General features: G+C 52.7%; 39 protein-coding genes. 21 read left to right on the top strand and 18 right to left on the bottom strand.

Translation table 11 applies throughout. The annotated features are described in order from the left end of the window. The 6 genes from HQL65_10095 to HQL65_10070 form a co-directional block, all read left to right on the top strand. A partial coding sequence (locus HQL65_10095; protein MBF0136580.1) for a hypothetical protein occupies positions 1-455 on the top strand: 455 nt, incomplete at its 5' end. Positions 456-662: 207 nt separating this feature from the next. Beyond that, the gene (locus HQL65_10090; protein ID MBF0136579.1) at positions 663-2,144 is read left to right on the top strand and encodes a hypothetical protein; all 1,482 of its coding nucleotides are present in this window, start codon (positions 663-665) and stop codon (positions 2,142-2,144) included. 250 nt (positions 2,145-2,394) lie between these two features. Further along, entirely contained in the window at positions 2,395-3,186 is a 792-nt protein-coding gene (locus HQL65_10085; protein MBF0136578.1) for a hypothetical protein, read from the top strand. 568 nt (positions 3,187-3,754) lie between these two features. After that, positions 3,755-4,669: a polyphosphate kinase 2 gene (gene ppk2 / locus HQL65_10080; protein ID MBF0136577.1), complete on the top strand. Its 915-nt coding sequence runs from the start codon at positions 3,755-3,757 to the stop codon at positions 4,667-4,669. 198 nt (positions 4,670-4,867) lie between these two features. Next, positions 4,868-6,505: an alpha-D-glucose phosphate-specific phosphoglucomutase gene (locus tag HQL65_10075; protein ID MBF0136576.1), complete on the top strand. Its 1,638-nt coding sequence runs from the start codon at positions 4,868-4,870 to the stop codon at positions 6,503-6,505. A gap of 172 nt (positions 6,506-6,677) precedes the next feature. Next, a complete protein-coding gene (locus HQL65_10070) occupies positions 6,678-7,451 on the top strand; it encodes a hypothetical protein (protein MBF0136575.1) in 774 nt (257 codons plus the stop codon). Between the two features lie 5 nt (positions 7,452-7,456). Here the strand turns inward: HQL65_10070 and HQL65_10065 are convergent, their stop codons facing one another. From HQL65_10065 to HQL65_10055, 3 genes are all read right to left on the bottom strand, one after another. Next, on the bottom strand, positions 7,457-8,344 hold the full coding sequence (locus tag HQL65_10065) for an MBL fold metallo-hydrolase (protein MBF0136574.1): 888 nt from the start codon (positions 8,342-8,344) through the stop codon (positions 7,457-7,459). An 18-nt stretch (positions 8,345-8,362) separates the two neighbouring features. Beyond that, positions 8,363-9,214 (bottom strand): HDOD domain-containing protein, encoded by an 852-nt coding sequence (locus HQL65_10060; GenBank protein MBF0136573.1) that lies wholly within the window; start codon positions 9,212-9,214, stop codon positions 8,363-8,365. 154 nt (positions 9,215-9,368) lie between these two features. Then, complete coding sequence (locus tag HQL65_10055) at positions 9,369-12,731, bottom strand: cyclic nucleotide-binding domain-containing protein (GenBank protein ID MBF0136572.1); 3,363 nt, start codon at positions 12,729-12,731, stop codon at positions 9,369-9,371. A gap of 170 nt (positions 12,732-12,901) precedes the next feature. Here HQL65_10055 and HQL65_10050 point away from each other — a divergent pair, with 170 nt between their 5' ends. Beyond that, entirely contained in the window at positions 12,902-13,336 is a 435-nt protein-coding gene (locus tag HQL65_10050) for a hypothetical protein (protein ID MBF0136571.1), read from the top strand. Between the two features lie 159 nt (positions 13,337-13,495). Here HQL65_10050 and HQL65_10045 read toward each other — a convergent pair whose 3' ends face one another. Further along, positions 13,496-16,039: a DNA internalization-related competence protein ComEC/Rec2 gene (locus HQL65_10045; GenBank protein MBF0136570.1), complete on the bottom strand. Its 2,544-nt coding sequence runs from the start codon at positions 16,037-16,039 to the stop codon at positions 13,496-13,498. Positions 16,040-16,627: 588 nt separating this feature from the next. Between HQL65_10045 and HQL65_10040 the strand changes: the two genes are divergently transcribed. The 6 genes from HQL65_10040 (at position 16,628) to HQL65_10015 (ending at position 22,034) form a co-directional block, all read left to right on the top strand. Next, positions 16,628-16,894, top strand: coding sequence for a hypothetical protein (locus tag HQL65_10040; GenBank protein MBF0136569.1), 267 nt, complete (start codon positions 16,628-16,630; stop codon positions 16,892-16,894). Positions 16,895-17,219: 325 nt separating this feature from the next. Then, positions 17,220-18,071 (top strand): polyphosphate kinase 2, encoded by an 852-nt coding sequence (gene ppk2 / locus HQL65_10035; protein MBF0136568.1) that lies wholly within the window; start codon positions 17,220-17,222, stop codon positions 18,069-18,071. 3 nt (positions 18,072-18,074) lie between these two features. Further along, positions 18,075-19,292 carry an AAA family ATPase gene (locus HQL65_10030; protein ID MBF0136567.1) on the top strand — a complete coding sequence of 406 codons (1,218 nt, stop codon included), beginning with the start codon at positions 18,075-18,077 and terminating at the stop codon, positions 19,290-19,292. Continuing rightward, positions 19,282-19,800: a hypothetical protein gene (locus tag HQL65_10025; protein MBF0136566.1), complete on the top strand. Its 519-nt coding sequence runs from the start codon at positions 19,282-19,284 to the stop codon at positions 19,798-19,800. Before HQL65_10030 ends, HQL65_10025 begins: the two co-directional genes overlap by 11 nt. A 27-nt stretch (positions 19,801-19,827) precedes the next feature. Further along, positions 19,828-20,520: a cytidylate kinase-like family protein gene (locus tag HQL65_10020; GenBank protein MBF0136565.1), complete on the top strand. Its 693-nt coding sequence runs from the start codon at positions 19,828-19,830 to the stop codon at positions 20,518-20,520. A 359-nt stretch (positions 20,521-20,879) separates the two neighbouring features. Then, positions 20,880-22,034, top strand: a complete 1,155-nt coding sequence (locus HQL65_10015) for a glycosyltransferase (protein ID MBF0136564.1) — start codon at positions 20,880-20,882, stop codon at positions 22,032-22,034. Between the two features lie 6 nt (positions 22,035-22,040). Here the strand turns inward: HQL65_10015 and HQL65_10010 are convergent, their stop codons facing one another. The 6 genes from HQL65_10010 to HQL65_09985 form a co-directional block, all read right to left on the bottom strand. Further along, positions 22,041-22,670 (bottom strand): hypothetical protein, encoded by a 630-nt coding sequence (locus tag HQL65_10010; GenBank protein MBF0136563.1) that lies wholly within the window; start codon positions 22,668-22,670, stop codon positions 22,041-22,043. A gap of 28 nt (positions 22,671-22,698) precedes the next feature. Beyond that, positions 22,699-23,349, bottom strand: coding sequence for a protein-L-isoaspartate O-methyltransferase (locus tag HQL65_10005; GenBank protein ID MBF0136562.1), 651 nt, complete (start codon positions 23,347-23,349; stop codon positions 22,699-22,701). A gap of 118 nt (positions 23,350-23,467) precedes the next feature. Further along, on the bottom strand, positions 23,468-25,507 hold the full coding sequence (locus tag HQL65_10000) for a hypothetical protein (protein ID MBF0136561.1): 2,040 nt from the start codon (positions 25,505-25,507) through the stop codon (positions 23,468-23,470). 75 nt (positions 25,508-25,582) lie between these two features. Then, a complete protein-coding gene (locus HQL65_09995; protein MBF0136560.1) occupies positions 25,583-27,151 on the bottom strand; it encodes a class I SAM-dependent methyltransferase in 1,569 nt (522 codons plus the stop codon). After that, positions 27,148-28,914 (bottom strand): sulfotransferase, encoded by a 1,767-nt coding sequence (locus HQL65_09990; GenBank protein MBF0136559.1) that lies wholly within the window; start codon positions 28,912-28,914, stop codon positions 27,148-27,150. Before HQL65_09990 ends, HQL65_09995 begins: the two co-directional genes overlap by 4 nt. 70 nt (positions 28,915-28,984) lie before the next feature. Continuing rightward, positions 28,985-29,335 carry a PilZ domain-containing protein gene (locus tag HQL65_09985; protein MBF0136558.1) on the bottom strand — a complete coding sequence of 117 codons (351 nt, stop codon included), beginning with the start codon at positions 29,333-29,335 and terminating at the stop codon, positions 28,985-28,987. 178 nt (positions 29,336-29,513) lie between these two features. On the opposite strand from HQL65_09985, the gene HQL65_09980 reads away from it, so the two are divergent. Continuing rightward, a complete protein-coding gene (locus HQL65_09980; protein MBF0136557.1) occupies positions 29,514-29,885 on the top strand; it encodes a hypothetical protein in 372 nt (123 codons plus the stop codon). A gap of 49 nt (positions 29,886-29,934) precedes the next feature. Here HQL65_09980 and HQL65_09975 read toward each other — a convergent pair whose 3' ends face one another. The 4 genes from HQL65_09975 to pgeF all read right to left on the bottom strand — a co-directional run bounded on the left by HQL65_09975 (position 29,935) and on the right by pgeF (position 32,577). After that, positions 29,935-30,222, bottom strand: a complete 288-nt coding sequence (locus tag HQL65_09975) for a hypothetical protein (GenBank protein ID MBF0136556.1) — start codon at positions 30,220-30,222, stop codon at positions 29,935-29,937. An 8-nt stretch (positions 30,223-30,230) separates the two neighbouring features. Then, positions 30,231-30,875 (bottom strand): CoA pyrophosphatase, encoded by a 645-nt coding sequence (locus tag HQL65_09970; protein MBF0136555.1) that lies wholly within the window; start codon positions 30,873-30,875, stop codon positions 30,231-30,233. 108 nt (positions 30,876-30,983) lie between these two features. Next, a complete protein-coding gene (locus HQL65_09965) occupies positions 30,984-31,748 on the bottom strand; it encodes a lytic transglycosylase domain-containing protein (protein ID MBF0136554.1) in 765 nt (254 codons plus the stop codon). A 16-nt stretch (positions 31,749-31,764) separates the two neighbouring features. Further along, positions 31,765-32,577, bottom strand: coding sequence for a peptidoglycan editing factor PgeF (gene pgeF / locus HQL65_09960; GenBank protein ID MBF0136553.1), 813 nt, complete (start codon positions 32,575-32,577; stop codon positions 31,765-31,767). Positions 32,578-32,648: 71 nt separating this feature from the next. Here pgeF and rpsF point away from each other — a divergent pair, with 71 nt between their 5' ends. From rpsF to HQL65_09925, 7 genes are all read left to right on the top strand, one after another. Then, positions 32,649-33,116: a 30S ribosomal protein S6 gene (gene rpsF / locus HQL65_09955; GenBank protein ID MBF0136552.1), complete on the top strand. Its 468-nt coding sequence runs from the start codon at positions 32,649-32,651 to the stop codon at positions 33,114-33,116. Positions 33,117-33,124: 8 nt separating this feature from the next. Beyond that, the gene (locus HQL65_09950) at positions 33,125-33,532 is read left to right on the top strand and encodes a single-stranded DNA-binding protein (protein ID MBF0136551.1); all 408 of its coding nucleotides are present in this window, start codon (positions 33,125-33,127) and stop codon (positions 33,530-33,532) included. Beyond that, complete coding sequence (locus tag HQL65_09945; GenBank protein MBF0136550.1) at positions 33,519-33,911, top strand: 30S ribosomal protein S18; 393 nt, start codon at positions 33,519-33,521, stop codon at positions 33,909-33,911. Before HQL65_09950 ends, HQL65_09945 begins: the two co-directional genes overlap by 14 nt. Before the next feature lie 19 nt (positions 33,912-33,930). After that, positions 33,931-34,902 carry a DUF2232 domain-containing protein gene (locus HQL65_09940; protein ID MBF0136549.1) on the top strand — a complete coding sequence of 324 codons (972 nt, stop codon included), beginning with the start codon at positions 33,931-33,933 and terminating at the stop codon, positions 34,900-34,902. Between the two features lie 6 nt (positions 34,903-34,908). Further along, positions 34,909-35,361, top strand: a complete 453-nt coding sequence (locus HQL65_09935; protein MBF0136548.1) for a 50S ribosomal protein L9 — start codon at positions 34,909-34,911, stop codon at positions 35,359-35,361. 397 nt (positions 35,362-35,758) lie between these two features. Further along, entirely contained in the window at positions 35,759-35,986 is a 228-nt protein-coding gene (locus HQL65_09930; GenBank protein ID MBF0136547.1) for a zinc ribbon domain-containing protein, read from the top strand. A gap of 161 nt (positions 35,987-36,147) precedes the next feature. Continuing rightward, positions 36,148-37,170: a radical SAM protein gene (locus HQL65_09925; GenBank protein MBF0136546.1), complete on the top strand. Its 1,023-nt coding sequence runs from the start codon at positions 36,148-36,150 to the stop codon at positions 37,168-37,170. 240 nt (positions 37,171-37,410) lie between these two features. On the opposite strand, the gene HQL65_09920 is transcribed toward HQL65_09925, so the two are convergent. The 4 genes from HQL65_09920 to HQL65_09905 all read right to left on the bottom strand — a co-directional run bounded on the left by HQL65_09920 (position 37,411) and on the right by HQL65_09905 (position 42,074). Beyond that, positions 37,411-39,123, bottom strand: a complete 1,713-nt coding sequence (locus tag HQL65_09920; protein ID MBF0136545.1) for a hypothetical protein — start codon at positions 39,121-39,123, stop codon at positions 37,411-37,413. A gap of 71 nt (positions 39,124-39,194) precedes the next feature. After that, complete coding sequence (locus HQL65_09915; protein MBF0136544.1) at positions 39,195-39,629, bottom strand: hypothetical protein; 435 nt, start codon at positions 39,627-39,629, stop codon at positions 39,195-39,197. A 2-nt stretch (positions 39,630-39,631) separates the two neighbouring features. After that, the gene (locus HQL65_09910; protein MBF0136543.1) at positions 39,632-40,189 is read right to left on the bottom strand and encodes a SocA family protein; all 558 of its coding nucleotides are present in this window, start codon (positions 40,187-40,189) and stop codon (positions 39,632-39,634) included. A 190-nt stretch (positions 40,190-40,379) separates the two neighbouring features. Then, on the bottom strand, positions 40,380-42,074 hold the full coding sequence (locus HQL65_09905; GenBank protein MBF0136542.1) for a glycosyltransferase: 1,695 nt from the start codon (positions 42,072-42,074) through the stop codon (positions 40,380-40,382). Between the last annotated feature and the right edge of the window lie 145 nt (positions 42,075-42,219).

The raw sequence follows: 42,219 nt of genomic DNA, 5'->3' as shown, positions 1-42,219 counted from the left end.
TGAAAAGTAGCTTATCCGCGATGGTCGTTTGTCGGATTCACGCTGAACCAGTACATGAGCATAATGCCAGTCAGAATAATTTTCATGGCAAGAAAAATAATCAATCGGGTGATTCATCACTGAACCGGCCTGTTCTGTTGGAAAAAGCAAAAGAGTTTTGTGACAAGTATCTGTCCAACGAAAACTATAAACTGCCCAGAATGCCCTGGATTCCAGGAGATCAGGATGGATTATGCGATGCAGGTGTCACACAAATCTCAACAGGAAATTCGAATGATGTGTCGGGTCATCGCCAGGCATGGATTGATACATTCAACCGAATCATCGAGCCTTTCATTGATGTTGATACAAAAAAATGGAGGGAGGATATCTCTTTTCGCTTTATATCTCCAGACGAGGAGGTAAAAAAAGATCTGGAAAGTTTTGAGGACAAGGCAGTAAAGAGTCAAGCATAAGCATGTCTGTTCGTGTTTCTTTCAGGTTGGGCACTATTTTAAGTATATAACTGTAATTATGTAAGAATAAATTACTATAAAAGTGACTTGCGTTTGGGCTAACGGTCGATTAGATTATTGTAGGAATGGCGGTGCTGAAATAACTTGGCAAAGCCAATAACCGAAAAGGGCGAATCTCCGTTAACAACCAGAGCGGAACGGAAAATAATGAACTCACGCCTTTCAGAGATGCCTCACCGCCATGATGGTCTGGCGTGCGCAGTCGATACGCTTGGATCAATCGATTCTGAAGGGTTTTTTAATATCCCGGTCATGACCTGGCAAAGGGTTTGCTCGGGTCTGGTGCCGAACGACATGAATGTCATGCTCTCTTTTACGGAGGAGTTGCTGAGCATTCGCAGCCGTTTTTTTTGCCGGGCAGTCGGTACTCCCCTGGATCGGGCCTTGACGAAGCGGGTCAATTTCCCGCCGTGTAACAACGATGCTTCTCCGGCCAGTGAAGGGGTCGTCAACACAGCGGCACTCCAGGAGTGGCAGTTGGTAAATGGGAGTAAACTGGACTATTTTTCTGGTTACGAAACAGACAGACAAAAGCAGATCCCGAAAGATTATTCCCAACAAGGTGTCGTCAGATCTGATCAATATGTTTTGGAACTGCGCCACATCGCGACACAAAAAAAATTTACGGTCTCGGTTTGGGGCAGTATTGAAGTTTGCAAACGCAGCAGCAGTTCATTATTGCGAGTGTCCATTGCCGTGTTGCAGGTCGAAGGAAGGCCGTGTGTCGGTCTCAATCAACAACAGGTGCGTGCCGTCAAAGCACTTTTTAAAAATTATCTGACAGAAATGTCAGAGATCGTCTTTACTGATTATCAGTATTGCCTGGGGGAAAAAAAACGTGTGAATATTGGACGCATGTGTATCGCCAAGATCAGCCAAATGGTATTGGCTGTTGGCCATTCACACCCCGAGCGCACTTCCTTGTTTCAGGGAGCTGGACGGGAACCAGAGAGAGTGCCGACGCTGGCTTTCATCAAGGAAGGAGAGTCGGGAACAGTTTCTCGCAACGACTTGGCGCTACTCTTCTCGGTTCTGATTGATGGCCATGGCGCAGCAGGTTTGACAAGCGAAACGCAGGAACAATTGTCAGCAGCTTTGGGTACATCCATGTCCATGCCATCTCCGGAAACGCAAAAAATGATCCATGAAGCGATCATACAATCGACCCGGAACTGGCAAAAATTTTGTCCCGCATGGATTTATAGTCTGTTGCACTCTGCCAAAGACGAAACTGCCGATGAAAGTACCCGTCTTTCTTCAGAATCTGTTCTGTCCACAGCCGTGGATTATCTGCAACGAAATCGGCAGCTTCGGCAACGAGGCATGGAGTGGTCGGAAAATCGACAATTGGGACAGGAGTCGTTCAAGAGTGTCGGGTTCAGCCAGTTGTGTTTGACTGGAATCCATAATTCTTTGTTGAAACAAGAGTATGGACATATGGTCCTTGATCAGGTGGCCATCAGTGAGGATTCAGTCAATTCTGAAAATTATACACAACGCCTTGATCTACTAAAGGATTCCCCACCCTGGAACCAGGAAAGCGAAATGATCTCCTGGGGGCGTTTTGTGTCACCGTCCCGTGCTGATGCAGCCCAGCGATATCATTCTTTAAGGTATCTTCGCCAATAAAATCAATGAATATGAATGGATTGTCTAATGGATTTCCCGTTCGCATAATCCATCTGTTTGGTTTTTTACCAAAAATTTTTAATTTTATTAAAGCATGGCCGCTTTGAGATGTTTTGTAGGCAAGAATTGTCGATTATGATTAATTTTTATGGTGTTTGCATATTTTTAACAAATTAACCCCCATCTGTCTGGATTAGAATGCTCTGGAATGGCATTTATTGTGTCTGTTTAACAATTGGAAGATACCGCCATGTGTCGTGTTCAAGACTCTCCGTCTAAAATTACTAAACCATTCAGGCTATATCCTGCCAAACCCGGAGAGGGGCGTCTCATAGAAAATAGAAATCAAATGAGATGTTGTTATCGTTACCTTACTTCTGGTACAAATGGCGTACACGAAGGTGACGAAGGGTGGGTTTATATTGCGGGAACAAAAATATTGCCAAAATTAACCATTGATCATCCAAAAAATTTGTTCGACCGCAATAAAAATTATTGCCCTGACATTAAAAATGAAAAAAACGAGGAAAAACAGAAATATTATTGTCTTGATCAGGATTTTTTGCTTAGCCGCGCTTTTAAATTCCATGCTGATTCAGGACAGGATGTGTTTCCTGAAGATTTAATACATCCAAGTTTTTACAAAACCTTTACCGAGTTTGGTTATATAGCAGACAGCAAATCCATCAGGTTCCAATTGGTCGGACAACTACCGTCCGGGAACCTGACTGGTGGTAAACTGGTTCCCGTGACCCATTGTTGCCGTAATCATTTATTTGCTGATGGTGATTGTCTGGAACGTCCCTGTCTTACCAACAGCACATGGAAAAGTGCCTGGAAATTTGATTCAGTTAAAGTCAACACAAGTCCGGATTGGCTGCCAATAGTAGTCCAATTATCAATAGAAATTGAAGAAGTGGTGCAAGTCGCACAAAAATTCGTGGAACAATGCAAGAAACGAGACAATACAATATCGGAAAACCTTCATGCATTTGTTGAAGAAGCAATCAACCCTATTATTCCTGCCGCTGAAAAAAACTAACGATCCATTTGTTCAAGCCATTCAAGGCGCCCTTCGTGAAGCCGAAACTGAGAAACATTCACGAAATCCAGACAACACCCCCGCCGAGAACACGATCGAAGATTGCCACATTTCTGGCTCACAAAACAAAGAATCCGAGTTGCCAACTAATTCTGGTTAAATTCGGCCCGCAGTTTGTTCGCACATCGGCCCAAACACAAACACACGACCGGAGCGAATGAAAAGCAAAAGCTTTTCTCCCGCCGGAACGTCGGTCCCCTTTCCCCCCGGCGATCCCGTTCACAGCATCTCGCCCAGAACCAACTGCAACCATCGACAGAAACTGCCCATAATGGTAATGGTTTGTTGAGTGGAACCATGAAAATGGGTACTCAGGTCAAGGTAGGCAGCCGTTTCTGCCAGAAAAAATTGACTGTTGCCTGCCTTCGGGACGCTTGACGAGACAAAAAAGGAACATCTTATGACACATATTTCAGTTGATATGGTTGACGATGAAGAAGACACCGAGAAACATCAAGAAAATAGTGATCGCAACAAGAAGAAAAAGAAAAACAAAAACAAGGAAAACATGAAGAAAAAGGAAAAGAAAATAAACGTAGAAAAAAAAGAGGATGACAAAAGCAACGTGACGCCACATCAAAAACCGGAGGGGAAACATCAAAAAGATGTTTCCAACAAGGTTTTTGAAAAGCAGATGGCCATTTTCCAGGTGGAGCTGGTCAAACTCCAGGAGTGGATCCGGCAGAAACAGCTCAAGGTTGTCGTCATCTTCGAGGGACGCGATGCCGCCGGCAAGGGTGGGGTCATCAAACGCATCATGGAGCGGCTCAATCCACGTATCGTCAAGGTGGTCGCCCTGGGTACGCCTTCCACCCGGGAAAAAAATCAGTGGTATTTTCAGAGGTATGTCCCGCATCTACCCACAAAAGGCGAAATGGTCATGTTCGACCGGAGCTGGTACAACCGCGCCGGTGTGGAACGGGTCATGGGATTTTGTACGGAAGATGAATACCGGGAATTTCTCCGTTCCTGCCCTGAATTCGAACGCATGCTGGTCAGATCGGGCATCATCCTGATCAAATACTGGTTTTCAGTCAGTGATGATGTGCAGGAGAAACGCTTTCAGGAACGGGTCCGGGACCCGCGCAAACGGTGGAAGCTCAGCGAAATGGACGTGGAATCCCGCAACCGTTGGGTGGAGTATTCCCGGGCCAAGGATGAAATGTTCGCCCACACCGACATCAAACAAGCCCCCTGGTATGTGGTGGATGCCGATCACAAAAAACGGTCGCGCCTCAACTGCATCAGCCATCTGTTGCGCATGATTCCCTACGAAGATCTGACCCCCAAGCCCATCAAACTTCCGCCGCGCAAGACCAATGAAGGGTACGTCCGCCCCCCCATCACAGACCAGACTTTCGTTTGGGATTATGATGCCTCGGAAGAGGAAATCAACCAGAACATGCTTCGTAACCGATCTTGATGCCAATGGTGTCCAATCAGGAAGCGCACCTGCCGAGACAAGGGGGGTGCGCGTTCCGTTTTGGACAAAAGATGTGTGCCGACATGGCCCACCAGGGGTTGGGAAACGGACCACATCTGAATTATACTGAGAGACATTCAGGACACAGAAACATGCGGTCCGCCCTGTTCCCTACCCTGCTGCGAGAGGAAGTTTGTCATGGCCGTCAAATCCGTTGCCACCACCCCCTTCACCGATCAAAAACCCGGCACGTCGGGTCTGCGCAAAAAGGTCACCGTGTTTCAAGGGACCCATTATTTGGAAAATTTTGTCCAGTCCATTTTTGATTCACTGGAAGGATTTCAGGGCCAGACCCTGGTCGTCGGCGGCGATGGTCGTTATCACAATCGCCACGCCATCGCCACCATCCTGCGCATGGCGGCGGCCAATGGTTTTGGACGGGTTCTGGTGGGACAGGGAGGGGTTCTGTCCACACCCGCAGCGTCCTGTGTCATCCGCAAGCGCAAGGCGTTTGGCGGCATCATCCTTTCGGCCAGCCACAATCCAGGTGGCCCGGATGGCGACTTTGGCATCAAGTACAATACCGGCAATGGCGGACCTGCCCCGGAAAAAGTCACCGACGCCATCTACGAACACAGCAAACGCATCTCTTCCTACAAAATTCTGGATGAAGCAGGAACCATCGACCTGGACACCCTGGGTGACCGGAAACTGGGCAACATGACCATCACGGTCATCGATTCCGTTGCCGACTATGCGGAATTGATGGAATCCCTGTTCGATTTCAAAGCCATCGCCGACCTGTTCCGCAGCGGCGGTTTTGGCATGCGCTTCGATGCCATGCATGCCGTGACCGGCCCTTATGCCAAAAAAATTCTGGAAGAGCGTCTGGGTGCCCCGGCAGGCACGGTCATGAATGGCGTGGTCAAGGAGGATTTTGGCGGCGGTCATCCCGATCCCAATCTGACCTATGCCGAAGAACTCGTTGAAATCATGATGGGATCTCATGCCCTTGAGTTCGGTGCCGCTTCCGATGGCGATGGTGACCGCAACATGATTCTGGGCAAACGCTTTTTCGTCACCCCCAGCGACAGTCTGGCGGTGCTGGCCGACAATGCCCATCTGGTTCCGGGCTATCAAAAGGGGCTGGCAGGCGTGGCACGCTCCATGCCAACGAGCGGTGCCGTGGATCGCGTGGCCAAAGTCAAGGGATTTGGCTGCTACGAAACCCCCACCGGCTGGAAATTTTTCGGCAACCTCCTGGATGCCGGACGGGCCACCCTGTGTGGCGAAGAGAGTTTCGGTACCGGCTCGGACCATGTGCGGGAAAAAGATGGTCTGTGGGCCGTTCTCTTCTGGCTCAATGTGCTGGCCAAACGCCGCGAATCGGTCGAAGCCATTCTGCGTTCCCATTGGCAACAGTATGGCCGCACCTTCTATTCGCGCCATGACTACGAAGAGGTCGATTCTGCCGCTGCCAAAGGGTTGATGGACGATCTGATCAAGCGCTTCGCCACCCTCCCCGGACAAAGTTTCGAGGGACGCAAGATTGTCCTGGCCGATGATTTCGGCTACACCGATCCCGTGGATGGCAGTGTCTCCACCAGACAGGGAATTCGCATCGGCTTCGAAGATGGTTCCCGTATCGTGTTCCGGCTCTCCGGAACCGGCACCAAAGGAGCCACCTTGCGCATCTATCTGGAGCGGTATGAACCCGATGCGGCACGACATGGCCTGGATGCCCAGGAAGCCCTGGCCGATCTGATTCGCATTGCCGACAAGTTGGCAGGGATCAAACAACGCACCGGCAGGGAACGCCCGACAGTGATCACCTGATCAAATGGAATGAAAAACGTATCTATTCAGCCCCCCATTGAAAATGTTTGAAAAACTGGGATGGGGGTCCAGGGGGGAGCGGCTCTGCCCTTCCCCCTGGCGGGGTTTGGGGCAAAGCCCCAACAAAGCCTTTCATATCAAGTCTTTTTTTTGCAAGGGTTCTGAATAGATCATGAAACTTGATCTGAATTTGTTTACAAATTTTTGCAGCAATCATATCGATGATACACCATTTTTCAATACGATTGAATCGTTGCATGAACAGGTTGGACTCGATATTTTCAATTCAATAAAAGTCTTTTGTCATCACGGCCCGTTCATTCACAATCGAATGCAATTTTATCAAAAAGTTGCTGCCTCTCTTGTCAGTTACCCATTCACATTTTATTATACCAGGGGACTGGCGGACGGCTATCTGAAAAGTATCCAGCTCAGTGATGCAGACTGCCTGTTGCAATTTGAACACGATTGGGTATTCATCCAGGGCAGGTTGCGTCATGACTTGTTGACCATATGTCAGTCGATGCAAAACAATTCCATTCCCTATGTGAGATTCAATCGATTTCCAAACCAGTCTACCACCGTGGAAACCTTGTCTGCCGTGCCGGACTGTGTTGGAGACGTGCCGTTTTGCAAAACGACGCAGTTTTCAAACAATCCCCATTTGCTTGACAGGGAACACGCCCGATTGACATACATGCCGTTGATCAATATCAAGAAAGCCCGCTCTTCCGGTATAGAAGAAAACATTACGAGACAATACAGGGAAGGATGGATCTATGGAGACCTGCTTCAGGAACCCGTCATTCTGCATACGGATGGGAAGAAATATATGAAAAACCTGGGCAAGGGCACTTTTTTCGATAAAATTTATTTAAGTATTCTCAAACACAGGACAAAATGGATGGCCCGCTTTGCTTTGGGACACAGCGGACGATTTCCCTGACATTTCTACACCTCAAATATCAACCCTTCCCGGGCCAGGTGATAGACGGGATCACCGGGTTGTCTAGGGTGGCGTTCCATGGCTTCCTGAAACACCTTTTCGAGGGCGGCATCGGACCGGGTTGGTTCGTGGTGGGTAAAAAAGAGGTGTTTGGCACCGGTTTCCCGCCCGAGGTGAATACTCGTATCGAAGGTACCATGCCCCCACCCCTTTTTGGTTTTGTACTCCTCCGGGGTATAGCTTGTATCGGCAATCAGGACATCGACACCCCGAATAAATTCCGTGATGGATTGGTGTTTCTGGTCCATGAGTGTCTGATATTCCGGGAAACCATCATCTTCAATATCGTAGACATTGGTCATGGGTTCATGGTCACCGGTAAAAAAGACCGACTTGCCACGGCATTCGACCCGATAGCCAAAATTGAGGACCGGATGGTTCATGAAAATATTGGTCACCCTGGCCGAACCCACCTGGATGGTTTGTCGTTCCCGCAAGGTGACATAGTGCATGTTGGCTTGCAGCTCTGCCTCCCGGACCGGAAAATAGCAATACTCCATCTGGCGCGACAAAACCTCCCGGAGATCGCCATTGTTGATGGGATCGAACGCTCCGTGCAGACGGACCGTATTGCCGGGAATGAAGGTGGGAATAAAAAAAGGCAGACCCTGGATATGATCCCAATGGGTGTGGGTGATGAATATGTGACAGGTCAGAGGGAGTTCACCGAACAAGGTGTGCGAAAGCGGAAAAATGCCGGTTCCGGCATCGAGGATGATCAAATCATTTTCGTCGGTACGGATTTCGATGCAGGTGGTATTGCCTCCATACTTGATGGTTTGGGGGCCAGGACAGGCGATGGAACCGCGCACACCCCAAAAACGGATTTTCAAAGGTCACTCTCCCAACGATTATAGACGGATGAAAACCTGTGCTTTTTTCATCTCTTCATCCAGGTTTCCCAGGGATTGCAACAACGCATCCGCATCCATGCCGAACCGATTCAGGACAGCAGGGGAGAGAGGTTCAAGAGTTGAATTGCCCGCATCGCCAAAGCGCAACTGTTTGGTGATTCGGTTGGCGACCTGGACGCAGTGGAGCATGCAAGAGTCTGGTGCCGTGGCAGGGTCGGCGTGATGACTGCGGATGGCCGTCACCAGGTCAGGGGGAAGATGCCATTTTTCTCCAAGCAGGGAACCAATTTCCGTGTGATCTGCACCAATCAGATCTCTTTCCACCAGGTGCAGGGAAATTCCCTGGACTCGCGCTCTCTCCAAAACCTCCTGAAACTCTCCCGGCATGAACTGAGAAAAAAGAACCTTGCCGAAATCGTGCAATAACCCGGCCACAAAATAGTCGGTCAGTTCCGGTTCAGGCACGGCGAGCTTGCGGGCCAGGAGTTTGGCCACGGTTCCCACACCCACCGAGTGGAGCAAAAACTGGTTGGTATGCAATCCGCCGTGGTCCAACTGCGGCAACATACCTCGCGTGGCCACGCTCAAGGCCAGATTTTTGATGGTGTTCATGCCCAGAAACACCACGGCCTGGTTGATCGAAGCGACCTGGCGCGGAAATCCAAAATAGACTGAATTGACCAGTTTCAGGATTTTGAGCGTCATGACCGGATCGTGATTGATGATCCGGATCAGCTCTTTGTGGCTGTAGTTCAAATCCGAAGTCAATTGCAGGACACGATGCACACTTTTGGGAAAAGCGGGCATTTTGTCCACCATTTTGATCAGCTTTTGATACAGTTCTCCCATGTGGCGTGCAACCGGACCAAAACCCGCAGTCAAGGTGACCACAGGTCGGGCATTGAGGTTAAAGACGGACTCTTTTGATAAGGTACCCGGCAACTCCCCCCCAATACAATGCTTTTTTGTCGTTTTCGCAGAAAACATCCCCTGCTGCGATCCATCATGATTTCGGTTCCTTTTGGGTTACGCGCTGATGGAGTTCCCGCAGGCGGCGACAGAGCATGCGAATGATGTTACGGGCAACCGAGGGTTCAATGGCCATGATTTCGTCAAATACCTGACCGTCGATGCGATAATGACGCACGTCGCCAACGGCTGCGACCGTGGCCGAGCGGGGTTCCGGATCCAGCAAGGCCAATTCACCAAACACATCCCCTTCGTGCATGACCGCCACTTCGTTGCCGTTGACGATCACCCGCACCTGGCCGCTGCCGATGATGTAGAGGGCATTGCCCCACTCTCCCTGTCGCACGATTGCCTCGCCGGGCAGGGACTCCCCCTCCTCCATCCGATTGGCAATATCCATGAGGTACTCTTCCGGAATGCTGGAAAACAGCGCAATCTGTTTGAGAAAAATAATTTTCTCGATCGTGGACATGGGCATTCTCCCGCTTGCGGCACCTGTTGTGCTTCCGGCGGCCTCCACCTGGACAAGCATGCGTCGGGCCATATCGGCAACCCGGGGATCGGAATCCGCAATCAAAGTCGATAGTATTTGGCAGGCGTGGGGTGCCGGCCAGTTCAGGGCGACCCGGGCTGCGGTCTCCCGCAATACCGGATGCGCGTCGAGATGGGTCGTTGCAGCCAATTGAAAAAACACCTCCCCCCCCAGCGTGGCAGCACCATAAACCAGACTGGCACGGATCCATGGCTTGTCTCGGAGCAAAGGGGACTCTTTCAGGGTTGGCAAACGGGCCGTCAGACCCAGGCAGCGCTGGGGATGAAACGTGGCCAGACTTTGCAACCGCTCAATCGGGGGTTTTTCCTCCAGGACCGGTATCACCGGACCCTTGAGGGTCTGCGGCAATATATTATCAATGATTTCTATGGCATAGGCCCGTTTGTCCGGCTTGCCACTGGCAAATTGCATCCAGACATCCTGCAACGCCGCCTGCGGATATGAAAAGGCCAGCAGAATGAAAATCCGTTCCTGGATACGTTCCATTTCCAGTTGCATGCCATCCCTGGCCATCTGCATGGAACCCGCCTGTTCCAGGTCAATGCCGATGGCCAGCCATTCGGTAAATTGCCGCACTTCATGCAGCAACAAGGTCACCCAGTCCGGCTGGCGTTCCATGGGTACCCGGTGCTGCAAAAGGCGGAGCGCTCGCAGGGTTGCATGCCGCAAATCCGGCGTCGCCGTGGCAAGAAATGTTTCCAGAATGGACCAGGATGCAGCCACCGGCATCTGTCCCAGAATGGCGATGACCCGCATTTTGACCCAATCCGGACTCTGATCCGCTGTCAGGAGATGTTCCAGATCGGGAACAACCCCCGGTCCGGCCGCCACCAACAGGACCTCGGCCTTGCGGGTGGTGTCGCGATTCTGGAGATGCACCAGGGCGGCTTTTTGCAATCTGGGTACCGAGGCCAGTCGGGTAGCCGCTTCCAGGGCGGCATGACGCACGGAGAGATCCGGATCGTTCAGCAGGCGCAATAAAATTCGATAGAGATGACTGTCGGCGACCTCTTCCACCACCTTGGCCGCCATGCGGCGGCGTTCGGGATGGGCGGAGGCGGCGGCCTGCAACAAATCGGCCCCGGCCACAATAATTCCTTCGATACCGCAGTGCTTGAGCATGGCCACCAGGGCATCGCACTGCACCTGGGGATTGGGATCACGCACATAGGGGGTGATCGTTTCCATGGCATCCGCCTCACCCACGGCAGCCAGGGCGCGCAAGAGACATCCCTGCACCTTGGGATCCTTTTCCACGGCCAGGCGCGTTTGCACGGCCTCCCAGGAAGCGACCAGTTGGCGGCGTTCCACCACACTGGCGGTGGCACTGCGCATGGCGGCATGCGGATGGTCGAGCAGCCGGGGAATATCCTCCTCCAGGTGGCGATCACGTTCCCGATCCAGCCATTGCAGGCAATACAGGCTGTAAGAAAGCTTTGGACTGAAGAGTCCCCGGCGCAACAAGGCCAGGCTGGCCTCGTCCCTGGCCAGAAAAGCCTCGCTGCCAAGACGTTGACACTCCAGGGCACGTCCCAGGGCCGCCACGTAGTGAACGTGTAACCGCCAGGCTGTAAAGAGCCACAACGATATCACAAGCAGGGAGGTGGCCGTCAGTTCCCGGGCCGTAAAGCCCAGCCCCTTGTTGCACCAGAGCAATACCAGACCAGCCACCCCGCCGGCCACCGGTTCCACGACAGATTCCACCACCACCTGAATGCCGGTGCGTCGCCTGGGTGAAAGGGGCTGAAAAAGCGTCAGCAGAACCCCTTTGTGAATGGCTTCGGAGCCTAGATTTTCAAGGAGTTTATTGCCACTGGTCATCATCAGGAACAGCCAGCCGGTGTTGCCCACGGCCCAACCAGCCGTGACCACGGCCAGGCTTCCAACCAGCAGGGCCAGAGCCGGCAATAAAATCGCCACCCGGATACCCAGCCGATTGAAGACAAAATCCGAGAACAGCCATCGATAGAGGAGTCCCACCATGGCCACGGTGGCATTGTAGGATCCCATGTAGGAGGAGAGGGCATCCTCGGTGGGAAAATGCATTTCCACACTGTCGTAAAAGGCGTTATCGATGAAATGATAGGCAACGACGCCGATGGCGCTCAGGGCGAGAATGAACAGAATGTAGGTTCGATCCGGACCATCACCGATGCCCACAGGCTCCTCTTCCTGCCCCTCGTCGGCATTGCCAGCCACATGCGGGACCAGATGCCTGAACATGGCCGATACCAGCCAGATCCCCAGGAGGCAACTCAGGGCAGAGAGCAACAAAAGACCTGGCGTCCCCAACAGATTGACCCAAAACGGCGTGAATATCCCACCCGCCACGATGGCCAACAGCTCCCCGATCCCGATCAGGCCAAAAGCACGTTTGCTTTGTCGCATGTCCAGGAGACGCCCCGCCAACCCCCACAAGACCAGGCTGGTCAGCACCCACTCCACGCTCTCCCAGACCTCCGCCACAAAGGCAACCCACCGGTATCCATGCTGCCAACCGAGCCATATCGTCCCCAGAACCGCCACATTCACCAACAGGGTGCCTGTCAGAAGGGTCGCATAGCGCAGGTTGCGTTCACAGCGCAGATAAAACGCACCGATGGCCGGCGTGATGATGGCCAGACCGAGATACACATAGGGCAGAGAGTCGGCACCGTAGGTTTGAATGAAAAAGGCATTGACCGCCGCCGACGTAAAGGCCTTGGGCAGGCCACCGATCAAAAATGCCAGGACAAACAATCCCGACACCAGACGCTGTTCCCGGGTAAACTCCCGCCAGGCCTTGTATGGATTGAAAACCAATGAAAAATGGGATGTCACCATGGCCATGAGATGCAAGTCCATGAGATTTGGCTCAACGTGATGGCACGATTGCAGCAGGTATTGCAGGATCTTTTCGGCAAGAGAGCGCCATTGCACCAGATCATTTTGGTTGGAATCGGCAGTTTACCACGGACTCTCTGGTTGGAAACCGGATTTGGGTACTCTGACCTCTTCTGGAGGAGTTGATCAACATGGTATACATGGCATATGGCCCGGGTCGGCGCACGGCACACGCGACACGCCCTGTGGATTGGCCCCCGAGGAACAGGCAAACCATACCCAGAAGATGGTTGGGTCTTGTCCTGGGCTGCCTGTTTTTGCTCCTGCTGCTTGCCGCCCCGAACGATCTTCTGGCCAATCCCGAAGCATCCTGGACCGGGGATGGCCGCACGGCTGGCCAGCGGGCAGAAGACATGATCATCGATGGCCTGATCTGCCGCCCCCTGGGTCTGGTGGCATCGGTGGTAGGGGTGGCCTTTTATACTGTCTCGCTGCCCTTCAGTCTGGCTGGCGGCAATGCCGGTCAGGCCGCCCGAGAACTTGTGGTCAGACCTCTCCAGTTCACCTTTACCCGTCCCCTCGGCGAACCTGAGTGCAAGGATCCCCGGGAGTATCCCCGCAGATGAAACATCCGGGCCGGATAACCGGCCAACTCTTTCACCTTGACCCGTTCCCTCGGCGAACCTGAGTGCAAACTCACCCAGGGACAGCCCCGCAGATGACAAGGCCATTTCGGATAACCGGCCAACCCAACCATGCAACCCAAGCGGGTCCCCACATTTCCGTCATAACCCATCCACCTTTTCCAGGCGGCGACCATCCGAACGAAAGACGACCGTACCATCCAGATCCGTTCGCCAGATTCTGGCTTTGGTCGCAGCCCAGCGTTGCAGGGTATCCTCTTTGGGAAATCCATAACGATTGTTTCTGCCGACACTGAACACCACATGGTCAGGATGGACACCCTGGACAAAATCCGGGGTACTGGAGCCGGAACTGCCGTGATGAGGAGCCAATGTCAGTGCCACCGGTACCAATGCGCCATTGCGCACCAGCCACTTTTCGCCAGCCTTTTGAATGTCACCCGGGAATAGCACCCGTTGCGTGCCGTGCGTCACTTCCAGAACCAGGGAGTGGTCGTTATCCTGCCTGGCACCACCTCCCGGATAAGGTGGCAGAATGCGAAAATCCAGGCCATCCGCTTGCAGCGTCACTTCCGTCTGAAAGCGACGGATGGTGACACCCTGCCGGTCAGCCATGGCCAGAATCTGTCGATAATCGGTCCGTTCGTTCTCATCCCGGGGAAACGATCCCAACCAGAGTTCGCCAATCGGAAAATTGCGCAACAGGCGGGTGGCTCCGGCCATATGGTCCTGTTGCGGGTGGCTCAACACGAGGCGCTCCAGTTTTCGCACTCCCTGGTACCAGAGGTAGGCGGAGATGATGGATTCGCCGACATTGAAGCGGGCCGTCGCCGGACCGCCGGCATCGATGACCGACCACCCCCCGGTCGGGGCGTGCAACAGGACGCTTTGTCCCTGTTGCACATCCAGCACCGTCACCTGCATGGATCCCGGAGGCGGCGCGGGATGGGGCCAGAACCAGCCTCCGACCAGCAACACCAGGCAACCCAGGCGTCGCCAGACACCCCGCCCCACGACTCCGCCCACCATGGCCAGCACCATGAGAACCGTGCCCGGCAAGGTCGGGCCTGGCAGGCGCAGCCAGGCCCCCGGCAAATCGCTGATCCAGACCGCCCAGCGATCAAACAGCTCCAGACTCCAGCCCATGAGGGTCAATACCCAACCGCCTGCCGTATTTGATACGGGCAACAACAGCAAACCGATCATGCCCAATGGAACCGCCACCACCCCCACCCAGGGAATGGCCGGAATATTGGCCAGCATGCCGTAGGGTGACGCCTGATGAAAATGGTGTGCCGTGACCGGCGTCAGCACGCAGCCGATGGCAACGGTCGAGAGCAGCATGGTCACCGGATAGTTCCACCAGCCCGAGGCATATTTTCTTTCAGTCACCACCAGCAGGGTGGCCACGGCCAGAAATGACAGTTGAAACCCGGCCTGAAACAGTTGGTGAGGCTGCAACAACAGAATCAGGATGGCGGCCATTCCCAGGGCACGCCAGGATTGATTGCCCCGGCCCAGCGCCATGGCCAGCAGGTACATGGCAATCATGATGGCTGCCCTTTGCGTAGCCACCGACCACCCGGCCAGGGCTGCATAGCCCAGCGTCAACAGCAGGGCACCCATGGCGGCAAACCGTTTGACATCCCAACGACGTGCCAGGGGCATCACCAGGAGCAGGATGCGCCGCAGGCCAAAAAACATCCAGCCGGCCACCAGCCCCAGATTCGATCCTGAAATGGCCACCAGGTGAATCAGGCCGGCACTGCGCATGGTTTCATTCTGTTGCTCGGTGATGCGGCCCCGTTTGCCGACCAGGATCCCCTCCACCAATCCTTGTTGATGCGGGGGAATGTGGTCGGTCACCCATCCGGAAATGCGTTGGCGCATACGGTTGACGCGCCACTGGCCGGTCTGTTCCACCACCCGGGGAGATTCCAGGGTATATCCTGAGGCCTTCACCCCCTGCCGGCGCATGAAGTCTCCGTAGGAGAATACGCCTGGAACCCGATAATCCGTCCAGGGACGCACGCTGGCCACACCTGCAATCCGATCCCCCGGAAGGAGATCAACGGCCTGCCGATAAACGGTCAATTGGACCCATCCTGGCACCTCGGTCTGTTCCCGGTGCCAGTCAACGTTTGCCGCTCCCGACACCTCGGTCTGTTTCTTGTTCAGGTCAACGTTTGCCGTTCCCGACACCTCGGTCTTTTTCATGTTCAGGTCAACGTTTGCCGCTCCCGACACCTCGGTCTGTTTCTTGTTCAGGTCAACGTTTTCCGATACCGACACCTCGGTCTGTTTCTGGTGCAAGTCAACGTTTTCCGATCCCGGCTTCCTGGCCTCTTCCTGGTCCCAACGAAAATCCTCCAACAGCAGTTGCACCGAATCATCCCGATCATTGCGATCTACGACCATGGCGACAAAGGGCTTGCCTCCCTTGCCCACCGCAGGCTCCCAGTGGGGATGCAGCGCCTGCCAATCCTCCCAGGCCGCTGCCGCCAGACCCAGCCCAAGACCCAGGATCAGCCGCCGCCAGCGTGCATATCCGTCTGGAGCCTGTCGCCAAGCCAGGTACGTTGCCAGCCCAACCATGCCGCGCACGGCCCAAAGATCCCCCTCCCCGACCGGAACATGCAGGTTCAATAAAATTCCCAGCAACATGGCCAGCAACAACAAACCCATCCCGGTCTCTCCGCCGCATCTTGAACCTTGCGGCCCACCAGAAGTCCGCTTCGTGGAGTGGATTTCGTAAGAGATAACGTTCGATCACCCGGGATCGACCCCAATCCATATCCAATTTTCGCCCACTATTCCGCGTGAAATGGTACCACACATCAGCCAGCCCGGGTCAGGAGACACGGTCAACGTAGGAGCCTACGAATTGCCTCTCTCCCGAATTTTTCCTCTTACCACCTCATCCCTTTTCTACACTAAAATATATTAATCAACACATCAAATCGTGTCGATCCTGACAGTTCGTGACAGGGGCTTTTTTGACCATTTTTCGAGCCTCCACGCTATCCTTTGGAAGAAAAACAGATTTTTTCGTAGTGACTTACGGATAAATTTATTTTAGTATCGATAAATTTTTAAAAAAACAGGGTGTTGCGGCCCTTTTTGCCGGAGAATTACATGAAATCAATGGAGTGATAAAATATTTTCATTTTACGTTAATATATTGTATTTATTATGAAATATTTTTCTTGCGTGACTACGGTTCACCCCTATAATGGAGACGTTACTGAGATCGTCTGCCCGTTGGAGGTTACCATGCATGAAGAAAAGCCCCTGATCAAAAACCCGATGGTCCTCATCTTCGTAGGTGGAGTGATTGTCATGTTGTTCACGCTCTTTGGGGTTGTCATCAACCCGGGAGAGATCATCCGCGAAGACGTTCGTCTGGGACCGGTCATTGCAGCCAGCCGAATCCTGATACCCATTTTTGCCACGGTCGGTGTGGTTTATTTTCTTTCGACCGTGAAAAAGTGCGAGGCATGTGGACGGATTCTTTTCTGGAAACAGAAAAAGCCCCATTGATCAACCCTTGGTCGGACCACTTGTTCCGTACTGGTTGATGCCATGCCGCAGGATTATCGATATGGATATCATGACCCGGATGCGGATCCGGTAACGATCCTGATGAGCAGATGAACGATGTGCCGGGTTCTGCTGCATGTAGAATAAAATCAAGAAATTCTGTAACAAATAATCGTTTGAATTCGGACGCGGGATCACCTGAGAGGGTGATCCCTTTTTTGTTTGCAGGCTACCCAACCAATTTGCTGGAACTCGGAACCTGGGTGGGGTTATGATGGAGGACCAGGGATGAAGGTACCAAAAGCCGCAACCGGAGCCAGACCGCATGCACATGGATGATCAACCCGCCCAGATTGAACCCCTTTCGGATACCTTGCCCGATGCAGAAACTGCCCTGCACTCCCGGGAAGCTGCCCATCCGAAGTTCCGCCGCATGATCGATCAGGATTATCAACAGATCATGGCCCCGTTGCATATTGAATTGCTCAAGATGCAAAACTGGGTCAAGGAGAAGGGTCTGCGGGTGGTGGCCATTTTCGAGGGACGGGATGCGTCCGGCAAGGGTGGAACCATCAAGCGCTTCATCGAACACATGAATCCACGTGGCTGTCGCGTGGTCGCACTGGACAAACCGAGTGACAAGGAACGCTCCCAGTGGTATTTCCAGCGCTATGTGGCCCATCTGCCGTCTGCCGGGGAAATTTGTTTCTTTGACCGCAGTTGGTACAATCGCTCCGGTGTCGAACGGGTCATGGGTTTTTGTTCCAAGGATGAGGTGCGGGAATTTTTGCGCTCGGTCCCCGAATTCGAACGCATGCTGGTGGCCTCCGGTATCATTCTGTATAAATTCTACTTTTCGGTCAGCAAGGAGGAGCAGTTACGCCGCTTCAACCGCCGCATGACCGATCCTCTCAAGCAATGGAAATTGAGTCCGGTGGACCGTGAATCCCAGGACAAATGGCAGGCCTATACCAAGGCCAAGGAGGATATGTTTTTCTACTCCTCCACGGCGGAAGCCCCCTGGATGATCGTCAAGTCAGACGACAAAAAACGGGCCAGGATCAACAGTATTCGTTATTTTTTGAGCCAGCTCGACTATCCGGGCAAGGTCCGCTCTCTTTTGAACTACGACCGGCGTATCGTGCGCACCGTCAAGGAAGAGACGGGTGTCGATTGAGCCATGCTCAAGGAACTCCATCTCAGGCATTGGAAAAGCTTTCGCGACGCAACCCTGCACATCGATCCTTTGACCGTCCTGATCGGCACGAATGCCAGTGGCAAATCCAACATTGTCGATGCCCTGCTCTTCATGCAGAGGGTTGTCTCTGGCATTGACCCGACCCAGGCCCTGAATGGTACCGAAAACCTCCCCCCCGTGCGCGGCGGCCTCAAGTGGGCTGTCACTCGCGGGCATCACGATTTTTTTCTTTCTGGCGTTTTTGATGCCGACGAAACGCAGAAAAATTCTTCACTCGATTTTGTCTATTCCATTGATGCTCGTATACAGGCCAACAAGTGCGACCTGAAATCCCTTTATAATGTGCGTCAATATTTGGATTCTCATATGAATAATAACTTTCAAGAATGTTCGTTGGCTGAATATATATTGGATAAAAAAAGCCGTCATGTTGCCAGAAAAATACGTCAGGATACAAACTCTCGCACCCCCTTGAAAGGGTACCATCAATTATTAATAGATGTTTTTAAAAACATTTTCATACTAAACCCAACCCCCCCTCGTATGCGGGAATATTCGACCATTACCGACATCATGCAACCTGATGCATCAAATACTGCCAGTGTTATGGCATCCATGGATTTGGATAGCCTGAATAAATTTAATGAACTAATTAAAAAATACCTGAAATATTTACCAGATGGTGATATTCATCGCATCTGGGCCGAACAGGAAGGACCTGATCTGAACTGTTTCATCATCAAGTGCGAAGAAAAATGGCATGATGGCAATGGGACAACTCAAACCATGGATGCCCGCAGTATGTCCGATGGCACCCTGCGGCTGTTGGCCATTCTGACGGCTCTGTTTACCCGTCCTCCCGGTTCGCTCCTGGTCATTGAAGATGTGGATCAAGGCCTGCACCCTTCCCGGGCCGGAATACTCGTGCAAATGCTCAAGGAAGAAGGCAAAAACCGGGGAGTGGATCTCCTGGTGACAACACACAATCCGGCCTTGCTCGATGCCATGGGACCGGACATGTTGCCTTACATCACGGTCGTGCATCGGGATCCGGATACCGGAGAAAGCCGCCTGACCCTGCTGGAAGAGGCACCCCAATTGGCCAAACTCCTGGCCTATGGACCGGTCGGTCGCCTGGCCACCTCGGGTCGTATCGAAGAGGCCTTGCGAACCCGTGGAACCAAAGCCCATGGCGAATAAGGCATTGATCTTCGATACCAGCGTCTTCTGCTGCCTGTTGCAGGTCCCGGGAAAAGAAACTTGTGGCCCTGAAGGAGATGTGTGGGATCACAAAAGAATATCAAATCAGATTGCCCGTGAAGAAAAAGAAGGATCGACTTTCGTCCTGCCCCTGGCTACGATCATCGAAACGGGCAACCATATCAGCCAATGCAAAGGGGATCGTCACAGCTTGGCCCGGGAACTGGGAAAATACATTCGCGACACAGCCGAGGGAAACACCCCCTGGGCGGCCTTTGTCGCCCAAACCAATCTTTGGGAACGCGACACATTGCTCTCATTGGCAGACAATTGGCCCGACATGGCCACACAGGGAATTTCCCTGGGAGACGCCACAATTGTCGATGTTGCCGATTACTACGCACAGACAGGCTGCACCGTGGAAATTCTGACCGGCGACCTGGGATTGAAAAGCCATCAGCCGACTCCCCCCCTGCATAAATCCATTCCACGGCGTCGCAACCGATAAACAACCCCCCTCCGAGGAGATCGCCTAATGGCCAAAGACACCATGGACGTGATTCACTCCATTCTCTCTGCCAATCAATACCAGCCTCCCCAGAAAACCGATGTCGGGGTCCTGGCCAAACCCCTGGTGACCATCTCCCGCATGTATGGTGCCAACGGCAGTGCGATTGCCAATCTGTTGGCCGAAACCCTGGGGGTCCAACTCTATGATCGGGAACTCCTCAAGGCCGTGGTCAAAGAGGCCAAAGGCAACGCCCACATCATGGAACAACTCGACGAACGTGCCACCACCGCCATGGATGACATCATCCAGGGCTTTTTCGTGGACAAGGGAAGTGCCAACAGCAATTTTTTCCGCTACATGGTCAAGGTGATCCTGGGCATCAGCTCCTCGGGCGGGGTGATTGTCGGCCGCGGGGCACACCTTGTGATCCCCACCAATCGACCCACCCTCCGGGTCCGCATCGAAGGCTCCCTGGACATGTGTACCAAACGGGTGGCCAAACGCCTCGAAATCAAGGAACGCAAAGCCGAAAAAATAATCATTGAAAAAAATCGCGACCGGGACAAATTTGTCGAAAAAATTGCCAGCAAATACCCAAACCCCCGGGCCTACTACGATCTGACCATCAATACGGACTTTTTCGAACCCGAACGGGTGGTGCGCATCATCCTGGTCGCCCTGCGTGAAATCGGTTTTCCGGTGCCGACCCTGGTTTGAACCGCTGCTCCCTTGAAAAGTGCAGTTTAAGGAAAGGCAGTTTGAAAAAGAGGCCATGATCATCCATTCGGCCACGGTGAGTGTTTTCTCGAAAAACCTGCAATACGTCTGACTCTTGGCGCTGAACAACGCGCCAAGAGTCAGACCATGGCCCGCCCCCTGGGATTTTTTTGCAAACAGCGCAAAAAAATCCTGGGAAAAGGGGGGCGTAAAAAAACAGCATGGGGCTCCGCCCCATACCCCGCCAGGACTCTGTCCTGGACCTGCCAGGGAGCCAGCCCCCTGGACCCCAATTACAGAATGGCCGAAACGATGATCAAGGCCAAGTTTCTCGTATATAATAAAACAGAGTCGATCCCATGCGCTGCCTGATCATCAAACTGCGTCGGTTTGATTATTATGACGACCTCCGCAAGGCCTGTACCGACAATGGCATCCATGCGGTCACGGAATATTGTGAATCCGTTGCAGACAGTGAAAATATTTTACTGGCCATAGACCGTTTCCGCCCCGACTTCATCCTGAATCACCCGATGTTTTCAATCGTTGTCTCCCGCATCGGGGCGGCAAAAAGCATCCCGGTTCTGCATTGGGTGGTCGATAAATGCCTTAATAATAAATACTTTCAAACAGACCTGTACAACAAGACCGATTTCATATTCCTGACATATCGCGATGATGCCGAAAAACTGGCCGCACTGGGCGTCAAGGCCAAATACCTTCCCAATGCCTGCAACATCGAACCGGTCGCTCCTCAGGTGGCAGAACAACCCTACGGTGTCAGTTTTGTCGGCACGATTGAAATGGGCGAAAACAACTATTATCGCCGCTCCGCAGAATTGGCCCGGATGAAACTCAACCAGGAATCCCCCGACCAGACACCCCTGTTCGAACACATGCTGGCAGCCTGCGACGCCATTCTCCAACAACAGAATGCAGCCTCCAAAGAGTTTCGCTACATTCTGCCGGAGCTGGTCGCCAGGGCGTATGGACAAAAAGGGAACATTCTTCAGGTATCAGGTCTGCAACCAGATGATTTGACGCTTCTTCTGACCAAGGAAGCCGCCTTCAAGCAAAGGCGACATTTTTTCCAGGCCATTCCGCATCTGGAGGCTTTCGGTCCTCCGGATTGGCAGCAAGCCGAACTTCCCAACGTCCATTACCGGGGCGCACTCCCCTTGCGCACTTCCGGAAAGGTTTTTGCCGCCAGTCGCATCAATCTTTCCCTCACCAGAATATATGCCCTGGATGGCCTGAGTGACCGCCTGTTCAACGTTCTTGCGGCCCGGGGATTCCTGCTTGCCAACCGCCAGACGACCCTCTCCGAAATATTTCAGGAGGGGATTGATCTGGAGACTTACGCCACGGTCGAGGAACTCCTCGACAAAATCCGTTTCTACGAAAACCACCCGCTGGCCAGAGAGAAAATCGCCCGACACGGACAGGAAAACGTTGCCAGGAACCACACTTTCACCAATCGGATCCGGGAGATGCTGACCCTGATATCCGGGTGATCCACCTTATTTTTTGCCACTCTGTGACTTCAAAAAGGCGATGATGCGGTCCGACTCTTCCTGGGTGGGATAGACTCTTCCCATGCTTTTCATGTGGTTTTTCATACGTTGCACCACCTCGCGCCAATCCTTGACCTCGTGTTGGGCCGGGGATGGCAACTGATGGCACTGGTTGCAGATTTTCACGAAGTCAACGGCACCCGCTTCCTGCATGGGAACTTCATTCGCCTTGATACTTTTGAGAGAATTGGCAACGAAATAGGCAAACATGATCTGGCTTTCGCCATAGTGCGGGACCAGAAAATTCTTGAATTGCGCCCGCATGATCTGCATGCGCCACATCATCCGCCAAAATACCTGGTTCCACTCTTCATGGGTGTGCATGCCCGGACCGGGATGGTTATGGCATTGACCACAATACTTGAGTGACGCTTTGGCCCCGGGAGATTCAGAGTCCTTGATATCACCCAGATCGAGAGAGGGCAGGAGGCCACCCATGTTGCCAAAGTGGAGATACTCCTGTTCGGGCACGGGTTCTGGTGTGGGCGAGGCGTCTGCGGCAACGGCACGCTCCGAGGCAAAAGCCACCAGAAAACAGGCGGCAAACCCGACCAGCAAACAACGCAATTGGCTCATTGTCAGTTTCCGTAATGAGAGGCAGGCGTCAAATCTGGAACGTGGAGGAACACTCCAGCCCAGGCAGCGACGTCGTGACGGTTTCAAAGAGAAATTCCTCTGGGCCACCACTTCCCGAGAATCGTTTGGCATGCATGACGGGTGCCCGGGACGGGCCGACGATGGCAACCAGGTTGCCATCACGCGCCAATTGTTGTCGGCAGGAGGCGGGAACTTCATGGACCGCGCCACAGAAGAGAATACCCCTGAAGGGAGCCTCTTCGGGCCAGCCGGACTGGTATTCCTGGACACGCCAGGCAACTTCTGTCCCGGCGGTAGCCTCCTGACCCTGGGCGGCCAGGACCGGATCGGATTCCAGGGCACAGACCTGCGCCCCCATTCCGGCAAGGAGAGCCGCTTCATAGCCGGTGCCAGCCCCGACCACAAGCACCTTGTCGCCCTTGCCACACTCCAGGGCCTGAATCAACCAGGCGATTTGGAGAGGAAGCAGACAGCAACGCCCGGACCAACCCAGTGGGATCGGATAATCCGAATAGGCAAATTCCCGATATGCGGCATCGAAAAACCGTTCTCTCGGGATCGAACCCAGGAGCGCCAACAAATCGGGATTGGTCACCCGATTGGGAAGCACCTGGGATTGCACCATGTTCTTTCGTGCGCGTGCCAAGTCAGGTGACATGCCTTCAGGTTCCTCATTCGGTTACAGGGGTGGTTTGGTCCACACTTACTACCCCATCTCGCCGAACAATGCAATACCGGCATATTGGAACCGGGCAATTTTCCGCGACGTCTCGCGTTCAACTCCGCATTTCGTTCAGCACTTCGTGCAACTCGTGGATGCTTTTGTTCAATCCTTCGGCCAGGGTACTGATGCCGGTACCCATTTCACCAATCTTTTCCGCAGTGGCATTGACATGCTCCATGCTGCTGATGACACCGGTGGTGGAGCTGGCCGCATCGCCCACATTCTGTGAATTTTCGATGTTGCCGCGGGCGATTTCGCCGACGCCGGTCGCCATGCGGTGGATTCCTTCGGTGGCCTCGGTCACATTGCGGGTCACTTCGGCGATACCTTCGGAGATTTCGTTGACATTGCGACTCATTTCGGAGATGCCGCCGCTTGATTCGGCCACCAGGCGGGTGACTTCGCTGTTTTCCATGGCCACGGCTTCCATGGATTTAGCCACGGCCTGGATGTTGTTGCTCTGGCTGTCCACGGTATGAAGGATTTCGCGATTGGACTGGCTGATGCGCTCAATGTTGAGCGCCATTTCATGGGCGGCCTTGGTGGCTTCGGCGGTTTTTTCCTGGATTTCGTCCACACTGTCTCCCACCAGACGGATGGCATCGGTGGTTTGACGTGCCAATTCCTTGACTTCATTGGCCACCACCGCAAACCCCTTGCCGGCATCTCCGGCCCCGGCGGCTTCGATGGAGGCATTCAAGGCCAGCATGTTGGTCTGGTCGGCAATTTCGTTGATCAGTTCGATCACCTTGCCGATTTCCTGGGCCGCTTTCGCCAGATTGGACATCACCTCGGAATTGTTCTGGGCATTGTGACTGGCCTGACCGGACTCCTTGTCTGCCGCTTCGCACTGCTTGCGGACTTCCATCAGGGAACGATTCAACTCCTCCACGGAACGGGCCACTTCGTTCAGATTGCGATTGGTCCGTTCGGCGGCATCCCGCACGGAGTTCATGCTGACACTGGCCTGATCGGAGGATTCGGCGACCATTTTCAAGGCGGTATTGGCATCTTCGGAGGCCTTGTTGATGGATTGCATGTTGGCGCTGGACTCTTCCGCCGACTTGGAAATAATGCGCATATGCTCGTTGGACTCTTCGGCCCAGGCATTGATGGTGGACATGTTGGTGCGCATTTCGCGGGAGTCATAGATCGCCTTTTTGGCTCCATGGGTCATCTCCTGCACATGGGCCGCCAGATCACTGGCAAGGGATTGCAGAGGTTGGCCCAACTCACTCAAATGAATCAGTTTGGCCTCGATTTCCTGGACCAAATCCCGATGCCGATCCGTCAAACCGTTCATGGATGTCGTCCGCCCCTGGGGTTTTCGGGCAACCTCTTCCGGACGGAATGGCAGCATTTGGCCGCCGGCGGCATGGATTGGCACTTCCCGCTCATGGCGGGAGACAATCCACCAGGCCGCAACCACCCCCATGACCAGAGCCAGGATCACAATCAACCCAGTCAACCAGATTATTTTGTCTCTGCCGGCAGGTGGAGAACCGACCTGCAAATTGACCAACGATCCGAGGAAAACGAAAGACTGCTCCAAATCCTTGGATTTGATTCCATGATTCTGACTGATCTCCTCCAACAACTTGCGACCGGAAGCCAAATCTTTCTGCTGTACCCGGTCCAGCACCTGTATTCCCCGTTCGGAGAGATCCCGCAACCCTTTTTCCACGGTGACAAAATGTTGGGCAAGGCGTTGGTTGTCCCTGATCACATCCGGGTTGGTGGTCAAGGTACGCAATTTTTTCAAGAGTGTTTGCAGAGCAGCTGTCTGTTTATTGACATTTTCGACCACACCCAGGAACCAGACGCGCTGTTCACTTTCCCGGGAGCCGCTGACAGCCTGTTCCAGAATGAGCAACTGCTGAAGACGCAAACTCTCCAGGCGTCCCACACCCCGGTTCAGGTCCTGAAGGAGGCGAACCACATCCATATCCCGGGAGGAATTCTTTCCGCCACTGCCGAGACCCAGAAAGGTGTTGACCAGCAACAGCAGCAGCAAGGTGCCAACAATTCCATACACCTGGTACCTGAGACCCAGTCGGGATGAATTGGGGTTCGCTTCCATTCGCTTCGTCATGGCCACTTCCTGATCATTGTGTCATGGGCTTAAGGTGCATCCGTGCCATGGATTTGTCGGGTCCTTGTCATCATTTCAGTCGGCAGCAACAAGTATACCATGATGGGCAAAAAGGGATCGATGATCCGCAATCTTTTCCGTCAGGGCACGCAGCAGACGTTTTTCGTTCCACGAGGCAGCATGGGGATCCAGGAGATGAGGTTCCTGGAGAATGCGGAGAAGCAGACGATCCCGGATTTGCGCCTCGTCGCTCACCCCATCCAGGAGGGGCAACAGGGCTGCCGTAAACTCGGTTACCGGCATGACCTGGTGGCGCACCGTCGCCAGATGGTCCCAATGGTGACGAATCTGGGCCAGGGCCAGGGGAGTGGCCTGGGGATGCACGGAATCGGCTGCCTGGCCATAAGCCCTGACCGACATGCCAACTGCCCCGCGCAGGAGCAAGGCAGCCAGCTCACCAAAATACTCCGGCCCCTCACTCTCCTGATGCAACCCAAAAGCCGCAATCCGTTGCCAGGCCACCTGGGCAAGCTCCGGCCAGCTCCAGGAACGGGGATAGGTATCCGCCAGCATCTGCAAGGCCGCCCGGGTCATGGGGCGTTGCACAAAAAAACGTTCCCCCTCGGGCGTGGCAAACGGTACCGGCCTGGCACGCCGCAGATCCACGGAACCCACCGGGGCAACCCGGGCATGATAATAAAGCGATTCCAGACGTTCAAGGAGCGGTTCACGGGAGATGGTCACTCCCTGCCGACAAAAAAGGGCCTGCCGAAAAGCCCGATTGTGCAAAAAATCGAGATGTTGCCACACCTCCAGTGGCTCGCTCATATTCTGGAACAGTGCCGCGCCCCGCTCGCCCAGGGTGTGGGGAAACATGCGGGATAGATCACAATCCGCCACGTATTCCAGGCCATGCTGGCGGGATTTTTCAATAAAATCACGCAACAGACAGGGCGTATTGTACTCTTCCAGATATTCATGGAAGAGATGTCCAGGCGGTCTCTGGCGCAGCCGGATCACTTCCTGGAGCAGGGCCTGGGTCAGGGGCGTGTCCAGGGCGGCATAGGCCTCCTGCAAAAACTCCAGGGTGGTCAGGGCCTTGGTCAGACGTTCCCGGGGCGTTTTGCCATGCCGGGTCTGGTCGAGAAGAATGTCACGCACCGTGCCGCGCAAACGCCATCCAGGCAGGGTATTGAAGCTGATATAAGCCACGCCCTGTGGCGAGAGTGACGCCGCGCAGAGGGAGAGAATTTTCTCCTGCACCTCCTCCGGGACCCAGGAGTAGATGCCATGGGCAACGATGTAATCAAACGGTCCCATCGACTCCGGCAGATTGCGTATATCGGCAACTTGCAGGTGCAGATTGCTTAACCCCAGATCCCTGGCCAGGGCATCGCCCCGGGCCACCTGGACCGGCGACAGATCGACCCCCACAAACCGGCTCTCCGGCAGATGCCAGGCCATGGGAATGAGATTGGCACCATTGGCGCAGCCCAACTCCAAAAGACGACACCTTTCGGGATGTGGCACATCCAAACCAAAAAGTGCCCCCACCGCCGCCAGATGATCTGGATGGGTCTCGGCAACCGGTGACCCGGGGTAGGGTATGGCGTCGTAACTGCATGCCGGGTCCGGGGAGGTCATGACGATTTCTTCTTGTTCAACCAGTCAATCGCCGGATGGCCGGGATGCAAGGCAGCCAGCATGCGCTTGCCGAGGTGGCACAGGTCATGATTTTGAATCTGATCGGCCCCCAGGGCCAACATTGCCCAGGCATGTACCTTGGTGACATCGTACCTGACGGCGGCACGCAAAAATTCCAACCCTTCCGGCTGACGATTGGTGCGAATACAAAGGTCGCCCAGGCCAACCAGGGCCTCGACATTCATGCTCTGGCTGTATTTCAGGGCCAGATGATAATCGGCCTCGGCTTTGGCAAACTCCTTCTCCTGAAAATGAATATCGCCCCGCCCCAGGAAAAGATCGGAACTCTCCTTGTGGTGCCGCAGCCCCTCTTCGACAACCTGCATGGCCTCTTTCGGACGATTTTGCCGCGTCAAGAGAATGCTCAGATAGGTGTAGATTTCCCGACTCTGTGGAAATCGTTGCAGGGCATGGCGCAACTGGTATTCAGAATCCTCCAGATCCTTCCCTTCAGCGGTCACGTCTATCCCGCTGCATATCAGAATGCATATTCTTTCCCAGGCTTGCTGGAAACCCGGTTTGGGGGAAAACTCCAACAGGGTCACTTCCTTGCGGTCTTTGGTGAACAAATCCCGCCAGGCAATCCAAAGGATCTGTCGAATGACGAACGAGGGATCGAGTGTTTCCGCATCGATATAGGGCCACATGAGTCGTTCGGTCAAAAACGAAAACCTCAACAGAAAAAATACCAGATATCGCACCCAGTTCCAGGAAGCCCATGGTGCGGTCGGATAACCCCAGAGCCGCCGCTTTTCTGCCAGAATGACATGCAACCGGAATCGATCAAGCCAGGTAAAATATTTCGTATTGTCCTGGTGCAAATGGTCTTTTTCAAATCCTTGCAGTCGTTTGCCCTCTGTGGTCGGAAACCAGAACTGTTTGCCGTTGATGGTGCTTTGCAGCAGGATGTCATCCCAGGGAATGCCAATCCATTGGCAGACCCGTTCCATGGTCGAGCGTGGATTGGCTTTCAAATCTTCCAGCCTGACGGCCCGCGAGCGATCCTTGTACTCGTTGTTGGCCGGCGTACCGCCCAGAAGAATCGTACTCAAGACCCACGCAAACGTCTTGAATTTCGGTCGATACTTTTCATGCACGTAAGTGTGCTTGAAGAATGAATTCAGGGTTTGCAGGGGTTCCCGGATCATGTGCAGAAAAATGGTGTCGGGGAAATCCTCGATCAAACCTTCCGCCCTTTTTCCGGATGGATTGTGTAATTGAAAGACAATAATCGGATTCTGGATGGGAGCGCGTCCCAGGGCGGCGTGATAGGCCAGGTGGGCAGCCTGGAACAGTTTTTTGCGCGTCACTTTCCCGCCCATATCCAGAAACCGGAAAACCAGATCCAGATAAACCAGCGGATCAACGCCGACAGTCTGATCTTCGTTGACCCCCATCCTGTCCAATTCTCCAGAACTGTCTGCCTTGCACTTGTTACGCCCATCAAACATGAAAGCGTAATATTGACAAAAGGAAGCAACCAGTTTTTCCCGCTCCAACCTGTTGTTCTCTTCCCAGAATTCATCAAAATAAGTGTACAGATTGCCCGGTATGGACAACAAACGCGGATGACTGTCCAACAGGCTTTGCAGGAAGACCGAACCGCTTCGACCATAAAAACAGATGGCGACGACTCTTTCCGGCCATTCTCCAGGCCGAAGGCGATCCCCCCGCTCCGGCTGCCCAGACACCGCATCGCTCATCTGTCACCATCTTTCAAGATCATGAAAACGTTTACAAAGAATAATCACGCATCCGACACCATACCCTGTTTCAACAACCTGTCAGGCGGGAGAGAATTTCCCGTGGACTTTCCAGGGACACAGCATAGGCAAAAATCCCATTGTCGCGTGGGATGAAAAGACCCAATCCCGTTGCATCCGTGCGGATCACCTCGAAGGGAAGACTGGATGTGCGCGTGGTCGTCTGGATATCAAAAATCCCTTCCTCGCCCACGATAACGGAAGAGAAAAAAGTCGATGTTTCCAGAAACATGCCATCAAGGCTGACGTTTCTGGTTATCCCATCCACCAGCAAGCCGTCAAGGAATTGTAAATGCATCGGCAATTCCAGGATCAGCCGGGGATGGCGACGACGATCCATCGTGACCACAAAACCACTCATGGAACAACCCGATCACAAGGGCAAAGGTTGCGACGGACCAGACCGGCCAGACCCCAGGCACGCGGACCGCCCATGCCACCAGATAAACAACATGCATGCCATTCCGGATTAAAATGGCTTACAATTTTTTATCATGTGGCTGTAGTTGGCAGGGAACAACAAACACAGGGGAACAGGCATGGAACCCGCAACAAACCATCGGCACCTGGTGTCCATCTGGCAACACCTGGCTGCCCCGGAACGCAAGACCTTGCTGCAATTTGCCGAGTTTTTGCTGGAAAAAAGTCGGGAAAACATGGAGCCGGAACCGACCCTGCCCGTGGAACCCCTGGATATACCTGCCCCGGCGGGAGAAAGTGCTGTCAAGGCATTGAAACGTCTTAAAAAAACCTATCCCATGATCGAGACCGACTTTTCCCTGCTGGAAAAAGCCTCACAAATTCTCATGGAGAAAGTCCTGGGAACCCCTGACAAGGAAGTTATTGAAAAAATGGAGGATCTGTTCCGGGAACAGCATCAGCGATGGCGGGCGGCACGTCAGGGCCAATAAAACGTCCGGGAACAATCTGGCCGTTTGCATGGCGGGCGGCACGTCAGGGTCAATTAAAACGTCCGGGAACAATCTGGCCGTTTTCCATGTGAGGTGGCTCATAGTTGCGTGGTGGCTCGTGCGGAACCTCCAGGACATGATCAATGCCCAGCAACACGAGCAGGCACAGGATCATGGCCAAGAGCCACAATCCGAACCGCCCCTGAAACCAGGATTCGGGAACCGGCTGGCCAGCCATTGCAGAACCCGGCACAAACCCCCGCCACAGCAAAACGCAACCATGAATCAATGCCCCAAGCACCAGCAATGCCAAAACAATGAACAAATAAATCCGCATGGCGTGTATTATCGTCCTGGTTGATCGGTTGATAAAGCCGGGGTGACCGGGGTGACCGGGGTGACGAGCAGTTCGACAAAACGTTGGATAATACTGGCTGTCGCTCCCCAGATGGTGTGTTCTCCATAAAAAAAGCGGTGCTGAACGAAATCTGATCCTGGCTCGGTTGCGATTTCGTGGTACGCAGGATCAAGAAAAAAATCCAGGGGTACGGTCAGTACCAGGGCCACTTCGCGCGTTTCGGGTTGCAACAGGAGCGGCGGCTGGAGCTGCCCCACAAAGGGATGAATCAGAAAACCCGTCGAAAGGGTGACACGCTGGGGAAGAGGACCCAGAACCTGGATGCTGTTCGGATCCACCCCCAACTCTTCCCGTGTTTCGCGCAGGGCAGTCGCCAAAAAACTGACATCATCCGGTTCCCACTTGCCACCCGGAAAGGCAATCTGCCCCTTGTGATGGGAAACCCGTTGAGTACGCCGAATAAGCAGCAGCTCCCAATGATCCCGGTTGAAGATCAGGGGAACCAGCACCGCTGCCTGACACAGAGAATACGCCGCCTCGGCACCTCTCAGATTGGGATCTTCGCAGTTCTGAAACTCCCCCCGGCGCAACCGGTCGGCAATGACGGAAGGGGAAAGGGTGGAGAGAATCATGCGCTAAAATCCCGACGCCACAACAAGGGAACATGAAGGACCCACCTGGACCAAGGCTCCAGCCATCAAGAAAAAATGGAAGATCCACCTGGACCAAGGCTCCAGCCATCACCGTCTGAACCGCTCCAGACGAATGACAGGAATATCGTCATCCAGGCGTTGATGCACATATATACCCGAAGAGACCAGCCGAACGCCATCGCGCCGCATGGGGGAATCATCATTGTTGCTGGCCAGATGGATGGGAGGACGCTCTGCCTGGTCGGGAACAGAACGCCGAATGATAATACCAGAGCCAAGCGAAGGACCATCGGGACGCAACGGAATGCCATCCGAAAGGATCATGCGTCCCTGCTCTCTTTTCATGGTCAGGTGCGTGTATGAACGACGGTCCGGATCGGCGCGGAGTCCCCTGTCCTGCGGTAGAGTGTGCGAATTTCTCCAATATAATTCAAGAACCTTTTTAATATATTGCCGGGTTTCCGGATAGGGAGGTATTCCACCATGATTTTCGACGCTGCTCGGACCGGCATTGTAGGCAGCCAGGGCCATGGGGAGCGTGGGAAAGCGCTCCAGCATCAATTTCAGGTAACGGGCACCGGCGCGCAGATTCTGTTCGGGATGGAAAGGATTTCTCAGTCCCATGTCCTGGGCCGTACCGGGCATGAGCTGCATCAATCCCATGGCCCCCTTGGAAGAGACCGAACGGGGATTGAAATCCGACTCCACAGCCACCACCGCCCGCAACAAAACCGGATCCAACCCCTGCCCATAGGCCACTTCCTGAATCAACTGGTCAATGTTCGGGGTCCGGCTCCAGGCAAAGGGCGCATTGACCAGCAACATCCAGAACAATAGCACCATCCAGATCATCTGGAGCAGAAAAAATTCATGGTGCCAGAAAAATTCCCCCCATTTGCCGCCCACACGGCCCCTCCCCACACTGCGAAGAGCGCCGATGGCTGAAAAACAAATTTTCCTGGCTGAAGGTACACAAATCAACATGATGTATCCGGTCTCGAACAAGGCCTTCGTCACACATTTGGCGTCTTAAGAAACCCGGCAAATCCAGCAGGAATCGTCCGCTTTCAGACGCCACAGTAAAATGGACCTGATAGTCATCCCGAACCTGCAAAAACCGTTCCCAGACATCCTGGCCCACCATGAAGGCCGTCGGCCCGATGCACGGTCCCACCACCGCGACGATGCGCTGCCGCCGGGCACCCAGCCGCTCCATGGCCGCCATACAAGCCGGAACCACACCACCCACCGCACCCCGCCAACCGGCATGGGCCGCCCCAATCACCCGGGCCAGCGGATCAACCAGGAGAACCGGGGCACAATCCGCCACCAGGATACCCAACACCCAACCCGGAACATCCGTCACCAGGGCATCCCCCTCGGGCGGCTCATCCGCCGGCAGACACACCTGATCCCCATGCACCTGCCGCAACAAACAAAGCCGTTGGGCAGGCGCACCCAACAATTCCATGAGCCGCCGCCGGTTCTCCACCACCCGCTCCGGTCGATCCCCCACATGATCCCCCAGATTGAAACCGGCATGCCCCCCCTGACTCACACCAGGGTGCCGGGTGGTGAAAAAAACATGAACCCCGGACAGCCCGGGTAAATGTTTTGGAAAAAGAGGTGGAATATCTCCTGGAAATTTGGCGACGGATCGGTCAATATGGCTTTTTTCCATGTCAATGTGACTCCTTGCTCCGGAAGTGAAACAACCTCCGGGGCTTTGATGACAGCCGAAAGGAGGTGCCAGTGGCTTTTTACGAATCTATTTACATCTTGCGCCCGGACTTGGCCACGGAACAGGTGGAACAAGTCAACAAACGGGTTGGTGATATCATCGCCAGCCAGAAGGGCACAATCCTCAAAACAGAACTCTGGGGACGGCGGCAACTTGCCTACCCGATCAAGAAAAACACCAAGGGGTTCTACGTTTATCACGTCCTCGAAGGGGGCGGCCAGCTCGTGGCAGAACTCGAATCCCGCCTGAAAATCGATGAAGACGTCCTGAAATTTCAGAATGTCAGCGTTCCCAAACCCTACCTGTCCGCATCGCCTCTGGCAGCAGCCGGCAACGAAGATCCACGCCGCGAAGGTCGCGATGATGGTATCGAAGGCGACCTCGCCGACCGTGATCTGGATATGGATCACGATGGCCTGGACGGGGACGACGAAGAACTCGGCATCCCCAGCAATGCCATCCAGGACGAGGATCGGTAGGGCAGCACATGCCCGACCCGGTCGCCCCGGAAAACCAAACCATCCTGGAAGGTGTCCTTCTGGAACCCGTCGGAGTGCGTCTCACCCCGTCAGGACGGCCGGTGGCAACCCTGGAGCTGGAACATCGCTCCACAGTGACCGATCTTCTGCCCCTGGAACGGTGTGAGGTGCGTATCGCCGTGCTGGCTGTCGGAACCCTGGCAGAATGGTGTCGGAACCTCCCCCCGGGAGCCAACCTGCGCGTGGCAGGCCGGCTGAATCAGCGACGCTGGATCCGTGAAGGAAAAACCCGCTGGGGTCGTACCGAACTTATCGCGCAACGTATCGAGTCCAGACCTCAGGCATCCCATGCCACCGTCCAGGATTCTGTTGCGAATCAATCAATAAAGGAAATACCTCATGATGGAAAAGAGTGATTTTCATGGCAGTTCCAACCATGACGGGGGAGCAGGCTCCCCCCCCGGTCGTCGCCCCCGTTCCACCCGGCCAGGAGGCGGTGGCGGCGGTGCGCCCGGCTATGGCGGCAACAATGGCACCGGGGGCGCTCCCGGAGCCGGTGGTGAAGGTGGCCGCTTCCGGCGCCCCTTTTTCCGGCGGCGCAAGGTCTGCCTGTTCTGCGCCGATAAAACCGTGCGTATCGACTACAAAGACCCGAAGCTCCTGCTCCGCTTCATCACCGAAAGAGGCAAAATGGTTCCCAGCCGTATCACCGGGGTCTGCGCCCCCCACCAACGCGCCCTGGCCAAAGCCATCAAACGGGCACGCAACCTGGCCCTGCTGCCCTTCCTGGTCTGACAAGAGTTCATGCTGGTGAATGAACAAGATCCTGGCTACACCGGGTGGATCTGGACTGCTGGCCGGTTTTTGCTGGTTAAGCCCTCTGTTTTTGCCGCTGCTGGCACCCTTGCAGCTCCTGGTGCCGCTCCCCCTGCTCCTGACCGCCCTGCGCCAGGGGGAACGCTACGGCTGGCTCGCCAGTTCGATCCCCCTCTTCCTGGCCACTCTGCTGACCGGGAATGTCCTGGGTTCATGCATCGCCTACCTGTTTCTCTGCGGCATCCCGCTGCTGCTGGCCGGACTTTTGTACAGGGGATGGAAGGTCAGCCAGGGTCTCATCCTGACCTTTCTCATGGCTGCCGTCTTGATGTTCCTGGTCCTCACCATCCTCAGTCTGCTCAACTTCGACATGGTGACCACCCTGGAACGTTCGCTCGATCACCGCATCGAACCCACCCGGGAACTGCTGCTCAACACCATCACCAAAAGCGAGGGCATGAATCCGCGCAATGTGGCCCTCTTCAAGGAAGAGTTGCAGCAAATGATCCACCTCATGGCCCGGATTTTTCCGGTCCTGGGGTTGGGGGGCTGGTTCCTGGTCCTGAGCGGCAATCTGCTGGCTACCCGCCAACTGCTGCTGCGCAACCAGGATCCCTTCCAGACCGCCCAGGAAGATTTGACCACTTTCCGGGCACCTTTTTTTCTGGTCTGGCCGCTCATCATCAGCACCACCCTGGCCATCTTCTCGACAGGCAATGGACGCTTTCTGGGTCTGAACCTGGGCCTGTTTCTCGCCATTCCCTCCCTGTTCCAGGGGTTGGCCGTGGTCCAGTGGAGTTTTCGCAAATACGGCGTGTCCACCTTTATGCAGGGGTTTTTTTATGTCATCCTCCTGCTCTGGATACAGGTCATTCTGTTGGTAACGGTACTCGGACTCCTCGATAACTGGTTCGATTTCCGCAAACGATATCTGCATGGAACGGAGGAGAAAAACTCCTCCGGGGAGTGAAGGTTCATGGAAGTCATTCTGCTGGAAAAAATCAGCCGCTACGGCAATCTGGGCGATGTCGTCAAAGTCAAAAATGGCTACGGACGCAACTTTTTGATCCCCAGCGGCAAGGCCCTGCCCGCCACACGGGACAATATCGCCCGCTTCGAAGCCGAACGCGCCGCCTTCGAGGCGCGACAAAAAGAGGTCAGGGCACAGGCCGAAGAACTCGCCACGCGCATTGCCGAGGTGCAATTCGTCCTGGAACGCCCGGCAGGAGCCGCCGATAAACTGTTCGGCTCGGTCACCAATGCCGACATTGCCGCCTTTCTGAAAGAAAAAGGGATCCAGGTCTCGCGCAGCCTGATCGAACTGGGAAGCCCCATTCGTACCCTGGGCGAACACGCAGGCCGGATCCGTCTCCATCCCGATGTGATCGTGCCCATGACCGTGCGCGTGGATCGCAGCGTCAAAGCCTGATTTGTCCGGCCATACGTCGGCAGTAATCAAGGTGAATATCCAGGAGGAAGGGCACGCCCCTTCCTCCTCTTCGCTTTCAGCACATCAGACCGCGTTTACCCGGCAATGAGGCTCTCTCAACTTCGTCACACTCTTGCAATCCTTTTTTAAAATATAGTATCTATTCAGAACCCTTGCAAAAAAAGGATTTGATATAAAAGACTTTGTTGGGGCTCCGCCCCAAACCCCGCCAGGGGGAAGGGCACAGCCCTTCCCCCTGGACCCCCATCCCAGTTTTTCAAACGTTTTATATGGGGATGCTGAATAGTTACAAAATATATACGTATTCCAATTGGTTACCTTGTCCAACATTCCCAAACAGCCTCTTCGTCAGCTTCCCATGCAGGGAGAAATGAACATGCCCCTCTACGACTACAAATGTGACGCCTGTAACGGAAAATTTGAAATCAATCACGCGATGTCCGATCCCATCGCCACCCGCTGTCCTGGTTGTGGTCAGGACAAATTGCGCAAAATTTTTTCTACCGGCGGTGTTCTGGGGTCAACAAAAATGGGACAGGAAAGCCATGCCCCCATGCCCTCATGCCCCACCGGTGGCTGTGGCGGCGGTATGTGCGGCCTTTGAAGCTCTGTCCTTTTCTGGAAAGAATCTCGTCTCTGTTGGGGCTTCGCCCCAAAACCTGCCAGGAGGAAGGGCACACCCCTTCCTCCCAGGCTTCCGTCCATTCTGTCATTTGCTTGTCAATTTGCAATCGGATGCTACCGGCAACCAAGGACACAATCATTATGGTCAATTTATCCTATTATTATGAGATAGCCAAAAATATTTCACCCATCAAAACCACGCCAAAAGTTTGGAATTATTTAAAATACAAAATCTCCCAACGAGAAGCCATCGTCAAGACTGCCCGCTACACACCGCAGGTTGCCCAATTATTTGTCACGAAACGCTGCAATCTTGATTGCAGTTATTGTCAGGTCAATAAAATTTTAAAAGACGGCATGGTTGACAGAAAAGCCGCTGATGCAACCCTGGAAAAAGTGAAAGTCATCTTTGACAATCCCCTTTTTTCCAATGCACTCCTGGTGGATATGCTGGGCGGTGAACCCTTGCTGGCCAAAGAGTTGGATCAGATTGTCGCCTATCTCTCCAGGCGCGGCCACATCGTCAATGTCACCACAAACGGCATCAAATTACGCGAACGTATTGTCGATTTGAAACAGGCCGGCGTGTCACGCATCAGTATCTCCTGCTATGACACGAACAGAAAAAAACTGGAAGCCAATCTTGCCGAAATCAATCAAATTTTTCCGACCCATACCAGCTACGTTCTTTTGCGCAGCGAAATTGAAAACCATCCGGAAAAAGTGTTGGAGTTGGTGCGCTTCGTGCGTGATGCAGGCTGCCTGAGTACGCGCTTTCTGCTCTACCGTCCCATGGGTTTCAATAAAAATCTCGATGAAATCATTGATGATACCAATCCGGCCTATCCTGAGTTGCAACGACAGATCGAGTCCGTGCTGCCGGGTTTTTGCTTCTGGCCCAAGGCCGTCCAGACCAAATCCATCAAAAAGCTGTGTGCCCAATTGTGGCAACGGGTAGGGTGTGATTCCCTGGGCGATGTGGCCGTTTGCTGTGGCATCGATGAAAATTTGCAAGGTCCCAACAGCAATCTGTATGGTACAGATCCTGAGCTGATCTACAATCATCCCGTCCTGGTCAACATGCGCAAAAAATTTCTCAACAACTCCAGCGAACCTCCGGATGTTTGCAAAACCTGCAATTATCTGGCAGATCCCGGCTGGTAACCAGCGATAATTCTGCCGTAACCATTCAGAGTTTTTCAAAATTTTTTCAAAAAAAGGATTTGACATGAAAGACTTTGTTGGGGCTCCGCCCCAAACCCCGCCAGGAGAAAGGGCACAGCCCTTCCTCCTGGACCTCCATCCCAGTTTTTCATTCTTTTTTTGAAATTAACAAGTCATCAGACAGCCTTTCAGAGTCTTTCAAAAAGGGATTTGACATGAAAATTTTTTTTCCAACGTTTATTATTCGGAGGCTGAATAGTTACTTTCTGTCAAATATCGAACACAAAGACCGTGCTGGCATTTTTCTTCGGTATACTCTTTGAGAAACAAATTATTCAATTCCGGAAATTTGACATGCATTGACAAATTATTAATTCTGAATGCCCAATGCGTTGAAGAATAGACAACCGCCTTGGGTTTTTTCTTTTTTATGGTTGCGATAATTTCTTTTTCATGGCTCTGGGCCGCATAGACCAGGGTGCTGAATCGTGTACAATTAGGCAAACCCGACAAACCATTGATGGTTCCATTGCTCGAAAAATCAAACAGACACGAGGTTCCACTCTCCAGCAACTCCCCGGATGCCCAACGCACCCCTTTCATGACAGATTCTGCATTGGGTGGCAACGTGCTGAAACGATCTGTCCAATGATATTGACCACTATATAATCCAAACAATATTAAAATAAATCGCGACATTCCCAAAACCAGGACAGACCCCAACGCCAGCCAATATATTTTATATGTATTCATGAGACGATTGAATACTTGAAAAAATGAAAACACCCCCAACAATATTAATGCCACAGAAAGCTCCCTGGGAAATGTAATATCCACAGTGTGATTACCCATGAAGGGAATAAACCATGAATATCTACTCATGAGCAGAAAATAGGCAAGCATCAATCCTGATGTAATTTTCTGCAAAATATAATATTTTTCAATTTGAATTCTGGAATAAAAATAGGCCCCAGCAATGACAGGACCCAACATACCACTGACAAAATGCACCCGGTCCGCCTTGTCTGAAACTATTTTATACATAAACAACAACAATACGATCATCATCAAGGAATTTGCCAAGTGTTCTATTTGAAATTTATCTTTAATTACAGACCACACCAGCAAAATTGCTACCAAAAAACAGTGGACACCTATCAATATTTTGAAAAACACAGCAGAGTCTTTTCCGGTGTAAACATATCCGTCTGCCAGATCGATCAATATTTTAATATTTTCTATATAATTTTCCAACGAAAAATATGAAGAAATATATCCAAAGGAAATGATTGAAATAAAAAATACACCCATAGACACCAAATAACGTCGTGTCTGGTAAGCATGCAATACTGCCGCTACCCCCAAAGATACAACACCTGCCAAGCCCCTGTTGAATGACCAGAACACCCCAAAAGCCAAAACAAGACCGAAACAAATTTCCAAAAACAATCGTGTCCGAAGACCATATTCATTCTGGATCAGAAAAAATAAATAAATAGCGAGAACAAGGAATAAACTTCTGTAGCCTGAAAAATTCATGATGGCCACGGTCAGCCCTAGAGCCAGCAAGATACTGACCGGCTTTTTTTTGATCAGTTCAAACACCAAAACAATCAGCGCTATTTTAGATAAAAAATCCAAAAAATTATAAAAAATACCCGTTGCGAAAAGATAGTTATTCGGACCAAATATTTTTACGGCAATCAACCCTGGAATATAATCCAACGCACCATGAATTGTAATCGGATATAGACCTGTTTTATCATACAATATTGTTGAAAGGGCAGCAAAAAATTCCCCGCCATGATACTGATCGGTGAAAATTCCCTTGGACAATACATTAAAACTCAAGACTACATCAATAAGCTGCACAAATGGAATGATAAAGCAAAGCCAAAAGGCGAGCAACATTTTATTAGAACGACTTTTAATTGCCACAACATCGTTTAGCATGATATTTCCTAAATAAGTTCATGTTCATTATTTTTTAAACCAAGGTATTTTGATTTATAGACGTAATTTCGTTAAGAAAAATAATTATCTTCTGAGACTGACTCTATTGTCATGCGATAGAATTCGATAATTCCACGCGGAGTTTGCGGAGAATTATAGACACCCTCACAAACAGACGAAAAAATATTTTGCTCAAGCGGCTCACAGGGAATGAGTTTATTATCTTTAACACCATCAATTAGTTCCATAGCATCTTCAATGCGTGACCGTCCATAATAAATAAAACTTCGACGTTTAATAAAAGAATGGTCACCAGGGTTTAAAATACACGTCTTATCATATGGGATCTTATTCTTAATGCTCGAAACAGAAACTAATAACACATATTTTTTTCCAAATCCAGAATCAAACGGATCTGTTAAAACAATAAAAAGATGTTTTTTCTCCGGGTCATTCCTCGGTCCAGAAGGAACAAGAACTGTCGCTTTTTTAAATGGAATGAACAACCTCATAATGCAGAGAAAAAATTATCAATATATTGTTGTTCATCAAAACGTTCCGCAATTGCGATAGCAGACTCATCATCAAAACCGACGGCACGAGCCACACTATAATAAGAAATAGGCCAAGAGGAACCTTGAGGGTTTTCCCATTCCGAACAATTTCGATGCGTCCATTCACTGATTTCCCATTGATCCATCTGTCCGAACTGTTCCCAAACAGACTCAAGCACGTCAATTTCTGCCTGACTCAACTTATCCATTTCATGGACATTGAGTTTTTTGCGTACTGACACTTCGTAATTTTCTATGCCAGAAATCAAGTCATCCCATCCACCGGGTGCTGATTCGATTGACCCACGCATCAAATCCAAAGTCTTGGTCAGGACCGGGCCATATGGCATTGCAACCAGATGATCCCCGGTCATTGACAGACCAAGCACGCGCACAGCTTCGCGGTCGGCAAGATACAACAGCTTCGTCAGCTTGAGATGAGGCATACGCTTCTCCTGGGTTTTACCCAAAAAAAATGCCGCTATCTGTGCTGTTTTCTGTTCGTTGAACATTTCAACCTGCTCCAACATGAGTAGATCGCAAAACTCTACCTGCAAATCACATTCATTGCAACCACATTTCCATGCCTGTACGCGCCCCACCAGTTTCAAGACAAACAAAGGAAACATTGCCGAGTCAAAACGGATCCGATTCAGGACTTTGTCATGAAATGATGAAAATAAAGAGCATGATGGACCCAGTTCAGGACTTCGTCATAAAATGATGGTAAAAAATAGCATATAATGTCTTGATCCCTTCAACAACACCATTTTTCTTGCCTTCTTTTTTCGTCCTGGGCACATAATTGACCGGCACCTCAAGAATGAATTCCTTGTGCCTGCCCAGTTTCGCAATAATCTCCCCCTCCAGGTTGACCCCTTTTGAAACCAAATTCAAGGATTTCAAGAGTGCCCCATCGAAACACTTGCACGATGTAAAGGGATCCGTCACATAACGGTTGGTCAAAATCAGCGAAACGAGACTTAACAAATAACCCCCATACCGACTTAAAAAATAACCAAGCCGATTGTTACCATAGATATGGCGAATATGTTGGGCTGTATTCAGGCACTTGATGGCCCGACTGCCAAATACGGCCTTGTATTGATTGTTGATGATGGGTTCCACCACCGAGGGAATATCGCTGACCGAATATTCATGATCGGCGGGAAAGAACAGAATGACATCCCCCCTGGCCCTGGCCAGACCCAACCGCAGGGCTTCGCCACGGCCAGACTGTCCCGGCGAGAGCAAAAACAGGCGCACGCTCTTCATGGTTTTGACCACGGCCACGGAATGATCCCTGGAACCACCATCAACTACCAAAATTTCCTTGGCCACTCCGAAGCGACTCAAATCCAGGGTCAGCAGTTGCGCAACGACCTTGCCGATGGTGCGTTCTTCATCGAGCATGGGCACGATGATGGATACCATGTGGCGATAGGGTTTGATTTTGATATCCACCAGATACTGGGCAATGGCCATGAGTTCATCCAGGAGCTGCCCCCCATAATGACGCCCACGGTCCGTTTCCCAATCCAGGGCACGGACCTGGATGGAGGTCACATCGGCAAAATTGTCGCCCGGTTTGACATAATCGGCATCCAACTCCCGATTGACGTTGTCCTGGTCATGTTTCTGGATGAACAAGGTGGAAATCAAATTTTTCAGGTCCACCTGCAACAAGCCGTGGCGCGACATGTAATAATGAAATGCAGACAATAAATGATTGACCGATTGATTGGGAATGTCATGGTCGCGCCGAATGTTGGCCACAAACACTTTTTCGGCCTTGGTGTTGTCGCGTATGGCTTCCATCAAGCCCCGGGTCAGATAGGAGGGAAAGAGGGAGGAGTGCTGGGTGCCCGGTCCATAAATGATCAAATCTGCCGCCGCAATGGCAACCAAAGCTTCCGGGTTGGGTTGCGGCAAACGGGCCAGATCATGCAAATATTCCCGCTTCTGGTCGGGTGCCAAACCGTCCAGGATGCGCATCTGGTCCGGATGCAGATAATCGTCCAGCAAAAACAGTTCCCGGATGGGCACATCATTCGTTTGCAGAGACACAATGCTCGTTTCATTGGCCAGAAAATCCCCATTATCCTTGAGTGCCGTCAGGACAAGGTTGGCCCCATCGGTTACATTCAATACCCGACAATGACGCACATCGCATAAATGGGAAAATTGATCCGCCGCACTGTTGAAATTTTTTCCATCCGCCAGGTAGCAACCTGTAAAAAGAATATTGCCGACCGAACAATCTCCATAATCAAATTCAACACCCGCAGCATAGCGTTGATGTTCATAATCGAGAAAGATCGTACACCAGGCACGCAGACGTTCGGTTTGCCGAATGGTCAGGTTGGGAAAGGAGGTCGCCAGTTCGGAATGGACCATCCCTTCTGCCGACCAGTTCAGAATGGAGGTCAGACTCGCCAGGGCCTCGGCACGGGTTGTGTTTTCCGGAAAGCGATATTCGAGAAACTGCTTGACCCATGTTCGTCACATGTAGTGCAAAATCTGATTTCTTTCAATAGTTTAT

Source organism: Magnetococcales bacterium (genome assembly GCA_015228935.1).
Classification (GTDB): Bacteria; Pseudomonadota; Magnetococcia; order Magnetococcales; family DC0425bin3; genus HA3dbin3.
This window is presented reverse-complemented; position numbering and strand designations above follow the sequence as displayed.

Bases quoted from the DNA above. Each gene is read 5' to 3' on its own strand.
- HQL65_10070 (MBF0136575.1), top strand. From the start codon at position 6,678: ATGAAACTTGATCTGAATTTGTTTACAAATTTTTGCAGCAATCATATC.
- HQL65_10050 (MBF0136571.1), top strand. From the start codon at position 12,902: ATGGTATACATGGCATATGGCCCGGGTCGGCGCACGGCACACGCGACA.
- HQL65_10040 (MBF0136569.1), top strand. From the start codon at position 16,628: ATGCATGAAGAAAAGCCCCTGATCAAAAACCCGATGGTCCTCATCTTC.
- HQL65_10090 (MBF0136579.1), top strand. From the start codon at position 663: ATGAACTCACGCCTTTCAGAGATGCCTCACCGCCATGATGGTCTGGCG.
- HQL65_10020 (MBF0136565.1), top strand. From the start codon at position 19,828: ATGGCCAAAGACACCATGGACGTGATTCACTCCATTCTCTCTGCCAAT.
- HQL65_10075 (MBF0136576.1), top strand. From the start codon at position 4,868: ATGGCCGTCAAATCCGTTGCCACCACCCCCTTCACCGATCAAAAACCC.
- HQL65_10030 (MBF0136567.1), top strand. From the start codon at position 18,075: ATGCTCAAGGAACTCCATCTCAGGCATTGGAAAAGCTTTCGCGACGCA.
- HQL65_09970 (MBF0136555.1), bottom strand. From the start codon at position 30,875: ATGATTCTCTCCACCCTTTCCCCTTCCGTCATTGCCGACCGGTTGCGC.
- HQL65_09990 (MBF0136559.1), bottom strand. From the start codon at position 28,914: ATGAGCGATGCGGTGTCTGGGCAGCCGGAGCGGGGGGATCGCCTTCGG.
- HQL65_09945 (MBF0136550.1), top strand. From the start codon at position 33,519: ATGGAAAAGAGTGATTTTCATGGCAGTTCCAACCATGACGGGGGAGCA.
- HQL65_10060 (MBF0136573.1), bottom strand. From the start codon at position 9,214: ATGGGAGAACTGTATCAAAAGCTGATCAAAATGGTGGACAAAATGCCC.
- HQL65_10055 (MBF0136572.1), bottom strand. From the start codon at position 12,731: ATGGACTTGCATCTCATGGCCATGGTGACATCCCATTTTTCATTGGTT.
- HQL65_09905 (MBF0136542.1), bottom strand. From the start codon at position 42,074: ATGGTCCATTCCGAACTGGCGACCTCCTTTCCCAACCTGACCATTCGG.
- HQL65_09995 (MBF0136560.1), bottom strand. From the start codon at position 27,151: ATGACCTCCCCGGACCCGGCATGCAGTTACGACGCCATACCCTACCCC.
- HQL65_09925 (MBF0136546.1), top strand. From the start codon at position 36,148: ATGGTCAATTTATCCTATTATTATGAGATAGCCAAAAATATTTCACCC.
- HQL65_09980 (MBF0136557.1), top strand. From the start codon at position 29,514: ATGGAACCCGCAACAAACCATCGGCACCTGGTGTCCATCTGGCAACAC.
- HQL65_10045 (MBF0136570.1), bottom strand. From the start codon at position 16,039: ATGGGTTTGTTGTTGCTGGCCATGTTGCTGGGAATTTTATTGAACCTG.
- HQL65_10025 (MBF0136566.1), top strand. From the start codon at position 19,282: ATGGCGAATAAGGCATTGATCTTCGATACCAGCGTCTTCTGCTGCCTG.
- pgeF (MBF0136553.1), bottom strand. From the start codon at position 32,577: ATGGAAAAAAGCCATATTGACCGATCCGTCGCCAAATTTCCAGGAGAT.
- HQL65_10000 (MBF0136561.1), bottom strand. From the start codon at position 25,507: ATGACGAAGCGAATGGAAGCGAACCCCAATTCATCCCGACTGGGTCTC.
- ppk2 (MBF0136577.1), top strand. From the start codon at position 3,755: ATGAAGAAAAAGGAAAAGAAAATAAACGTAGAAAAAAAAGAGGATGAC.
- HQL65_09935 (MBF0136548.1), top strand. From the start codon at position 34,909: ATGGAAGTCATTCTGCTGGAAAAAATCAGCCGCTACGGCAATCTGGGC.
- HQL65_10015 (MBF0136564.1), top strand. From the start codon at position 20,880: ATGCGCTGCCTGATCATCAAACTGCGTCGGTTTGATTATTATGACGAC.
- ppk2 (MBF0136568.1), top strand. From the start codon at position 17,220: ATGCACATGGATGATCAACCCGCCCAGATTGAACCCCTTTCGGATACC.
- HQL65_09965 (MBF0136554.1), bottom strand. From the start codon at position 31,748: ATGATCTGGATGGTGCTATTGTTCTGGATGTTGCTGGTCAATGCGCCC.
- HQL65_10085 (MBF0136578.1), top strand. From the start codon at position 2,395: ATGTGTCGTGTTCAAGACTCTCCGTCTAAAATTACTAAACCATTCAGG.
- HQL65_09930 (MBF0136547.1), top strand. From the start codon at position 35,759: ATGCCCCTCTACGACTACAAATGTGACGCCTGTAACGGAAAATTTGAA.
- HQL65_09920 (MBF0136545.1), bottom strand. From the start codon at position 39,123: ATGCTAAACGATGTTGTGGCAATTAAAAGTCGTTCTAATAAAATGTTG.
- HQL65_09910 (MBF0136543.1), bottom strand. From the start codon at position 40,189: ATGTTCAACGAACAGAAAACAGCACAGATAGCGGCATTTTTTTTGGGT.
- HQL65_10005 (MBF0136562.1), bottom strand. From the start codon at position 23,349: ATGTCACCTGACTTGGCACGCGCACGAAAGAACATGGTGCAATCCCAG.
- HQL65_09950 (MBF0136551.1), top strand. From the start codon at position 33,125: ATGCCCGACCCGGTCGCCCCGGAAAACCAAACCATCCTGGAAGGTGTC.
- HQL65_09940 (MBF0136549.1), top strand. From the start codon at position 33,931: ATGAACAAGATCCTGGCTACACCGGGTGGATCTGGACTGCTGGCCGGT.
- HQL65_10010 (MBF0136563.1), bottom strand. From the start codon at position 22,670: ATGAGCCAATTGCGTTGTTTGCTGGTCGGGTTTGCCGCCTGTTTTCTG.
- HQL65_09975 (MBF0136556.1), bottom strand. From the start codon at position 30,222: ATGCGGATTTATTTGTTCATTGTTTTGGCATTGCTGGTGCTTGGGGCA.
- HQL65_09985 (MBF0136558.1), bottom strand. From the start codon at position 29,335: ATGAGTGGTTTTGTGGTCACGATGGATCGTCGTCGCCATCCCCGGCTG.